Origin of the sequence: Vibrio sp. 10N.222.54.E6, assembly GCF_041473955.1 — a bacterium.
Lineage (GTDB): Bacteria > Pseudomonadota > Gammaproteobacteria > Enterobacterales > Vibrionaceae > Vibrio > Vibrio tasmaniensis_A.
In genome coordinates, this window is sequence record NZ_JBFRTD010000034.1 from 1 (window position 1) to 57,671 (window position 57,671).

General features: G+C 42.5%; 51 protein-coding genes (1 of these 51 running past the window's edge). 20 read left to right on the forward strand and 31 right to left on the reverse strand.

Annotated features, from left to right (window positions below; translation table 11 throughout):
- The first annotated feature begins 288 nt into the window (after nt 1-288).
- Nucleotides 289-711 carry a phage protein gene (locus AB4513_RS19030; protein ID WP_102257879.1) on the forward strand — a complete coding sequence of 141 codons (423 nt, stop codon included), beginning with the start codon at nt 289-291 and terminating at the stop codon, nt 709-711.
- A gap of 125 nt (nt 712-836) precedes the next feature.
- Here the strand turns inward: AB4513_RS19030 and AB4513_RS19035 are convergent, their stop codons facing one another.
- The 8 genes from AB4513_RS19035 to AB4513_RS19070 all read right to left on the reverse strand — a co-directional run bounded on the left by AB4513_RS19035 (nt 837) and on the right by AB4513_RS19070 (nt 5,780).
- Nucleotides 837-1,478, reverse strand: coding sequence for a hypothetical protein (locus AB4513_RS19035; RefSeq protein ID WP_102257880.1), 642 nt, complete (start codon nt 1,476-1,478; stop codon nt 837-839).
- Nucleotides 1,479-1,527: 49 nt separating this feature from the next.
- Nucleotides 1,528-2,601, reverse strand: coding sequence for an RES family NAD+ phosphorylase (locus tag AB4513_RS19040; RefSeq protein ID WP_198592102.1), 1,074 nt, complete (start codon nt 2,599-2,601; stop codon nt 1,528-1,530).
- A gap of 105 nt (nt 2,602-2,706) precedes the next feature.
- Nucleotides 2,707-3,243 carry a hypothetical protein gene (locus AB4513_RS19045; protein WP_102257881.1) on the reverse strand — a complete coding sequence of 179 codons (537 nt, stop codon included), beginning with the start codon at nt 3,241-3,243 and terminating at the stop codon, nt 2,707-2,709.
- 108 nt (nt 3,244-3,351) lie between these two features.
- Entirely contained in the window at nt 3,352-3,762 is a 411-nt protein-coding gene (locus AB4513_RS19050) for a GNAT family N-acetyltransferase (RefSeq protein WP_102257882.1), read from the reverse strand.
- Nucleotides 3,763-3,918: 156 nt separating this feature from the next.
- The gene (locus AB4513_RS19055; protein ID WP_240798345.1) at nt 3,919-4,470 is read right to left on the reverse strand and encodes a hypothetical protein; all 552 of its coding nucleotides are present in this window, start codon (nt 4,468-4,470) and stop codon (nt 3,919-3,921) included.
- A 77-nt stretch (nt 4,471-4,547) separates the two neighbouring features.
- The gene (locus AB4513_RS19060; protein ID WP_102257884.1) at nt 4,548-4,904 is read right to left on the reverse strand and encodes a hypothetical protein; all 357 of its coding nucleotides are present in this window, start codon (nt 4,902-4,904) and stop codon (nt 4,548-4,550) included.
- Between the two features lie 361 nt (nt 4,905-5,265).
- Nucleotides 5,266-5,424, reverse strand: coding sequence for a hypothetical protein (locus AB4513_RS19065; protein WP_157936397.1), 159 nt, complete (start codon nt 5,422-5,424; stop codon nt 5,266-5,268).
- A complete protein-coding gene (locus tag AB4513_RS19070; protein ID WP_102257885.1) occupies nt 5,421-5,780 on the reverse strand; it encodes a hypothetical protein in 360 nt (119 codons plus the stop codon). Before AB4513_RS19070 ends, AB4513_RS19065 begins: the two co-directional genes overlap by 4 nt.
- Nucleotides 5,781-6,000: 220 nt before the next feature.
- Between AB4513_RS19070 and AB4513_RS19075 the strand changes: the two genes are divergently transcribed.
- Together AB4513_RS19075 and AB4513_RS19080 are read left to right on the forward strand one after the other, a co-directional pair.
- Nucleotides 6,001-6,600, forward strand: coding sequence for a porin family protein (locus AB4513_RS19075; protein WP_102257886.1), 600 nt, complete (start codon nt 6,001-6,003; stop codon nt 6,598-6,600).
- 354 nt (nt 6,601-6,954) lie between these two features.
- Entirely contained in the window at nt 6,955-7,557 is a 603-nt protein-coding gene (locus AB4513_RS19080) for a DUF2971 domain-containing protein (RefSeq protein ID WP_029225506.1), read from the forward strand.
- A 158-nt stretch (nt 7,558-7,715) separates the two neighbouring features.
- Here the strand turns inward: AB4513_RS19080 and AB4513_RS19085 are convergent, their stop codons facing one another.
- From AB4513_RS19085 to matP, 3 genes are all read right to left on the reverse strand, one after another.
- Nucleotides 7,716-8,027, reverse strand: coding sequence for a hypothetical protein (locus AB4513_RS19085; protein WP_017101103.1), 312 nt, complete (start codon nt 8,025-8,027; stop codon nt 7,716-7,718).
- Nucleotides 8,028-8,131: 104 nt separating this feature from the next.
- A complete protein-coding gene (locus tag AB4513_RS19090; RefSeq protein WP_012603889.1) occupies nt 8,132-8,440 on the reverse strand; it encodes a DUF3634 family protein in 309 nt (102 codons plus the stop codon).
- A 23-nt stretch (nt 8,441-8,463) separates the two neighbouring features.
- Complete coding sequence (gene matP, locus AB4513_RS19095; RefSeq protein WP_009846670.1) at nt 8,464-8,919, reverse strand: macrodomain Ter protein MatP; 456 nt, start codon at nt 8,917-8,919, stop codon at nt 8,464-8,466.
- A gap of 189 nt (nt 8,920-9,108) precedes the next feature.
- Between matP and AB4513_RS19100 the strand changes: the two genes are divergently transcribed.
- Nucleotides 9,109-10,761: a Lon protease family protein gene (locus tag AB4513_RS19100; RefSeq protein ID WP_102257887.1), complete on the forward strand. Its 1,653-nt coding sequence runs from the start codon at nt 9,109-9,111 to the stop codon at nt 10,759-10,761.
- Between the two features lie 70 nt (nt 10,762-10,831).
- On the forward strand, nt 10,832-11,347 hold the full coding sequence (gene fabA, locus AB4513_RS19105; protein WP_010440782.1) for a bifunctional 3-hydroxydecanoyl-ACP dehydratase/trans-2-decenoyl-ACP isomerase: 516 nt from the start codon (nt 10,832-10,834) through the stop codon (nt 11,345-11,347).
- A gap of 334 nt (nt 11,348-11,681) precedes the next feature.
- Here the strand turns inward: fabA and rmf are convergent, their stop codons facing one another.
- The 14 genes from rmf to AB4513_RS19175 form a co-directional block, all read right to left on the reverse strand.
- Entirely contained in the window at nt 11,682-11,855 is a 174-nt protein-coding gene (gene rmf / locus AB4513_RS19110; RefSeq protein WP_009846667.1) for a ribosome modulation factor, read from the reverse strand.
- Nucleotides 11,856-12,017: 162 nt separating this feature from the next.
- The gene (locus tag AB4513_RS19115) at nt 12,018-13,748 is read right to left on the reverse strand and encodes a DUF3466 family protein (protein ID WP_102257888.1); all 1,731 of its coding nucleotides are present in this window, start codon (nt 13,746-13,748) and stop codon (nt 12,018-12,020) included.
- 9 nt (nt 13,749-13,757) lie between these two features.
- Nucleotides 13,758-15,674 carry an ABC transporter ATP-binding protein gene (locus AB4513_RS19120; RefSeq protein ID WP_009846664.1) on the reverse strand — a complete coding sequence of 639 codons (1,917 nt, stop codon included), beginning with the start codon at nt 15,672-15,674 and terminating at the stop codon, nt 13,758-13,760.
- Nucleotides 15,652-15,912, reverse strand: coding sequence for a glutaredoxin family protein (locus tag AB4513_RS19125; RefSeq protein ID WP_012603885.1), 261 nt, complete (start codon nt 15,910-15,912; stop codon nt 15,652-15,654). The genes AB4513_RS19120 and AB4513_RS19125 overlap by 23 nt, the downstream gene beginning before the upstream one ends.
- 25 nt (nt 15,913-15,937) lie before the next feature.
- A complete protein-coding gene (rlmKL, locus tag AB4513_RS19130) occupies nt 15,938-18,058 on the reverse strand; it encodes a bifunctional 23S rRNA (guanine(2069)-N(7))-methyltransferase RlmK/23S rRNA (guanine(2445)-N(2))-methyltransferase RlmL (protein WP_017103925.1) in 2,121 nt (706 codons plus the stop codon).
- A gap of 509 nt (nt 18,059-18,567) precedes the next feature.
- Nucleotides 18,568-19,122, reverse strand: coding sequence for a cell division protein ZapC (locus AB4513_RS19135; protein WP_102257889.1), 555 nt, complete (start codon nt 19,120-19,122; stop codon nt 18,568-18,570).
- A 258-nt stretch (nt 19,123-19,380) separates the two neighbouring features.
- Nucleotides 19,381-20,391 carry a quinone-dependent dihydroorotate dehydrogenase gene (gene pyrD, locus AB4513_RS19140; protein ID WP_009846660.1) on the reverse strand — a complete coding sequence of 337 codons (1,011 nt, stop codon included), beginning with the start codon at nt 20,389-20,391 and terminating at the stop codon, nt 19,381-19,383.
- A 346-nt stretch (nt 20,392-20,737) separates the two neighbouring features.
- Complete coding sequence (locus AB4513_RS19145; RefSeq protein ID WP_102257890.1) at nt 20,738-25,579, reverse strand: NAD-glutamate dehydrogenase; 4,842 nt, start codon at nt 25,577-25,579, stop codon at nt 20,738-20,740.
- Nucleotides 25,580-25,807: 228 nt separating this feature from the next.
- Nucleotides 25,808-26,026 (reverse strand): DUF2835 domain-containing protein, encoded by a 219-nt coding sequence (locus AB4513_RS19150; RefSeq protein ID WP_004733645.1) that lies wholly within the window; start codon nt 26,024-26,026, stop codon nt 25,808-25,810.
- A gap of 209 nt (nt 26,027-26,235) precedes the next feature.
- Nucleotides 26,236-28,842, reverse strand: coding sequence for an aminopeptidase N (gene pepN, locus AB4513_RS19155; RefSeq protein ID WP_102257891.1), 2,607 nt, complete (start codon nt 28,840-28,842; stop codon nt 26,236-26,238).
- Nucleotides 28,843-29,060: 218 nt separating this feature from the next.
- Entirely contained in the window at nt 29,061-29,744 is a 684-nt protein-coding gene (locus AB4513_RS19160; RefSeq protein ID WP_012603881.1) for a hypothetical protein, read from the reverse strand.
- A gap of 285 nt (nt 29,745-30,029) precedes the next feature.
- Nucleotides 30,030-32,024 carry a carboxy terminal-processing peptidase gene (gene prc / locus AB4513_RS19165; RefSeq protein ID WP_102257892.1) on the reverse strand — a complete coding sequence of 665 codons (1,995 nt, stop codon included), beginning with the start codon at nt 32,022-32,024 and terminating at the stop codon, nt 30,030-30,032.
- 17 nt (nt 32,025-32,041) lie between these two features.
- Nucleotides 32,042-32,665: an RNA chaperone ProQ gene (gene proQ / locus AB4513_RS19170; RefSeq protein WP_009846654.1), complete on the reverse strand. Its 624-nt coding sequence runs from the start codon at nt 32,663-32,665 to the stop codon at nt 32,042-32,044.
- A 97-nt stretch (nt 32,666-32,762) separates the two neighbouring features.
- Complete coding sequence (locus AB4513_RS19175; RefSeq protein WP_009846653.1) at nt 32,763-33,254, reverse strand: GAF domain-containing protein; 492 nt, start codon at nt 33,252-33,254, stop codon at nt 32,763-32,765.
- Between the two features lie 89 nt (nt 33,255-33,343).
- Between AB4513_RS19175 and AB4513_RS19180 the strand changes: the two genes are divergently transcribed.
- The 4 genes from AB4513_RS19180 (at nt 33,344) to rsmF (ending at nt 40,756) form a co-directional block, all read left to right on the forward strand.
- The gene (locus AB4513_RS19180; RefSeq protein WP_065678351.1) at nt 33,344-35,140 is read left to right on the forward strand and encodes an ABC transporter ATP-binding protein; all 1,797 of its coding nucleotides are present in this window, start codon (nt 33,344-33,346) and stop codon (nt 35,138-35,140) included.
- A 78-nt stretch (nt 35,141-35,218) separates the two neighbouring features.
- Nucleotides 35,219-36,520 carry a paraquat-inducible protein A gene (locus AB4513_RS19185; protein WP_102257893.1) on the forward strand — a complete coding sequence of 434 codons (1,302 nt, stop codon included), beginning with the start codon at nt 35,219-35,221 and terminating at the stop codon, nt 36,518-36,520.
- Nucleotides 36,507-39,164 (forward strand): MlaD family protein, encoded by a 2,658-nt coding sequence (locus tag AB4513_RS19190; RefSeq protein WP_102257894.1) that lies wholly within the window; start codon nt 36,507-36,509, stop codon nt 39,162-39,164. Before AB4513_RS19185 ends, AB4513_RS19190 begins: the two co-directional genes overlap by 14 nt.
- A 170-nt stretch (nt 39,165-39,334) precedes the next feature.
- The gene (rsmF, locus tag AB4513_RS19195) at nt 39,335-40,756 is read left to right on the forward strand and encodes a 16S rRNA (cytosine(1407)-C(5))-methyltransferase RsmF (protein ID WP_102257895.1); all 1,422 of its coding nucleotides are present in this window, start codon (nt 39,335-39,337) and stop codon (nt 40,754-40,756) included.
- Nucleotides 40,757-41,063: 307 nt separating this feature from the next.
- On the opposite strand, the gene AB4513_RS19200 is transcribed toward rsmF, so the two are convergent.
- Nucleotides 41,064-41,972 carry a S1 RNA-binding domain-containing protein gene (locus AB4513_RS19200; RefSeq protein ID WP_009846647.1) on the reverse strand — a complete coding sequence of 303 codons (909 nt, stop codon included), beginning with the start codon at nt 41,970-41,972 and terminating at the stop codon, nt 41,064-41,066.
- Nucleotides 41,973-42,000: 28 nt separating this feature from the next.
- On the opposite strand from AB4513_RS19200, the gene AB4513_RS19205 reads away from it, so the two are divergent.
- Nucleotides 42,001-43,356 carry a hypothetical protein gene (locus tag AB4513_RS19205; RefSeq protein WP_012603874.1) on the forward strand — a complete coding sequence of 452 codons (1,356 nt, stop codon included), beginning with the start codon at nt 42,001-42,003 and terminating at the stop codon, nt 43,354-43,356.
- Between the two features lie 80 nt (nt 43,357-43,436).
- Here the strand turns inward: AB4513_RS19205 and AB4513_RS19210 are convergent, their stop codons facing one another.
- Together AB4513_RS19210 and AB4513_RS19215 are read right to left on the reverse strand one after the other, a co-directional pair.
- The gene (locus AB4513_RS19210; protein WP_017101198.1) at nt 43,437-43,922 is read right to left on the reverse strand and encodes a PaaI family thioesterase; all 486 of its coding nucleotides are present in this window, start codon (nt 43,920-43,922) and stop codon (nt 43,437-43,439) included.
- A gap of 176 nt (nt 43,923-44,098) precedes the next feature.
- Nucleotides 44,099-44,986, reverse strand: a complete 888-nt coding sequence (locus AB4513_RS19215) for a putative PEP-binding protein (RefSeq protein WP_102257896.1) — start codon at nt 44,984-44,986, stop codon at nt 44,099-44,101.
- 207 nt (nt 44,987-45,193) lie between these two features.
- Here AB4513_RS19215 and AB4513_RS19220 point away from each other — a divergent pair, with 207 nt between their 5' ends.
- A complete protein-coding gene (locus AB4513_RS19220; protein ID WP_009846643.1) occupies nt 45,194-46,252 on the forward strand; it encodes a 3-deoxy-7-phosphoheptulonate synthase in 1,059 nt (352 codons plus the stop codon).
- A 12-nt stretch (nt 46,253-46,264) separates the two neighbouring features.
- Nucleotides 46,265-46,747 carry a YajQ family cyclic di-GMP-binding protein gene (locus AB4513_RS19225; protein ID WP_004733632.1) on the forward strand — a complete coding sequence of 161 codons (483 nt, stop codon included), beginning with the start codon at nt 46,265-46,267 and terminating at the stop codon, nt 46,745-46,747.
- A gap of 188 nt (nt 46,748-46,935) precedes the next feature.
- On the opposite strand, the gene AB4513_RS19230 is transcribed toward AB4513_RS19225, so the two are convergent.
- The gene (locus AB4513_RS19230) at nt 46,936-47,877 is read right to left on the reverse strand and encodes a bifunctional precorrin-2 dehydrogenase/sirohydrochlorin ferrochelatase (protein ID WP_009846642.1); all 942 of its coding nucleotides are present in this window, start codon (nt 47,875-47,877) and stop codon (nt 46,936-46,938) included.
- A 480-nt stretch (nt 47,878-48,357) separates the two neighbouring features.
- Between AB4513_RS19230 and AB4513_RS19235 the strand changes: the two genes are divergently transcribed.
- The 6 genes from AB4513_RS19235 to AB4513_RS19260 all read left to right on the forward strand — a co-directional run bounded on the left by AB4513_RS19235 (nt 48,358) and on the right by AB4513_RS19260 (nt 54,000).
- Entirely contained in the window at nt 48,358-49,386 is a 1,029-nt protein-coding gene (locus AB4513_RS19235; protein WP_004733634.1) for an amino acid ABC transporter substrate-binding protein, read from the forward strand.
- Between the two features lie 71 nt (nt 49,387-49,457).
- On the forward strand, nt 49,458-50,663 hold the full coding sequence (locus AB4513_RS19240; RefSeq protein ID WP_009846641.1) for an amino acid ABC transporter permease: 1,206 nt from the start codon (nt 49,458-49,460) through the stop codon (nt 50,661-50,663).
- A gap of 1 nt (nt 50,664) precedes the next feature.
- Complete coding sequence (locus AB4513_RS19245; protein WP_102257897.1) at nt 50,665-51,762, forward strand: amino acid ABC transporter permease; 1,098 nt, start codon at nt 50,665-50,667, stop codon at nt 51,760-51,762.
- 22 nt (nt 51,763-51,784) lie between these two features.
- Nucleotides 51,785-52,549, forward strand: coding sequence for an amino acid ABC transporter ATP-binding protein (locus AB4513_RS19250; RefSeq protein ID WP_009846639.1), 765 nt, complete (start codon nt 51,785-51,787; stop codon nt 52,547-52,549).
- Nucleotides 52,550-52,844: 295 nt separating this feature from the next.
- A complete protein-coding gene (locus AB4513_RS19255; RefSeq protein ID WP_017057206.1) occupies nt 52,845-53,510 on the forward strand; it encodes a Bax inhibitor-1/YccA family protein in 666 nt (221 codons plus the stop codon).
- A gap of 160 nt (nt 53,511-53,670) precedes the next feature.
- Nucleotides 53,671-54,000: a TusE/DsrC/DsvC family sulfur relay protein gene (locus AB4513_RS19260; protein ID WP_008223499.1), complete on the forward strand. Its 330-nt coding sequence runs from the start codon at nt 53,671-53,673 to the stop codon at nt 53,998-54,000.
- A 57-nt stretch (nt 54,001-54,057) separates the two neighbouring features.
- Here the strand turns inward: AB4513_RS19260 and yccX are convergent, their stop codons facing one another.
- Nucleotides 54,058-54,345 (reverse strand): acylphosphatase, encoded by a 288-nt coding sequence (gene yccX, locus AB4513_RS19265; RefSeq protein ID WP_102257898.1) that lies wholly within the window; start codon nt 54,343-54,345, stop codon nt 54,058-54,060.
- Between the two features lie 88 nt (nt 54,346-54,433).
- Here yccX and AB4513_RS19270 point away from each other — a divergent pair, with 88 nt between their 5' ends.
- Nucleotides 54,434-55,837, forward strand: coding sequence for a methyl-accepting chemotaxis protein (locus tag AB4513_RS19270; RefSeq protein ID WP_102257899.1), 1,404 nt, complete (start codon nt 54,434-54,436; stop codon nt 55,835-55,837).
- Nucleotides 55,838-55,954: 117 nt separating this feature from the next.
- On the forward strand, nt 55,955-57,148 hold the full coding sequence (locus AB4513_RS19275) for a class I SAM-dependent methyltransferase (protein WP_102257900.1): 1,194 nt from the start codon (nt 55,955-55,957) through the stop codon (nt 57,146-57,148).
- Nucleotides 57,149-57,241: 93 nt separating this feature from the next.
- On the opposite strand, the gene AB4513_RS19280 is transcribed toward AB4513_RS19275, so the two are convergent.
- Nucleotides 57,242-57,671: part of a VWA domain-containing protein coding region (locus AB4513_RS19280; RefSeq protein WP_372069999.1), annotated on the reverse strand (this coding region is incomplete at its 5' end). The annotated region continues 3,525 nt past the right edge of the window; the window shows 430 of its 3,955 annotated nt.

Consider the following 57,671-nt stretch of genomic DNA (forward strand, 5'->3'; position numbering starts at 1 on the left):
TTTTAAAATGGGATTGACAGGTTGTACGTAAAATGTGAGGAGTTTCAGTACCTTAGTCCTTACGGATTTTGCACACCACGCCGGATTAAGTCCTTAATGTTGTTGGTTTTATGGATTTTGACTGCACGTTTATGCACGTTGCGTTCAATATTGTTGGCTATACTTGGTTTTCGTGTCTCTGATTTTTACGCTGACGTGTTGCCGTTTCCAGAGACTTTCTACTACAAACACACTTTATGAGGAGGAAAAAAACTTTGCACGCTTGTCTTAATTTTTGAAGGAGATCACATGCTCACGCCACACTTTGCGGATCTCGTGCATCATCACTTTGATGGTATCCACGACGCCGCGGCCTTTTTTCATGTTCAACCGATCACGGTCCAGCGTTGGCTCTCAGGTGAAGTCCCTGTGAACCCGATGGCCGAAAAATTGATGAACATCCACGCTCGCGGTTATTTGCCTTTAGACCATCGTTGGAATGGATTTAAGGTGCACTATGATCGTGCCACCTTGATCACGCCTGAACGACGCGAGTTTAATCCGAAAGAATTGCTCAGTTTTGCGTATTGGCGCGACGAACATCGTCAGCTCGTCGAACGCCACGGTCGAATTGATTCCCCAAAGTTTTACCCACCTAAGGAGCATCCGTTGCCATTTCGTGGCGGACGCCGTATGCCAGCGAAACCTTGGGTACCTACCAAATTTAAATAAAACCAGTCACAACAGCTATATATAAAACGTTACTAGCTCTCCAGGACTTTACGTTTTACTCTATATACCCCAACACCCAATATGAACCAATTCCTAGCATCAAATATATGTTTAGACCGATGCAATTATCCGTTTCTCAATGGAAATTCAAGTTCTTCGAATAAACTTTGAAGGCAAATATCGATGATATCCATTGCTTTTTCATATACGGGAATTGCACTTTCAGCTAGGTTCCTATCATCTTGGTTATTGCATATTACCAGCTCCATGCTGCACATTATTGAACAACTATCCCGCAAGTCTGAAAGTGTTTTCTTAGAACGTTCTGAGAGGAAAATGAAATCTTCTTGTTCAATTTCATGCAATGCGGTTATATGAAGTAGCGCTGATCTATCTATACTAGCATCGAGAAACTCCAAGGTTGGATGAAATTCACCTCGGGAATCAAAAGAGCCTAGAGACGCTTCACAATACCTCTTAAATCCAACCAACCTACTCTGCAGCTTTTTGAACACTCTTATTTTCTCATCTAAAAGTATGTCATTCTTTCTCGACAGCAACGCTAATTCGACTTTTAATCGCTCAATATCAGATATGTACTCATTTTTGGTGCTTTCAACTTTCCTAGTTATATATTCAATATCTTGCTTTGTTGCGAGATTTTTCCCTTTTTCTGAAGAATAGGAAAATAACATCCTTCGAAACATGAATATACCGCTAACTCCCAATAGTGTCATACACTGTAAGACTAATAACGCCAGTTCCATAATTGTCCCTTTGTTTCATATGGTTAGATAGAGTCAAATCAAGGAAAAGTCAGTATTCTACTGGGCCAAAATGTCCTTGGTAAGCTACATGCGTAATAACAAGCCGGTTTATAGAAACCACTTCAACAAAATTAGACTGTAATGGAGAACCAAAAAGGCCTAAGTTTTCTATGGTTTGAGTATCAGCGTATTGTTGTCTTTCTGGATGATGTCGACGTAAAGATAAACCATAAACAGTATCAAATGGGTGCCCACCAGTTCGAATTAAACTGAAAAAAGAAGGATAAATCACCCCGTCATAGCCCACCTTTTCAGCAGCTTTGACTATAGCTCGAGATATCTCATAAGAATGCGATTTAGCTAAAAACAACATGTGTATCGCTAAGTCTAAATTCTCAAATTCGGTTCTATCTTCTACCAACACGTGTGTTAAGTCTAATAACCGGAGGTTCTTCTTAGTTTTTAGCGTAGCTACATAAATGTCGTCATCTGCCGAAGCTCTACATTCATGAATACAAACATCAATATCCTGAGACCCATACATAATAGATAAGTCAGATGAGTCTAATCGACCCTTTCCTGAAAATTCAATTGGTGGACTATCATACTCCATAGGCTCAGATGGTCTGGTAGGGTTTACTCTCAAGCGATAAAATTTAGTAGCACTAGGGATGATTTTTTCTGGGTATTCAGTAATAACCCGTTGGATAATTAAATCTCGAGTATTTTCATTTTGTAAATCTTTAAGGGGCTCAACCTCACCTACCATCCACAAACGTGGGCCATAATGGAAAAAACCAATTTTGGCGGTATCTTCGATTAATTTAATGTCATTTTTTAGCCAAGGTGATGGACTGATATCACTTTTTCCATAGTGGTATTCATTCATTTGAATTACAGGCGCAGCTCCATAATCACAGCGTTTCGTAGTCCCACTAACAAAAAACCGCCAAGCCAATTGTTCAATTAACTCCTTAGTAAGCTTGTTGCCGTCGATACTATTACAATTTGGGCACTTGTCTGGTGATTGATTTCCCACTTTGTATGCATTTATTTTTAAACCTTCGTCTTCAAAGCAATTAGAGCAAAGAAGCATTTCACCATCGAATTGAGGCTGTTTCATATTTTACCTACTAATTATCGGCGCCCTACGTAAACCGTGTATCCAAACAAACGAAAGCCGATAAGGCCCCAAAATACCCGATAACGAATCGGGCTTTAATGTTATCTATATCTGTTCTATTAGTTTAATTTTAGCCAAACCATTGATAACGACACGCCATTGTTTTCCATCGCAATCAAAGTAAAAACCCATTAGGCCGGCATGATCTTCATGGCTACCAATGCTATGAATTATTTCATGTTTTACAAAAACAGCATCATCGTTCAATTCCGAAACGAGTTTTTCAACTGACTTGGCAAATAGCACTTCTTCCGGTAGAGAAACTAATTTATTTTTTCGGCTGAGTAAGAAAATGCAATTTAGTATACTTTCTCGGATTCGTCCCCACTCTTCAAAAGACTCTCTTATGCGTTTATGTGTTTCAGGAATAACAAATGTTACTAGGCCGAATACAGATAGAATTTCTACAACAGTAACAGGCATGTCAGCACCGCGACCAATATTCCCCTCACGTATAGAAAATTCCAATGGAAGCTCAGAGTTCACCAAAAGCTCTCGAGTATTTTTTTCGATTTTGGGAGTTTGTTGATGCCAATCTAATCCATGAGCTGGATCTTTGTAAGTTGCTAACACTATGTTCATATTTCTCTCGTAAAGTATCCCAAAGGTAAATCGTTTTTACCTTAATAAGCTGTGCCGAAGTAAAATCCTCATGCATTTTAAGTACTTCTAGACTTACCGACACGCATATCAGATAACAAATTTGAAATATAATGGACTATCGAATAGTGGATCAGGCTTCATTGATGCATCTAAATATAAGCGAAGGTCTGTACGTGAACGATACTTTTGATAGACCTCAAACTCAGCAGACTCGTAAAAAGTTACAAGGCTTTCCTTTGTTATTTTACTATCTTGATCCGGTTGTGCGGAAATCTCTATACACGCTTTATTGCATTCGCTTCTAATCTGTTCAATCGCTGCATTTAATAACTCACGAGCCATCCCTCGCCTGCGCAATTGAGGTAAAACATCTATACGTTCAATAGAATAAACCTTCTCTTCCTGACTATTTTTTTTCCACAAACAATAACAATCATTAGGATATTGTTCGAAGTAAACATAGTAGTCGCCGTAACTCTCTTTATACTTAATTGTCATAACTCTCTTCTTAATCAGTTTGTCAGTCCAAGCTGACACCTTAGATAAAACCTTTAAGCCCAAGTAAGAGATTGTGAGGCCTCAATAAGCGTAAAGCCAATTAAGTGCTAAAAGGAAAATTATAAACTCGAGCACTGAGAATCCTCTCAATGCTAGTTATAGCTTTTTTATACCTGCCATTTTTCGAATCGACACATTAAGCTCTTGGTGTAACTCAGTGTATTTCGAAAGCATTTCTTCATGGGCTGTAATATGGTCTAAATCCTCATCCCACACCTGGCGCGAAACTTCTTTATCTAATGCATGCAATGATTCAATACATTGCATAAACTTTTTAGGTAGTAATGGTTTTTGAACTTCGATTAGAAGCAACACTCTCTCATCTAGAGCTTTGTAAACCTTGGGGTTACTCAGGACTTTAGTTTGATATTCAGGGTCACCTGAAGAAGACTCATAATCTATAGCCTGTTTTGTTTCGTGTATCACATCAGATAGCTCTTTAGACAAATTAAGGAGTTCTGTTTTGTTCAGCTCCCAAATTCTTTCTCGCTCTTGGCTTTTTACCGAGTCGAAGTGAATTGCGGCGGCTATCGCGGTTGCTATAGCGATTACAATATTCACAGACAGCGATGAATCAAAATTCAGCCGAAGATCCCAAGCTACATACCAAATTGTAGCTGTAAACCCTAAAATCACACCAATTACCACTTGTATCAAAATAACTCCAAACTATCCCATAAGGCATGATTACACGTTAAAAAAACTGTCTTAAACGTTTATTAACACTAAAACTCTTCGAGTGTGTTGCGTTGTTCCACCTCTAGAATATCGAATACCAATTCACCATCCATTTCAAGAGTAAAGGAAATGCAAGAATCCTCTTCTCCTTCAAGATCCATGTCGGCACAACCGTTATAAACTGACCACTGATACTGATAATCAAGTTGGTATTCATTACCGCCAAGAAAAGTAACATCGCAAACATCAATACCCGTATGGTTTTCTGCCCGAGAATTAATATGTGATAAATCAGGTATAAGAGATGAGCCTAAATATTCTTCGTGCTCGATGAGTAACGCTTTTAACTCATCGCAAAGCGCACTACCATGTAGGACTGAACCCGACTTATTCAGAAAAATCATAATTGACCTCAAAACTGATGTTAATGGCTTGTGTAAAACGCAATTAAATAGAGAGCACTAAATTTAGAGTCCCTGTGTTCTGGTTAGTTAGTTTAGAAACAATAACTATAACCATTAATCCTATTTATAACAGTGATTTAAATCATTAGCTGTAAAACAAAGTGCTAAGTGTTCAACCCCCTATAGATTAGGCACAAAAAGAGACATTTTTATAAGAGATTGCCTTCATATTAATGAGCTTTATCGACGTTTTTTATAGCGTTTACGTGTAGTGTTTGCCCTGACAACACGCCCATTTCTAAGTGTGTAGCCTTTCATTAACTGGCCATTTTGCTTTCGACCTTTGCACTTATAACCTTTCTTAGCCATTGGGGGCCTCCAATTTTCGTATCCGTTGCTCTTGGTCTTGCTGCACTCGCTTTATCCAGTTGATGTCGGTTTTCAAAGCCGCAATCGTGCCAAGGCTTGAGACTCCGCCGGTCATGAACGCAATAATCAGTGTGTCGAGAAAACCCATCATTTGCCCTTCCAGCGCGAGACATAAAACTCGAGGAGATAACGCACCATCGCACGCACTCCGAGCGTATCAACTACGACAGCACCCACCACAAACCAATACGGACTGGGGATACGCTGCAACGCGTTAAAGCCTTGCTCAACATAAGGGGCGTAATTAGGGATAAACGATAGGATGAGCGGCACAAACACCACTAAGAGAATGAATTCGTCTTTGACCCCCCGCTCTCGAATGCTGATATCATCAAGGCTACTGGCCTGCTCTTCACCATTTTGTAATCGCCGTACCCTCGCCTGATGCTTCTCACTTTCGAGTTCATCTTTACGCTTTAACGCCTCAGCTTTGTTTTGATTGAGCAGTTTCCCTACCTGCCACCTTGTTGTGTTTGGCTAAGGGCATACTGATTGTGTAAATATAAAGCGATACGGCTAAAATCAAATCATGTTGCTTCGTATTGATGTTTATATCGATAATAAGTTCATAAAATCAGATGGTTACACAAAACCATTATTAGTTTAAAAGCTCTACATTTGGTAAGGTATTCAAGGAATCAATAACTTATTATATAAAAGGCTTAATATGAAAATCGGTATGGTTGCCCTATCACTATTCACCGCTTTTGGCATGAGTTCATACGCGCTTGCTAATGAAAATGACACAGCAGCTAAAGAGCTTGGTCATTTTTATGCAGGTGTAGATGTCGGATTTTATAATGAAACCGAATTAGAATACCGCGGTAGCAAAATTGAAGATTCTTCTGATCTAGCTGACTTGAGTTATAACTTAGTTGGCGGTTATGAGTTCAATACACACGATGTAGTAAAGCTGGGATTAGAAGCGGAGTACCGAAAAATTGGCAAAGTTAACTTTGCTCAAATGATGGATATTGAAGGCCAAGCCTTCTTCGTGAATGTTAAACCCAAATTCATCGTTAAAGGCGACGTCTTGGATTTGTATGTCTCCCTGTTAGCAGGCGTTGGATCTATTGATACGGAAATCAAAGCCTTTGGGCTCTCAGCTTCTGAATCTGAGGCCGCTTACCAAATCGGTGGAGAATTTGGCGCAATAATTACCGATAACATCGACGTTCATATCGGTTACCGCTCTGCACATATTGAAATAGAATCCATCGATGTTTCATCCAAAACAGCATACATTGGTGCAAGATACCATTTCTAAAGTTCCTTCAATGACTAGACCAATTTATAGCGGTCAACTAGCCTAGCATTGCAAATAGTCCGATCTCTTTGAGGTCGGATTTATCATTATTGGTTCACTTAACTTCCTTTACATTGCCTCCAAATATAGGCCTATTCCTCCACCAATATAAAGTTACGTTGCAACTTATTAGAAAAACCAACGCTATTGCAAGATAAATCACTCAAACAGGCTGCTATTTCGTGTTTAAATTTTGATCTATCAATCAGTTATATGATTAAACTTGGTGACTAAGCAAGCAAACACTATGCATTCACGCTTACATTATGAATTATAGTGTTAACATCAGACAATGTTGTAAACCAGGTGTTTGATATGTTGCCTAAACTTTATAAGTTCAGATCTCTTCACGATAGAAACATACAATCGATATCCGAGTGTTCGTTGTGGTTTGATTCCGCTAAGACCTTTAATAACCCTTTTGAATCTCATCACCTGTTCAACAAAGAACTTCAGAATGACTTCAAGGTTATGTGCTTCTCTCAATCGAATGACCATCCCATACTTTGGTCTCAGTATGGCGATAACTTTAAAGGTATGTGTATTGAGTATGATCTTAACTGTTATCACGGTGAGGCAGATCTCAATTGCTTTGAAGTTCAGTATACTGACAACCCAAGCATGCTTAGCTCTCCTTCGCTAGTTAAGTCAAAAGCATCGAAATTAGCCGTGAGCGTACTTGGAATCAAACATTCAAACTGGCGTTACGAAAAAGAATATCGCTGGGTACTGCCCAATGAAGAGATTATTGGCAACAAGCTGTATCTGAATAAAGAGTGTATAAGCTCTGTGATTCTCTCAGAACATGCTCCTGCCGATAGAAAACTAAAGGTACTAATGACTTGCCAACACCTCGGCATCCCCGTTAAACACGCTGTCGCTAAACAAGATTCGTGTACATTTGGCACCTTCGGTTAAATAGATATCAGTAAAATGAACGCCCTACGAGACATATTGTTATATCAAGTGACAGTGCAACATACTGACATCTAACTCAGATCACCGTAATTCACTCGTATTCATTGACGTTTTAGTCAATCAAATTAATATTATTTAGTTATAGTGCATCATAATGGTCAGTTTGTGATATGAAGTCGGATGTACTTTTCTGGAAAACTGTATTTGAACTTTTTCTTGGTTGGTAAGTGCTGTTTCGCCTGTCTACAAGCTTTACTATCGCCGGACGTTCTCACTCTCTTGATTTTTGTATAACCTTTGGAGTGCTTCATTTCAATCATCAGGTCACAATAACCATCGATTTCAACATTACTCTTTTTTAGTCCTTTCATGACCGTGGCTTTGATTTTTTTGGCTACCGGATTAACCAATGCATCGTCGGGAAATACGACTGGGGATGAAAAAAACAACAAAAGGATTAGATATCTCATACTGTTCTCCTTTATTGGAACTGAGAACAGTATGACGATGGTTAAGACAACCGAAGAACTAACTTAGTATGAAGATTGACAAGATAAGACGTAATTCTTGACCATTACGCCTTCTTTGAGCCTTTAGATTTGAAGCCGTTATGCGGGAATACATTACGAATACGTTGTTGCACGTTCTTAGGTACATCCTTTGTGAACTTGAGATTATAACCAGACCGCTTTGCGTACACTTTTAATTCACCTTTAAAAGTGTTGTTGTGGCCAATCTCTTGAAGGTTGTGCTTAAAGCTGGGTGGAAGATGACCTTTAACTTGTTCGATCGCCCCATCGTTAAATTTGATTTTCAATACCGGCCTATCAACCGCGACTAACCAAAAAACCAACGCTGCACCGATTAAGATTACATACATCATAATGTCACCACTACTGTTGATGATTATTTATCGTCAGAAAGGAGCTTGCTTAAATCTTCTTTAAGATTGGTTACTGTCTTGCTGGCCTGTTCACTACGAGATGCTTCGCTCACCAAATACTCAATAGCATCTGATAGCGTACAACCTAGCTCGTTCGCACGCTGGGATAGCTTTTCCCATACACGATAATCAAGGTCGATTGATTTTTTCTTGGTGTGAACTTGTTCAGCATTAAAGTGACGCTTTCGCTTAGCTCGGATCGCTTGCTTAAGCTTGTTATCGAGCTCAGGAGACATGTTGTCAGATATCCACTCAAGAACACCTGTTGGTTGGTGTTCAAGCTTCAATAAGGCTTGTACAGCAACGTCAGCTTCACTTGAATCAATATGGCAGGTGATCGACTCGCCTTCTTTCCATTTTTTGACCAGATAGTTCCATTTCCAACCACATTCCAAGTTTTCAAGTTGCTGATATTTCATGTCTAATCTCGAGAGTTAATCCTAGTGACAGCGTAACCCAAAATAGGCTATTTAACAATTGTTGTCTTGAAAGAATAGACCAAGATCATACTTATATTAGCTTAGTGATTAGTAACTACAACATAGAGCTACAAGCGAGATCGGTTTTTCTATATACTCCCTACCTCATTATCATAATCAGAAACTTAAATGACTCTAGTAGATTGGCGACATGTTACGCCTCAGTACGACGAATATAGCGCTCAATTAGAGCAATTCCCTGACATCTCGCCTTTCCCATTTTCAGACATTCAACATAGATTCAACGATGCGTTAACCCGCTTTGTCCGCTTGTCCAACCTTTCGCGTGTTTTACTTGTCAACGCTCCGGACAATTCGATCTATCGTCAAATGATCGTTGAATCTTTAATAACTGCTCTAGATGATCACACGTTACCAGTAATAAAAACTGAGTCTTTAAATGCTGTCTATCTGTTTGACCAAGTTCAATCAAAAGACGGCCAAGTCGTTGCGACAAAGCCTGGCTTACTGGCTAGAGCGAACAATGGTTATCTGATTGTTTCAGCCAACTTGATTCTAGCAAACCCGGGAAGCTGGTTACTGCTTAAGTCTGCACTTCTTGGTGAGGCCGTAGAGCCCATCAGTAGCAACCCAGAACACTTAAACCAATCTCCATCTTTACCGCTTACCTACAATATTAAGTTGATTGTGGTTGGAGACCGAGCTCAACTCGGCGATCTTGATTATCTAGACAGTGATATTCAAACTGGTTTCTGCCTATTCAGTGAAATTGAACAAGACATAAAGCTAACAGAAGAGACGTTGACTCAATATCTTGGTTACCTTAAATGGCTCCAACAACGTTATGAACTGCCAAACATCACGCAACAGGCGGTGACAGGCATTCTTACTGCTGGTGCGAGAGAAACTGAAGACCAAAGCTATATACCGTTATGCCCGATTTGGCACAATGCGTTATTGAACGAAGCTTTGATTGAAGCCGACCATGGTGAGATTGATGGTCACCATATTCAGCAAGCACAACAACACAAATACAACCGCGAATCGTACTTACCTGAACGTGCTCTTGATGATATTCGAGATGGCCAAGTTATTATCGAAACCGAGGGTGAACAAGTTGGACAAGTTAATGGTCTGACGGTTATCGATGTACCAGGACACCCAGTATCGTATGGTGAACCTGCCCGAATTTCATGTGTTATCCACTTTGGTGATGGTGATATTGCCGACGTTGAGCGCAAAGCGGAACTCGGTGGTAACCTTCACGCCAAAGGTATGATGATCATGCAAGCGTTTGTAAGCAGCGCGTTAAACCTTGAAGATCCGTTGCCCTATGCTGCTTCTGTTGTGTTTGAGCAATCATACTGCGAAGTTGATGGCGATAGTGCTTCTCTTGCTGAGCTTTGCTCTTTGGTCAGTGCTTTGTCGGAATACCCTATCAATCAACAAATAGCGGTAACCGGTGCTGTCGACCAATTCGGTCGTGTACAAGCAGTTGGTGGGCTAAACGAGAAAATCGAAGGCTTCTATCATGTGTGTAAACACAACGGGTTAACTGGCGAACAAGGTGTGATCCTTCCAAGATCCAACTTAAGACACCTTGCTCTGAAGCCAGACCTAATTGAAAGCATCAAAAACAAAGAATTCCATATTTGGTCTGTCTCTAATGTAGATGAAGCGATTCCTCTTATTATGAACAAACCATTTAGAGACGATGAACAAGAAAGCGTTCTAAGCAAAATTGCGGAACGTATTGAAAACTTTGAAAGACATGAGCACCCTATTGGAATTGTTGGACGCATTAAAAACTGGTTTGTCTAGTACTGATCGGACTTGTTTAGCGTACACCTGTTCACTAATATGCACCTATCAAAAATTGGAGTAATTGATAATGCAAAACAAACGTGATTCTTACACTCGCGAAGATCTTCTAGCATCAAGCCAAGGCGAACTATGGCCTGAAGGTCCTCAACTACCAGCACCGAACATGTTGATGATGGATCGCATCACTAAAATGTCTGAGACTGAAGGTGATTTCGGTAAAGGTTTGATTCTTGCTGAACTGGATATTACTCCTGACCTATGGTTCTTCGACTGTCACTTCCCTGGTGACCCAGTAATGCCTGGTTGTCTAGGACTTGATGCAATGTGGCAGCTTGTTGGCTTCTACCTTGGTTGGGTTGGCGGCAAAGGTAAAGGCCGTGCTTTAGGTGTAGGCGAAGTGAAATTCACTGGCCAAATCCTACCTACTGCGAAAAAAGTGACTTACGAAATCCACATGAAGCGTGTTGTTAACCGTCGCCTAGTTATGGGCCTTGCAGATGGTCGCGTACTTGTTGATGGCAAAGAGATTTATGTTGCTAAAGATTTGAAAGTTGGCCTTTTCCAAGATACGTCAGCATTCTAATCTAATCATTTAATTAGAGTAACGCAGTTAGATTTTAATAAAGCAGCCATTGGCTGCTTTATTTTCACTCCAATACATTTAGTTATAGTGCACTAGAGTATACTGATTAAACAAACTTTCTTATTCCGAAACTGTACTGTCTTAGTCCACCAGCAACTGTGTATTCCACTACAAGTATCAGTATCAGTATCAGTATCAGTATCAGCTTAAAGTGTTAGCTCTCTACGCCATTACATTTATTTTATCTAACTTATATGCCCACTCAGAAACTAACAAGGCTCCAACTGCTGTACCCAGCAATGGAGCCTTGATCTTTGAATATGTTCCGCCCTATCTACTTATAGAGACCTGATTGCTTATCACCTTTGGCGTCACGCCAACCACCTAACCAATAAGACCGAGAATCCATTTGGCTATATGGGCAAGCTTCTTGTGACCTACCGTTTATACCAGCTTTGTAGCCTTGAGATTGTGCTCGTTCTAGTCGATCACGCTTTTGTCTCTTCATAGTGCAGTCCTCATACGGGTGTTCTATTTACTAACATACAATGATTACAACTTTGCGGAGTTTTTGTGACTCCAACTTTAAGAATCGACCAGTTTTTCACTTTTCTCAAGGCGATAAAAAAGCCCGAATTCAGAATTGTGAACTCGGGCTCAAGAGATGAAATTATTTAAATTTTCTACGGAACCCTAATAAGCCGAGTACAGTCAAAGCGAACCAACCTAAGCTACCGCCTTTACGATCGACCTTTGCTGTATCAGTACTACGAGCTTGGATATCGCTCTTACCTTTACCTTCGATAGGAATCAATTTAACCGCAACAACCTCTTCTACTGCATTAGACGCAGCACCAGCACAGTATGAGTTGTGAGACGTTGTATCGTAGGCTCGTTCATCGTTACCTCTACCGTCTCCATTTGTATCGATCATACATTTTATAGCTGTTGCAGAGATAACACCCGCATCGTTGATGCCTGAAGCATCAATGATTCGGAACTTGTTGTTCTCTCCAGAAACGTTGCCATCGTTAGTTAGATCATCTAGAAACCAAGCTTTGTTCTGAAACAGATCAATTCTTGATGGGTCAGTACCCGTTGCTTGATATGGATAAATAAAGCCACGGTGTCTACGCTCACTGCCATCAACTTCACGCGTTGTTTCTGCGTCAACTTGACCAACAATTTCATTGAAGTTGTTAACGGCTCTAGCTTCACCACTCGAACCAGCAAAGAAGATACCACCCGTTAGGTATGTCGCTGTTGGAGTCGCAACTGAAGCATCAGTAACAACGAACATCTTACTGCCTGCGCTACCATTTTCAGGCACTCTACCATTACGCTTAGAGTTACCAATAACAAACAAGTTTTTGTTGATATCGGTCGCTACAGAGTTACTGTATTTGTAATCATTAGACGAGTTAGAGTTGACCTTAGCCCCCTCAATTGATTTGGTCGTCCAAGTATTCGCGCTGTCAGCTAAGTCCAGAGATTTACTGATGAATACAGATGCATTCATATCTTGCAGATCACCACTACCATCAACAGTATTGTAGCCTACGCCATAAAACTTAGTATCCGATTCGGCAATTGAACGCATGCTACCTTGAGCATAGTAATCGCCTTGTCTAGCAGTTCCACCACGAGTCCAATCGATTTGCTTGGTATTCGTACCATCCCAAATAGCAGCTTTTGAACTAAATACAGGATCCGGCGTTGACGTCTCCGTAATGGTTTCACTAGTAGAAACACTACCTACATTGTAAACAGTACCATTACTCGCTGTGATGGCTTTCCATGCTCGAGTCTCAGAAGATCCTGCAGGCTTGGCTGTCGTTGTAAATATTGCATTGTTTCGGATGGTTCCCTCAGACTTAACACCGAGCGGGTTGGCATCTTTATCTAGAGAGTTGATCACTGTATTGCGAGTATCGAGTATTGCCCCGCCTTCTATAAATGCCTTTGCATTTACATAACTCAGGTTGTTTCTTTCCTTAAACCAAGTATCTTCCCAGCGAGTTTTCGCCCAGCTTTCACATGTGGAATATCTTAGCTCACGGTTACAATAGTTTTTGAAGTCATCGAACTCTTGTAAATATTGGAAGACAGCATCCATAGCAAAAGGAACTTCTTCACGGTAACTAATGGCTTCAAGCGAATTACGAGTTTCACCTGCTAGCTTAAAGCTATCACATGCGACACCACCGATAGTAGCATTGGTAAAACAACTTTCAGTTCCGGTAACCGCCGCGGGTTGAATCGCGACACCAAACGTTTCAGAAGCTCCGACAATTGAGCTAGGAGTCGCGACTTCAACTACCTTGTACAGTGCAGCATTCGCGTTAGTTGCAGCCAAAACTAAGGCTGCAACTGTTGTTAATTTAAATTTATTACAAGTCATGATTACTTCTTAACTTTCCTGTTGTAGTGCCTCGAGCTCTTCCCAGCGCTCAAAAGCAACTTCAAGCTCCTGCTCTGCTGCAGATAGCTTATCTAATACTGGTTGTGTCTGCTCTACAGATTTTGAAAAGAAGCTAGGATCGTTGACTTCTTCCTGAAGAGTTTCAATTTGAGTTTCCAATTCTTCCAAACGCAAAGGTAGCGCTTCTAGTTCTCGTTGTAGCTTATACGATAACTTCTTAGCTTTAGCCTTAACTGGCGCAGTTTTGGGAGTTTCCTCAACTACTTTCTCTGGCTTTGATGGCTTTTCAACCTGTCGGTACTCTATAGCCTGCTTTCTTTGTTGCTGAGCATCGTGGTAACCACCAACAAATTCTTCAACAACGCCGTTGCCTTCAAAAATCCAACTTGTCATAACCGTGTTATCAACAAACTGTCGATCGTGGCTCACTAAAAGAAGCGTACCCTGATAGTTGGCAAGTAAATCTTCTAAAAGTTCCAAAGTTTCGATATCTAGATCGTTGGTTGGCTCATCGAGAATCAATAAGTTATTCGACTTAAGGAAAATACGAGCTAATAACAGACGGTTTTTCTCACCACCAGACAGTGCTTTCACCGGAGTGCGAGCACGTTTAGGAGAGAACAAGAAATCTTGTAGGTAGCTCAGTGCATGGCGCTCACGGCCGCCTACTGTCACTTCTTGCTTACCATCCGCTAGATTGTCAATTACTGACTTCTCAGGGTCTAGGATTTCGCGGTATTGGTCGAAGTAAGCCACTTCAAGTTTAGTACCACAATGCAGACGGCCAGAATCAGGCTTCAGCTGATCAAGAAGCAGTTTAAGTACGGTACTCTTACCACAGCCATTAGGGCCGATCAGAGCAATACGATCACCACGCATAATATTGAAGCTGAAATCTTTAACAATCTCTTTGCCTTCAAAGCCAAAGTTAAGATTCTCTGCTTCGAATACAATCTTGCCTGAACGTTGACCATCATCGATCTGAATAACCGCTTTACCCTGCACTTCACGACGATTGATGCGCTCTTCACGCAACTTCTTAAGTGCACGTACACGGCCTTCGTTACGCGTTCGACGAGCTTTAATGCCCTGACGAATCCACACTTCTTCTTGAGCAAGCTTTTTATCGAATTCAGCGTTCTGCATCTCTTCGACACGTAACGCTTCTTCTTTCTCTAGCAAGTAGTTTTCGTAATCGCCAGGGAACGAGCTCAGCTTGCCGCGATCAAGGTCAACAATGCGGGTTGCCATCGATTTGATGAAAGCACGGTCATGCGAGATAAAGATGATTGAACCACGGAAGTCTTTCAGGAAGCCTTCTAACCATTCGATTGTCGCAACATCTAGGTGGTTAGTCGGTTCGTCGAGTAGAAGCACGTCTGGGTCACATACAAGCGCACGAGCAAGCGCCGCTTTACGTTGCCAACCACCAGACAAATCCGTCAGTTTTGTTTCGGCAGTGAGTTTAAGCGCCGCCATTACGTTACTTACGCGATCTTCGAAGCGCCATGCGTTGGCATGATCCAACTGCTCTTGCACACGAGTAAGACGATTTAAGTTCTTTTCGCTAGGATCAGTACCAATGAGATCCAAAAGATCATGATAGATCTTCAGCTGTTCGCCGATTTCCGCTAGGCCACCAGCAACGTAATCATAAACGGTGCCTTCTTCGTTACGCGGTGGATCTTGCTCAAGGCGAGACACAACCACATCTTGTGTGATTTGCATCTTGCCGTCGTCCATGATGATGTTCCCTGACAGGATTTTCATCAACGTAGACTTACCCGCGCCATTGCGCCCTACTAAACACACACGTTCGTTTTCTTGCAGCGCAAAGTCCGCACGATCTAATAACGGGTGATCGCCAAACGCTAATTGCCCGTTATGAATTGTAAGTAATGCCATTCTTTTTTAACCAATCATTAAGTTCTAACAAGCCAAATGGCCAGTTAAGCTCTGAGCTTTGAGAAAAGTCAGAGCTTTCAAATTTGAGCACCGGAATAGTGACCCCGTAACGGGAAAAGAGCTCATCATCAAATGCAATGTCGACAACGTTGACGTGATGGCTAATGTTTAACTGTTCCGTGAGTTTGAATGCCATCTCACATAGATGGCACCCTTCTGTACTGTAGAGAGTCAGCACGCTATATCCTTATACAATCTCTTAATTACTTATGTGTAATCAACCAGCAGTTATGAATGTGCTTGTTACGAGAGAAGTCCAATGGAAGCGTTTTAGCTGAGATGTTCTGAGCTTTGAGACCTAACTCTTCTAGGCCTTCTACATCCATTTTGAAGTGACGCTTGTTGTTAGAGAACACAATCGTGCCTTCTTCACGAAGAAGACGCTTAAGGTTTTCCATCAATTGAATGTGATCACGCTGAACATCAAAAGATTGATCCATACGCTTAGAGTTTGAGAACGTTGGGGGATCAATGAAGATCAGGTCGTAAGAACCCTGCTCTTTAACCAACCACTGTAAGCAGTCAGCTTGAACAAACTGATGTTGACGACCAACACGGCCGTTAAGCTCCATGTTCTGTTTTGCCCACTCAAGGTAGGTATTAGACATATCAACGGTTGTTGTAGAGCGTGCGCCACCCACAGCAGCATGAACAGATGCACTGCCTGTGTAAGCAAATAAGTTAAGGAAATCTTTACCTGCAGCCATTTCGCCGATACGACGACGAGTGATCTTATGATCTAAGAACAAGCCCGTATCTAAGTAGTCATGAAGATTAACAATCAGCTTAACGCCGTATTCGTTCACTTCTAGGTTAGAGGAGTCTTGAGCCATTTTTTGATATTGAGATCGGCCTTTCTGCTTCTGACGAACCTTAAGAACCACGTTGTTTGCTTCAACGCCAGTGACTTGAATAGAAGCACGGATGATATCGGTTAAGCGACGTTTTGCTTTCTCTTCCGGTACATCTTTAGGTGCTGCGTATTCTTGAATCACTAGGTGACCTGGGTATACATCAATCGCTACATTGTATTCTGGTAAGTCCGCATCGTAGATACGGTAACAATCTAATTGCTCTTTCTTAGCCCACTTGCCAATTTTACCGATGTTCTTTTTAAGACGGTTTGCGAAGTCTGGAGCAATAAGTTGCTCTTGTTCACCCGTTGGACGCTCTGACATCGGACGGTCCGAAATTGAGTAGTTCTTTTGGTGACACGGTAACGCACCATTGTTCAATTTGAACTGTTTGTCTGCACGCATACGTAAGCAGCTAAGCAGTTCGTCAGAACTAGAGAAGATAGACGCGTTACAACCGCCAAATTCCGCTTTAAGTTGTGCACCGAATGCCGTGTAAAGTGCAATCAAACCCGGCTCTGTGCCAAGACGCTCACCATAAGGTGGGTTTGAAACAATCACACCATCAGTAAACTCGGTAGGACGCTTAAGCTTTGCAGCATCGCCTACTTCGAATTCAATCAGCTCTTCAACACCAGCACGACGAGCATTGTCACGCGCTGTTTTGATCATGCGCTCGTCATTGTCGTAGCCATAGAACTTACACTCTACTTTCTTAACGCCACGACGACCTTGAACGTTCGCTTCAGCTTTCACTTCAGCCCACAGTTCTGGTTCAAAATCTTCTAGTGATTCAAAACACCACTTCTGGCGCTTAACACCTGGAGCCATGTTCGCAGCCATCATTGCCGCTTCAATCACTAACGTACCTGAACCACACATTGGGTCTAGGAAAGGCTTAGTTGCGTCCCAGCCACTACGAAGAAGAATCGCTGCAGCAAGGGTTTCACGCAATGGTGCGCGGCCTGATTCTGGACGATAACCACGTTGGTGAAGACCGCTACCTACCATATCAACACCAAGAATCGCTTTATCACGATGTAGACGAACGTGAATACGAATATCTGGATTTTCTTTGCTGATAGACGGACGAGGCAAAGACTTTTTCTCAAAGCTATCAACAACGGCATCTTTTACTTTCATCGCACCGTATTGGCTATTACGGATTTCGTTGTTTGTACCGTTAAAGTCAACAACAAAACGCTTAGAGCTATGGAATTGATTTACCCAGTTAACCGCGGTGGTTGATAGGTACAAATCCATGTCGTCCATACAAGTGAATTCAGAAAGGACACGTACAAATCTAGAAGCCAAACGACTCCATAAACAACAACGATAAATTTGCTCATTGGTCGCTTTGAATTTAACACCTGCTTGAACAGGTTTTGCATTTGTAATCCCTAGTTGGGTTAGTTCTTCAACTAATAAATTCTCAAGGCCGTTTGAGGTAACCGCTAGATATTGATTCATAGTGTTCTTTTATTGATAAAAATTAGCTCGATTATACCTGAATTTGTTATTAGAGCATCACACTAAACTTGTCTTTTCATTGAATCTTTCGACTAACTGGCTAGCAAACACACAGTCATGAAGCGATCGCTTACCCACATCCCCTTAGAACATAAGACTTATCAAATCAGCACAATTTATGACCAAACATCGGCCAATGCGGCGGTGTGAATTTATATTCACCTTAAAATTGGTATATACCAGAGTCAATTTAGGACTGAAAGTTAGCTACAAAAGCACAAAAACAGGGAATAAAGGGAGGTAATTTACACTTCTGCCGATGAAAATAGGCAGAAATTAAGATGAAAAAACAGTCACAAGTTCACTAATTAAATAGTTAAGCGGTGATGTATTTATCTGGATGAGGTTTTTTAGGCACAAAAAAATCGGCTATTGAGCCGATTCTAAGGAAGGTTTGATAGGTTTATGCGTTGCAATGTGTGTTAGAAATGATGAACTAAACTGGGGAATTAACCGACCATTGCAATATGTGTGTGGTGAAAATGAAGAATAGAGTTCGCGTCTACCATCCTATCGTGCATCACTTTAATCGAGTCTCCATAGCTTAACCCTTTTGAAGGTGTGAGCAGAAACTCCTCTAAGTCGACAAATGCACATAGGCTCGCACACTCTCCCACTTCCAATACAATGAAGTAACCTAGGCTATGCTCGTTATTCATTTGTACGATATCCCCTTCTTGAGGAGATTCGTGGCCAGCGCCTTGTGAATCGAAGAACCAGCTTTTAGGCTGTACAGGCTTGTGGAAGCGCTTTGCTGCCACACAATATAGTGCGAGTTCAGCTTGGCGAGGCTCAGACAGTTCTAAGCCAGAAATTTGTTCTTTGAAGGTTTGGTATGAAGATGCGTCATCAACGGTGAATTCATTATCTCTAAACGCGCAGTCCACCAGCTTATTGCGGACCAGATTCGTTTTGAAAATCATATCCTCTCCGAGGTTTAGCATTAATGAACATTGCTGCTCATCGTAATACCAACTCCATGTATCGCTAGGTTTAAGCATCATTTCGTCTCACACTGTTGAACCATTCCATTAGGTAAAACGCAAAATTACCTTCAATTACAGTAATTTTACTGAGCAATAGGCAAAAAAAAAGAGGAAATGAATTCCTCTTTCTTATCGCTTCTGTCTACAACTCAGTGAGTTACAGTGTCTCTTTTAGCAAGACGATGCCAAATTATAGCTTTCCTAAAAAAAACCAAATCTTTTTGATAACTCTGTTTTTAAAAGCTCTGGGTTTATAAAAGCTCTGGTTTTCGGGGACTATAAATTTTTAACGATGTCGCCTACAAGACCTGGGCCTTTGTAGATGAAACCAGAGTAAACTTGTACAAGCTTCGCGCCTGCCATCATTTTCTCTTTTGCAGCAACGTAAGAGTCAACGCCACCTACTCCAATGATCGGCAATGCGTCACCAAGTTCTTCGTGAAGTTTACGAACCACTTCAGTACTGCGAGATTGAACCGGACGTCCACTTAGGCCACCCGCTTCATCGCAATGTTTCATGCCTTCAACGATTGAACGATCCAATGTTGTGTTTGTTGCGATCACACCATCGATCTTATTTTTGATCAATGATTCACAAATTTGGCTAATTTCGTCATCACTTAGATCCGGAGCAATCTTAAGAGCAAGAGGAACATATTTACCATGCTTCTCTTCTAGTTCAGATTGTTTTGTTTTAAGTTCAGACAATAGATCGTCTAGAGCTTCGCCGTATTGTAGAGAACGAAGTCCTGGAGTATTTGGTGAAGAGATATTCACAGCAATGTAACCAGCGTATTGATATACCTTCTCCATACAGATCAAGTAATCTTCAGCGCCCTTTTCAATTGGTGTGTCTTTGTTCTTACCGATGTTGATACCTAAGATGCCGTCATAGTTCGACTTCTTAACGTTCTCAATAAGATTGTCGACGCCTAGGTTATTGAACCCCATGCGGTTGATGATACCTTCAGCTTCAACAAGACGGAACAGACGTGGTTTGTCATTACCGGCTTGTGGACGAGGAGTTACCGTTCCTACTTCAACGAAACCAAAACCCATTGCGCCAAATGCATCAATACATTCGCCGTTTTTATCTAGGCCAGCCGCTAGGCCAACTGGGTTTTTAAAAGTAAGACCCATGCATTCTACAGGTCGATTAGGTAATTGTTGGCGATACAAAAGATCAATAGGAGTGCCTGTGAAGCGTTTGAAATTTTGAATTGCAAGATCATGTGCCTTTTCGGCATCAAGTTGGAAAAAGCCAGTTCTGGCTAGACGGTAGAGCATTGTGCCTCCGATAGAAAAAAGCCCCGTGTAAACGGGGCGATATTATTTACTTATTTACTCAACTATTCAATCTATTACTGTCTGTAAGGGTAAGATAATCGAGTTTGTTAGCGAATGAGGTTCTTTATTAAGCAAACGTTATCGTTTCAGCAGTCAGTTTACTCATTTCTAGTCTCTACCATATTACAGCCACCCACTCTTTTAACAACAAGCAAGGTGTCCACGAAGTGGGTCCGTCAAAAGAAGTGGGTCCGTCAAAAATCGTCAGATCGATTGATGCCACTTTATAGAAACGAAAAAGGCAGACCTTATGGCCTGCCCTTGTGTCTTTCGTTTTATCTAATCACTAATCTGTCGACATGCAGTTTAGATTCAATAACATCAACTCACGAAGTGCTACTGAGAACTTGGCAAACTCATGAACCGAACCTACTTTGAATTCATTGAGGATACTTTCCCAACGATGTAGAGAAACAGAGTTACTTTCCATCCAATCATCAAGCGCTTTAATCACATCGATGTCTGAAGCACAACCGCAGTTAAGCACTTGGCCAGTTAGCTGACGTTGCTGCCAATCCAGATCTTCTCTGAATGCTGCACGTGCCAGCGCTTGCCAGTTGTTATCTACAGCTTGACCATTGATTTGCTTCAAGAACCAGTGCAGAGACAAACGGTCGCCAAGGTTGAAGTAAAGCTTCGACGCTTGTTGTACTGTTTTACCCGTCTCACGAGCTACTGTGGATATATCCAGTGCCGAGTACAAGCTAGACAAACGCGCAACTGAATTAGCCAACTCAGGGGTTACGCCTTGGTCAATCCATAACTGTGCCATTGCGTTATGCTCTTCTACTTCAGAAGCCACTAGGTTTTCATCCAGTTTCTCTGTGATAGTAAGAACATCGCCTTGGTAAAGTTCAATCAATGCTTTCACTGACTGTTTTCCGGTACGGTTTCTTAGCAACCAACGAGCCAAACGACGAAGTGTACGACGAACATGGTAGATCAATTCATATTGAGCTTCAGAACTTGAAACATTGTCCAGTTCACGGATGCTCTTCAGAACTTTGCCAAGACCATAGATTTCACGTGTTGCCGCGTAAGCATTGGCAATATCAACAATATTTGCGCCCGTCTCTTCTTGCAGACGAGTAACGAAGTTACAACCCATCTCGTTAACCATTTGGTTAGCCAGTGCCGTCGCAATGATTTCAGAACGTAGTGGATGATTATCCATGTGCTGAGAGTAGTTACGACGTAACGCTGTTGGGAAGTATTGCATAAGCTGTTGAGCATGGAATTCATCATTAGCGATATCATCACTAACAAGATCTTCTTTAAGCACCATTTTACCGTAAGCAACAAGTACAGAAAGCTCTGGTCTTGTTAGGCCTTGGCCCTGCTTTTCACGCTCAAGCAGTGTTTCGTCATCAGGGATGTATTCCAAACCACGATCCAAGTACCCTGCTTTTTCCATTGTATGAATAAAGCGGATTTGCTCTTTGACTAAGCCAACACCTTGATGCTCAGTAACCGAAATAGACTCAGCTTGGCAATATGCGTCGTCTAGTACGATTTCGCCCACTTCATCTTCCATTGATTCAAGCACTTGGTTACGTTGCTTAACGGTTAGATCACCATTAGACACCAAACCATTCAAGAATATCTTAATGTTTACTTCATTATCCGAACAGTCAACACCACCAACGTTATCAACGAAGTCAGTATTAACGCGGCCACCCGTCAGCGCATATTCAATACGACCCAATTGAGTCATACCCAAGTTACCGCCTTCACCAACAACCTTAGCTTTCAGGTCACGGCCATCGATACGAAGGACGTCATTTGCACGGTCACCTACGTCAGTATGAGTCTCGTTCGAAGACTTAACGTATGTACCGATACCGCCATTCCAAAGAAGATCAACCTGCATAGACAAGATCGCTTTGATCAAGTCATTTGGTGCCATTGATGCTTTCTTAGTACCTAGCATTTTCTGAATTTCAGGCGTCAGAGAGATAGACTTCGCTCGACGAGAGAAGATGCCACCACCTTGAGAGATAAGGTCTTTGTTGTAATCTTCCCAGCTTGAACGAGGAAGATTAAACAAGCGCTCACGCTCTACCCAGCTTGATGCTGATTCTGGATTCGGGTCGATGAAAATATGCATGTGGTTAAACGCAGCTTGCATACGAATATGCTTAGACAACAGCATGCCATTACCAAACACATCGCCCGCCATATCACCTACACCGATAGCGGTGAAGTCCGTTGTTTGACAGTTGATGCCCATTTCACGGAAGTGACGTTTAACAGATTCCCAGCCACCTTTCGCAGTGATACCCATGGCTTTATGGTCATAACCGTTAGAGCCACCAGAGGCAAATGCATCGCCTAACCAGAAATTGTATTCAGCAGATACTGAGTTTGCTAGATCTGAGAACGTTGCGGTACCTTTATCGGCGGCAACAACCAAATACGGGTCATCTTCATCGTGACGAACAACACTCTTAGGTGGAATAACCTCACCTTCAATGATGTTGTCTGATACGTCTAGTAGTGCACGGATGAAGCGCTTGTAACAACGTTGACCTTCAGCAAAGATCTCGTCTCGGCCAGACATAGTATGCTGACGCTTACAAACGAAACCACCTTTTGCACCAACCGGTACAATTACTGTGTTCTTAACTTGCTGTGCTTTAACTAGGCCTAGAATCTCAGTACGGAAATCCTCTTGACGGTCTGACCAACGTAAACCACCACGAGCGACTTTACCGCCACGTAGATGCACACCTTCAATGTCTGGTGCGTAAACGAAGATCTCAAACGCAGGAACTGGCGCTGGGATATCTGGGATCTCGCTTGGTCTCATTTTCAGAGCCAACCAAGGTTTAGACTGTTTGTTGTCGTCTAACTGGTAGTAGTTAGTACGAAGCGTTGCTGTGATCATTTCCATGTAACGACGAATGATACGATCATCATCCAAGCTTTCTACATGATCCAACTGTTCAGTGATCTTCTTAATAAGATCTTGTTGGCCTTTCGCGCTGCCCTTTAATTTAGGATCAAAACGCTTGCCGAATAAGCTCACTAACCCTTTCGCTAGATCTGGGTAATGAGACAATGTGTCTTCAATGTATTGTTGGCTGAATGGGAAACCCACTTGGCGCATGTAACGCGCATACGCACGTAAGATTGAGATTTCACGGCCAGAAAGACCCGCACCCAATACCAAGCGGTTAAAACCATCGCTGTCTAATTCACCTTCCCAAATCGCAGCAAAGGCTTGTTGGAATAGATCGCGCGCTTCACGAAGATCAATCGTCTTGTCACTCTTATGCAGCATCGAGAAATCAAGGATCCAATAAGTCACCCCATTGGTCTTGCGTACTTCATAAGGTGATTCACCAATAACGCGCAGGCCAAAATTTTCAAGCATTGGCATAACATCAGACAGGTGAATCGGCTCATCACTGTGGTAGAACAGCTTCAAACGAACAGCTTTAGAGTCTGCCGCTTCTTCTTGAGGGCGGTAGAAAAGCATGCCCAGTTTGTTGTCTTCACTTAGTGCTTCTAAACGCTCGATATCTGCAACCGCAGAACCAGGCATCATGTCTTCTTTGTACGAACGTGGGAATGCACGCATGTACTCTTTCGATAACGGAAGACCTTTGCTCTCACCGAAGTTAGCAACGATTGATTCAGACAGGCGGTCATCCCACGTAGACGATACTTCCATTAAATTTTGCTCAATTGTTTTCACGTCCACATCCATGTTGTTGTTATCAACACGAACAATATAGTGCGTTCTCGCCAGTGGGCTTTCAGAGAAGTATGTCGTGAATTCGACCTCTTCTTCGCAACCGAAATACTGCTTCAAGATGCGTTGGGTTTGACGACGAAGTTCGGTGTTGTAACGATCTTTGGTAACGTAAACCATGCAGCTAAAGAAACGGCCAAACGGGTCTTTGCGAACAAACAAACGCAGAAGATCGCGATCTTGCATTTGAACTACGCCAGTACCGACTTCTAGCAATTCTTCTTCACGAGCTTGAAGCAGTTCATCTCGCGGGTAGTTTTCTAGAATGTTGTGCAGAGCTTTGTAAGAGTATGAACCTTCACGGTAACCACTCGCGTCTAAGATACGCTCTACTTTCTCGCGAACAAGAGGAATAGTTTCAACGGTTTGGTTATAAACGGCAGAGGTGTAAAGACCAGTAAAGCGGTGTTCACCAATGACCTTACCGTTCTTATCGAACTTCTTAATACCAATGTAATCATTGTAAGCTGGGCGGTGAATGCGTGAAGCCGTGTTGCCCTTGGTTACGATAAGTACATACGGTTTTTTCGCTTCTAAGCGTGCCGAGTCAGAAAACTCAGACAGCTTAACGTTACGCACACGATCTGAATTCGCAAACAAACCAAGGCCTTGCTCCTTGGTCGGTTGTAGTTCTGTGTCGCCATTTACAGAAACAAGGTCATATTCCTTGTAGCCCATAAACGTAAAGTTGTGCTCGCCTAACCAACGAAGAAACGCCAACGTCTCATCAAAACGTTGGCCGTCTACAGGAATACTTTCTTTTTGCTTTTCAACTTGATTCGTTACTTCCTCAAGTTTTTCAACCATCTTCAGCCAATCGTTCACGACTAAACCAGTATCGGTAAAGATATCCAGTAGTTCCGTTTTGAGCGCTGTCATTTCAGCTTTGCTGCTAAGACGGTCTACTTCGATATGGAAAAGCGATTGGAATGCACCTTCGTTATTGCTCACGCCGACAACACTGCCCTTATCAGTGCGAGAGATTTGTGTTGGATTGTGAAGCATAAGGTGAGAAGAAAGGTCTAGGCGAGTCAGCGCCATTTTTACAGAGTCTACAAGGAATGGGCTATCTGGTACGACTATCTCTACGATAGTGTGAGTAGATTGCCAACCTTGACGACTTACTGTCGGGTTAAAAACACGAACAGAGATTTGGTCAGCTTTCTTTTCATTGATGTGATGCCATAAGCTAACTACAGCACCATATAAATCGGATTCGTTTCTCTGAGTTAGATCGTCGTGAGAAACATTACTAAACAAGTGTTGAGCAAGTTGAGTTACGAGAGGTCGATGAGCAAGGTCAAGTTTGTCTTGAATCAGTTTGTAAACTTTTTCAAGTAAAACTGGAACCACAGTTTCACGTGCGGTCATAGTCACACTCCACAATTAGAATTTTATTTTATTATTAGGGGGCTTACTTAAGCTAGCGTTTGAATCAAGCCTTCAAGGCCAGTTCTACTAACGAGTTAAGCAAAGGTAATGCATTCATTTATTGTAAAAGCATTATTGATAAATAGTTAATTGTTTTAGAGGTGGTAAGAGGTGAAATGTTTGATTATGTGATTAAGATTCCCTTTAACTCACTAGGCACGCCAAGCTTTACAGAGCTTCCAACTTAATAAACTTATTTTTTTGGTCAGTTGTTAACCTAAACTGTCCTCTAACCCCTATTTGTGTAAGAAATGGTCTGAAGCGAGTTGCAGGTAGCTGTAAGCGTAACCCTGTTGTTGTTATCACTTGAACTTTACTTGCGGCACCCGAGTAGCTAGCCAAAAACTGCTGATATGAGATGTTAAGTTGGAAAATATAGCGATTCATACGATACCTGTATACATATACAGTGCCGGTGATTTTTGGCACTTAACGATGTCTGAAAATGAAACTGCTCTAGCTTATCGAAAATTCGATAAGCTAGAAACAAAAAATCAGTGGCAGATATTCTCTACCACTGATGACTTTTCGTTACTAGTAAACTGTTTATTAGCAAACCGCTTATGATCGAACGGTTACCTGAATAAGCGGCTGACTTAAGCCTCTAGTGCTTTTGCCACTTTCTCGAATAAGTCTTTTGCAAGGTTGTCCATGTTCTTCAGCGTCTCAAGTTCTTTTTTGATTAGAGCTTGGCGTTCATCATCGTACTTACGGAACTTAAGTAGCGGGTCAATCAAACGTGAAGCCACTTGCGGGTTGCTGCTGTTCAGTTCACGTAGGATCTCGCCCGCAAACGCATAACCTTGTCCTGACTTGGCGTGGAATTGAACCGGGTTCATGTTTAAGAACGAACCTACCAAGTTACGAGTACGGTTCGGGTTCTTCAAGCTGAACGCTTGGTGCGACATCGACGCTTTAATCACTTCAAGTGCATTAGAACTTGGGTTTGAACCTTGCAATGCAAACCACTTATCCATGACAAGACCATCGTGTTTCCACTTGTCGCTGTAATCCGCCATCAAGGTTTCACGACATGGTAGTTGCGCACTGTTCGCCGCGCCCATTGCAGCCATTGTATCTGTCATGTTGTTTGCTTGTTGGTACATAGCAACAACCAAGTCATTACCCTTTTCAGTATGCGCTAAGTAACTTAGACAAACTTTACGTAGAGTACGCTTACCAATCGAATCGTGATCGATCGTGTATTCTGTTAGTGCATGGCTGTGATAAACCGCCGCTAACTCGTCTTCAAGTTCTGCAGCTAGTGTTACTTTCATTGAGTTAAGAACAGATGCGACCGCATCAATATCAACGCGCTCATACCAACCCGACACTTCGTTATGGCTCGGTAGAGAAAGCATTTCTGCAATAAACGCAGGTTCTAGTGAATCACTAAGCAGTACCCCGCGGAATGCATCAACAACAGAAGCAGAAAGTTCAAACTTTTGACCTTGTTGAACGTTATCTACGTTGCTACGGATGTATTTCGCTAGCAGCATTTGACCCGCATCCCAACGCGAAAATTCATTGCGAGCATTCACCATCAGGAAGATCAGCTCTTCATCCGAATAGTCGTACTCCAGTTTCACTGGCGCAGAAAATTCACGCAGTAGCGATGGGATCGGTTGCTCTGAAACGTTTTCAAACACGAACGTTTGTACCGCTTCTTTCACATCAAGTACATTGTGAACTGGCTGGCCGTTACATTGTAACCCAATCACTTCACCCGACGCGGTGTATAGCTCGATGTCTAGAGGAATATGCAGAGCTTGCTTTTCCGTTTGCTCATGCGTTGGAGCCGTTACTTGGCGAGTTGTTAACGTGTACTCTTTTTTGTCTGCGTCGTAGTGACTTTCAACAGAAAGCGTCGGCGTACCAGATTGGCTGTACCATAAACGGAACTGAGACAGGTCAACGCCCGACGCATCTTCCATTGCAGCAACGAAATCTTCGCAAGTTGCAGCGGTACCATCGTGACGTTCAAAGTAAAGCTTCATGCCTTTTTGGAAACCTTCCTCACCCAACAATGTGTGGATCATTCGGATCACTTCACTGCCCTTTTCGTATACAGTCAATGTGTAGAAGTTGTTCATTTCTATCACTTTTTCAGGGCGAATTGGGTGAGACATTGGACTTGCATCTTCAGCGAATTGTGGCCCGCGAATAATACGAACATTGTTGATTCGGTTTACTGCGCGAGAACCAAGATCAGATGAGAACTCTTGGTCACGGAATACGGTTAAGCCTTCTTTCAAGCTTAGTTGGAACCAATCGCGACATGTCACTCGGTTACCGGTCCAGTTATGGAAATATTCATGACCGATTACCGCTTCGATGCCTAGGTAGTCGGTGTCGGTTGCTGTTTGGTCGTTCGCTAAAACAAACTTAGAGTTAAATACGTTCAGACCTTTGTTTTCCATCGCGCCCATGTTGAAGAAATCAACAGCTACGATCATGTAGATGTCTAAGTCATACTCAAGATTGAAACGCTCTTCGTCCCACTTCATTGAGTTAATCAAAGAAACCATCGCGTGGTTTGCGCGGTCTAGATTGCCTTTGTCGACAAAGATTTCTAGGTCAACTTTGCGGCCTGATTGTGTGGTGTAAGCGTCACGAAGTACATCAAAGTCACCGGCAACAAGAGCAAACAAGTAAGCAGGTTTTGGATGTGGGTCTTGCCACTTAACCCAGTGACGACCATTTTCAGCATCACCTTCATCTATACGGTTACCATTACTAAGTAAGAATGGATTTTCTGCTTTGTCTGCGATTACCGTTGTGGTGAATTTTGCCAATACATCAGGGCGGTCCATGTAGTAAGTAATACGACGGAAACCTTCAGCTTCACACTGAGTACAGAATGCGCCACCCGACTTATACAAACCTTCAAGTGCACTATTCCCTTCAGGATTTACTTTCGTCACGATCGTGAGTGTGAAATCTTTCGGTAGTCCGCTCAGTGTCAGTTGAGTTTCAGATTGCTCGAATTGCGTCCACTCTTGACCCTCAACTAAAACAGAAACCAACGTCAAACCTTCACCATCAAGTACTAAGGTCGAACTATCTTTCTCTTGCTTAACACTAGACACCGCCGTAATGATGGACGCTGAATCGTACAAATCGAAAGTAAGATCGATTTGAGAAATAGTGTGAGATGGTGATTGATAATCTTTACGATACTTGGCTTGAGGTGTATGTGCCATGACGGGTTCCTTTTGATCGTTATACGTAATTGTATTTTAACTGTATATATCTAAAGGTTGAGCGCCAAGAACACAAGGGGAATATTGAAAAAAGGAGGCATTGTAGTAAAACGCCTCCATGTTTTGCTATTTTATCAACCAAATCAGGAAGGAACGGCTAATAAATGAACTATGATCCATATTATCAACAAGCCTGACTTTGCGCATCCAACTCATCATTATCGAATACGATTGAGTACTGCAAACATGTCGCCTTCTTCACCTTGAAGCGTCAAGACGTCGCTGTTTAATGTGTAACGAGTACCATGCTCGCCATTTTCATACAGAAGCACCAATTGATCGCCTTCTGTGTAATACACCCCTCGACGAACAACTTCACTCCCCACTTCATCGGACACTCTGAACATAAATACAAAGTCAGGTTGAAGCACTAAATCCATTTTTTGAATATTACTCGCGCGCAAGTCGCTTCCGGACAATTCGGCGCTTGACCATATTCCCGCCAATGCATTTGGTAAAGCCTTGGTGAACATAACACCGTTGAGGTTCAACATATTATGGTTACTGCTATAGGCGTAAACTTGAGGTTCAGAGGTGTTTAAACCCAAAATAATGGTATCTTCATTGGCGTTATACAAGCCTTCCCAATGGTCGACACTGTAGTCTTTCTTTTGAATATCAATGGAGAATGAATAATTTGAATCAAGGGTTAGCTTTATCGCTCTAAAATTTTCAGTACCTTGTTCAGGATCTGGGTTCATCAAATACCAATCACCAAGCAGTAAAGGAAGGTCAAAATGAGATAGATTGCTGTCACTTTTTGATTGCTGCTCGCTTGAAGCGACCTCACTCCCAAAAGCAACAAAACTTAAACAAGATAAAAATAGTAGAATCCATTTCATACGCGCCCCCTCGTTTTCTTTAAGCTTAGGCACGTAATGAATAGAAAGCGAAAAAATTTGATCTAAGTCACTAAATTTTAAATGCGAAGTAACTGAATTTTAAATACGAAGTGCTACGCGACATGATCACTCGCAAAAACACCCTTTAAAAATGCGTTATTAAGAATATACTCAAGCATTAATAGACGAGAAATGGCCTCGATTTTTGTCAAATCGCAGATAGAAAAAAAGCGAGCCTAAGCTCGCTTTTTTAAAAATCCCACCTTTAACAAGGCACGTTAGCGTCTATTTTTTTATCATATCCAGCATGATAGCGACAGACTCATCAAGATAAGCATCTGGGACTTCGTAATCTTTAGGGATATCATCCAACGTTTTAAATGCCTCTAACTTAGCGGCTTTTTGACGTTGATTGATACGCTCTAGACGAAGCACATCCCCATCATCACTCTCTTGTTGACGTACTTTTTCGTTCAGAGAAAGGTCGTTATCATCTTTATCAGCCTTATATTTTTCAATATCTTGCGCGATAAAGCCAAACTCCATGTCTGTCGCAATACGAGCTTGGTGTTGAGCGGTTAAAGCAGCAACTTGCTCATCGTTACGCTGTAACACTGAATAGTTAGCTTTCTCTATGCTGTCCCAAGGCAGAGCATTATCTTCAACACTTTCACCAGTATCTGCTGGATCAATTGCCGTTGGGTAAGCAATATCAGGCACTACACCTTTGTTTTGCGTACTTCCGCCATTGATTCGGTAGAATTTCTGGATGGTGTATTGAACGTAGCCTAACTCTTTATCGAACAAATCATAAATATGATTCAAAGAGCGGTGTTGTTGCACCGTTCCTTTACCGAAAGAGTTTTCACCAAGGATGATTGCACGACCATAATCTTGCATCGCTGCTGCAAAGATTTCAGATGCTGAAGCACTGTAGCGATTCACCAATACCGTTAATGGACCTTGGTAACTAATTTCGCCATCAGTATCACTGTTCACTTTTACACGACCGTAGCTATCACGAACTTGAACAACGGGCCCCTCTTTGATAAACAAACCAGAGAGTTCGGTTGCTTCCGTTAGTGCACCACCACCGTTGTTTCGCAGATCAACAATGATACCTTCGACACCTTGCTCTTTAAGTTCGGTGATCAGTTTATCAGTGTCTTTAGAAAGGCCAACATAGAAGCTTGGTACTTCTAGTACGCCAATCTTCTTGCCATCTTTCTCGATAACTTCTGATTTAACAGCGCGGTCTTCTAAGCGAATCTTATCGCGTACAATTGTGACAACGTGACTTTTTGCATCTTTACCATCTGGCAAGATCTGTAGCTTAACTTTAGTCCCTTTCGGTCCTTTAATTAATTGCACTACATCGTCTAAACGCCAGCCGATAACATCAACAATATCTTCGCCATCTTGGCCGACACCAACAATACGGTCACCATCACTCAATTGTTTGCTGTTTGACGCAGGGCCACCAGCAACGAGAGATCGGATAACGGTGTAGTCGTCTGTCATTTGAAGTACAGCACCAATGCCTTCTAGAGATAGATTCATCTCAGACTGGAATTGCTCTGCATTTCTTGGAGAAAGGTAACTGGTATGAGGGTCAACTTCTCGCGCGAATGCGTTCATGTAGATCTGGAAAGCATCTTCGTTGTGCGATTGCGTAATACGCTTCATCGCATTGTTGTAACGCTTTTCCAAAACTTCTTGAATCTCTGGCCACTCTTTACCTGTAAGTTTTAGATTCAACGCGTCGTATTTAACACGCTTCCTCCAAAGCTCATTCACTTCAGCGATATCTTTTGGCCATTCCGCTTCGCTACGATTGAGCTCAATACTTTCATCAGTATCAAACTTAATCTCAGTATCTAGTAAAGACAGCGCATATTGGAAACGTTCAAAACGCTTCTGCATGGACAAATTATAAACATCGAATGCAATTTGGTTATTACCGGCTTTCAGTTGGTCATCAATTTGTTTAGATGAAGTAGCGAAAGAGTCAATATCAGCTTGAGTGAAGATATTACGGTTATAATCCAACATCTCTAAATAACGATTAAAGATAGCTTGGGAGAAATCATCGTTGAGATTGAAGTGTTTATAGTGGGAACGAGTAAATCGAGAAGTAACACGTTTACTAGCAGTTTCGTGTTGAACCTCAGGAGCGAGTAGAGGTAAATCGTCCTGATTTAATTTGGCTTCAAGAGCCTGAGCTGAAGCTGCTAGCAAAAAGCTAGCAGCAATCAGTGTCAATTTTGAACGGCATTTCATGCGTAGGAGTATCTCCTTTAAGCGCGCAAGTGCTCCGCTTTAACAACCATTTGTAGGCCGTTTGCTAACTGAACACGCACATCTTCCTTATTGATTTCAACAATGGTCGCAGCCATGTTTCCCGTACCCATGTTCACATTTACTTCTTTACCAGTGATAAATTCATCGGCGTTCAAAGCGCGTGTTTCTACAGGCTTTTCTACTTTCGGTGCTTTAGGCGCTTGACGACGAGGCTGTTGAGCTTTTTTCGCTTTAGCTTTCGCTTTGCCTTCGTCACGAGCTTTCTGTGCTTGTTCTTTACGACGAGCCTGAACTTTCGCTTTGCTTTCTGCAAGTGTCGCTTTAGCGTGCTCAACGTGCTCTTCTTCTAGTGTGCCACATACGTTGCCGTCTAGGTCAACACGTTCTGCGCCAGCTTTTACGCCGTGCAGGTAACGCCATGATGATGTGTACTGTCTTAACGCTGCACGAAGCTGAGTCTTACTTACTTTTTCGTCTTCATTTAGACGTTCAGCAAGATCTTGAAAAATACCAATTTTAAGTGGTTTCGCTTCACCTTCTAGAGTAAAGCATTTAGGGAAACATTCAGCAACATATGCGATAACTTCTTTGCTGTTTTTTAACTTTTCAGTGTTTTCCATGTGGGTTCCTGGTTTTTGCGGTTTTCCGCGAACATTAAGAAAATATTTTTACGTATTATAGAGAGATGCTTGGGAAAAACCACAGTAAGAGAATAATTTATGCCTTGTTCGCGTGCGAATTAAGCAGCTTTTCCACTTCTGCCATGAAAAATGTTAATCCGTCCTCGTCAATTTGAGAAAAACGGCCAACATTTGGGCTATCGATATCAAGAACGCCCGCAATTTTCCCGTCAATCGAAAATGGTATAACGATTTCTGAGTTACTTGCAGCGTCACAAGCGATGTGTCCTTCGAATTCATGAACATCATGAATGCGCTGAACTGTATTCGTCGCGACCGCAGTTCCACACACACCACGCCCTACCGGAATTCGAACACAAGCTGGTTGACCTTGGAATGGGCCAAGCACAAGTTCGTCTTTTTCCTTAGATTGGTCCTGCTTCATTAAATAGAAGCCTGCCCAATTTAATTCATCCAACTCCATGAATAATAATGAGCTGATATTAGCTAGATTAGCAGTTAGATCGGGTTCTGATTCAATTAATGCAACGGCTTGTTTGGTTAAGCGTTGGTAATGTTCTATTTTCATATTAACTTCCAATTAAATTGAGACTTCCATTATCAAGAGAACGCAGTAAAATGCGGCCATCAAACTAAATAGGACTTATTCTCATTACAATGACCAATTCAGAAGACACTATTAGCCGTTCTTGGTTAATAACTCAAGTAAAAAAACACAAGTCCAAATTACTGTTTGCTAACATTATTGCCATACTTGCAACTCTCATTAGTGTCCCTATCCCGTTGCTCATGCCATTAATGGTTGATGAAGTATTACTTGATAAGCCGGCTTCTGGCTTAGAGATGATGAACCATCTACTTCCAACATCGTTGCAGACACCAACTGGCTATATTGCACTGACTTTGCTGTTAGTCATAATCATGCGTACTGTTAGCCAAGCGTTGAACATTCTACAAGGGCGTCAATTCACGCTTGTCTCAAAAACAATTACCTATCAAATGCGCAGTAAGATGATAGATAAGCTTGGCCGCATTAGTATTAGACAATACGAGACCAAAGGCAGTGGCGGTATTAATGCTCACCTGATAACAGACATAGAGACAATAGATAAGTTCATTGGTTCGACTCTATCTAAGTTCATAATTAGCTTCTTAACCGTTTTCGGTACCGCTATCGTGTTGCTATGGTTAGAGTGGCGTTTAGGACTGTTCATTTTACTGGTCAATCCTGTTGTGATTTATTTCTCCCGTAAACTAGGTAGCAGAGTTAAACACCTTAAAAAGTATGAGAACCAATCTTTCGAGCGCTTTCAAAACCGTTTAGTGGAAACCTTAGACGGTATTTACCAACTGCGTGCGGCAAACAAGGAACGTATCTTTCTCGATGAACTTAAGGTTCAAGCAAACCAAGTGAGAGTCGATGCAGACAAATACGCTTGGCAATCAGAAGCTGCTGGCCGTGTTTCGTTTCTGCTGTTCTTATTAGGTTTCGAGCTTTTCCGTGCCGTCGCGATGCTAATGGTGTTATTCAGTGACTTAACGATTGGTCAGATTTTCGCGGTATTTGGTTACTTGTGGTTTATGTTAGGCCCGGTACAAGAGTTGTTAGGGATTCAATTCTCTTGGTATAGCGCAAAAGCAGCACTTCAGCGCATCAACGACCTTCTTCAGTTAGAAGAAGAGAAGCGCCCTATCAGTAAAGTGAACCCATTTAATGAAGATCAAGAAGTGACAGTCGACATTGAAGACGTTACATTCTCTTACACATTAGAAAACACTGTTTTAAATAGGCTGTCGCTGCACATTCCAGCAGGTAAGAAAGTCGCTTTGGTGGGTGCGAGTGGTGGTGGTAAATCTACGTTAATCCAGTTACTGATTGGTGTTTATCAAGCGGATTCTGGATGCATTCGTTATAACGGCGAAACCACCGACGACATCAGCTTCGATGTAATACGCAGTCAAATTGCCGTTGTTTTACAACAACCTATACTTTTTAACGATACATTAAGGCATAATCTGACGCTTGGTGCTGAATACGATGAAATGTCGTTGTGGCGTGCACTTGAAGTCTCTCAAATGCAAGATGTCATCAAGCAACTGAGTAATGGCTTAGATACACAAATTGGTAGGAATGGCGTTCGACTGTCTGGCGGGCAACGACAACGCTTAGCGATAGCCCGAATGGTGCTGAGCAATCCTAAGTTTGTTATTCTAGATGAAGCGACATCAGCACTCGATACAGCAACAGAGTCAGCACTGCATAAAGCGCTGAGCGAGTTTTTGAAAGATCGCACAACTTTGATAGTGGCTCATCGATTATCAGCGGTGAAACAGGCCGATCTAATCTATGTTTTAGAAGATGGGCAAGTTACACAGACAGGAACACATGGTGAATTGGTTGAACAACAAGGATTATATCAAACACTCTACGGCAGTGTGCAATCGCACGCCTGATGTTTATTGTTCTAGAGATTTAAATCAGTGTTGTTCTAGGCATTTAAATCAGGTTAAAAGTCTGATTAGTGTTTCAACTTGGGAGGTCGCGTGACCTCCCCATCCGTAACCAACTCTTTATCAACTAAGCAGCAGTTATCGACTCGGCACCAGTGCGATAGTAGCTCTGTACGTCTTTGTCAGGGCTGCGAACTTCCCGTTGATAAAATGGACATACCTTTGGGGAAATCCGCTTACTGCCCAAGATGCGGTACTCAGCTTTATAGAGGTGGCACCCCTAGCCTGTCTGGAAACCTTGCAATCGCTATTACCTGCTTATTGCTGTTCATCCCCTCACACTTTTTTGAATTCATCAGTATTCGCCTGATTGGTGTCATGATACCTGCGACGTTACCATCTGGCGTATTTACTTTAATGGGTGAAGGCTTCCCTCTACTTGGCTTGTTGATCTTATTCTGCAGTTCGATCGCCCCGTTACTTGTTTGTACCTCGGTACTCATCACCCATTTATCATTGCGCTTTAAGATTTTCACACCATTTCGTTATGCATTAGCTATCATTCAGACACTTAAGCACTGGATGATGTTGGATGTGTTTCTGGTGAGCGTGGCAATCTCGTGCTTCAAATTACAAGATTACTCAGATATTTTCGTCGGCCCTGGTTTAGTTGGTCTGATTCTACTGCAACTTTTCAGTGTGTTACTGGTAAGCCGAATCAGTGTGCGCCGCTACTGGGAAGCTTGGGCTCAAGAGTCTGACTACTCTTTCGATCAAAGTAAGAACGTACACTGTCATAACTGTCACCTGTCTCAGCCTGATGGGCACACTTGCGTGCGTTGTCACCATGACTTATATCATCGCAAACCCTACTCTGTACAAAAGACATGGGCTCTACTTTTTGCCGCCTCAGTGGCTATCGTGCCGGCCAACGTCATTCCAATTTCTATCGTGATAACAAACGGGCAAAGACTAGAAGACACCATCATCTCCGGTGTCGCTTCGCTAATTAATAGCGACATGTATGGCATCGCAGCAATCATTTTTATTGCCAGTATCGTCGTGCCTGTCGCGAAAATACTTGGTCTAACGTATATCTTAATTTGTATCAAAATGAAGCGTGCGGTTTACCATAGACAACGTATGACCATCTATTTCATTGTGAAATGGGTGGGAAAGTGGTCGGTAATGGATCTGTTCGTTATTTCGATCATGATGACCTTGGTCGACCGTGGACAAATTTTAAACTTTACACCAGGTTATGGTGCAGTCGCTTTTGGCGTCGTGGTTGTTCTCACGATGCTGGCGGCGGAAAGCTTAGATCCTAGGCTAATTTGGGATAACTACACCTCTAAAGATGAGTCAGTGAATGAACAACGATAACCAATCACAAACGTCATATTCACCAGAAGTCAGGAAAAACAAAGGTATTTCCCCTTTGTGGATCCTGCCGATACTAACCGTCGCATTAGCGGGTTGGTTGGTCATGAAATCGATACACGATGCAGGACAACGTGTGCAGATATATTTCTCAGATGCCGCAGGTTTAGTCGCAGGTCGAACGACAATTCGCTACCAAGGCTTAGAGGTGGGTATGGTGCGCGACATTACCTTGTCCAAAGATTTATCGAGCATCTATGTCGATGCTGACATCTACCCAGAAGCGAAAAAGCTACTCTCAAAAGGCACGCGTTTCTGGCTCGTAAAACCAACGGCAAGTTTATCTGGTATCTCAGGGTTAGATGCGCTTGTTTCAGGTAACTATATCGCTATCCATCCTAGCGAAACCAAGCAAGAACCAGAAACCGTTTTCCAAGCCTTAGAATCATCCCCTTCTGACTTATTGGCTTCGGAAGGCCTGAATATTTCATTGACGACCAAAGACCTGGGGGGGGTATCTGTTGGCTCTCAAATCGTTTATCGTAAAATTCCAATTGGTGAAGTTTACAACTACCAGCTAAACGACAACGCAAAATCCGTGACGATTCAAGCGGCGATTAAAGATGAATACAGCCATATCATTACCGACCAAAGCCGTTTTTGGAATGTCAGTGGCTTAGGTGCCAGTATTGGATTTTCTGGTGTCGACGTACGCTTAGAAAGCCTCAGTGCTCTGCTTGGCGGTTCAATTGCGGTCGACTCTCCGGGAGAGGGTCAACCCGTAGAGATGAACACCAAATTCAAACTTTACCCAGATTTGAAAACAGCCGGTCGTGGTATCTCGATCAAGATAGCCGTACCCGACGACAACAAGATCAGTGCAACGGGCGCTCCGATCATGTATCGAGGCATCGAAATCGGTCAAATCACTGACCTATCTTTAAGCGAAGGGCGTGAAAACGTCGTTGCATCGGCTGCAATCCAACCGGCATTCAGTGACTTTTTAAATAGCGGCAGTCAATTCGTTTTAGAGGAAGCTGAACTATCACTTACTGGAATGAAAAATATTGCCAACTTAGTCACGGGGAATTTTCTAACCTTGGTTCCAGGTGAGGGTGAAAAAGCGCGTCGATTTACTGCGATTCGCAAAAATGAGTTCAGTCAGGAACAAGAAAAATCCGTTGCGATTCGCTTAACGTCAAACAATTCATTCGGGTTGGATGTCGGTACACAGTTACTCTACAAAGGCATTGCTGTTGGCTCTATCATCCAAGTGGGTTTAGTCGATGGTGTGGGAACTGGCTCTGATAAGCACGAAGTGTTTATGGATGCGCTTGTCGATAACGAATATGCTCACCTAATCAAAAGCCATAACCGTTTCTTTGTGACAGGCAGTGCGACTGCAGAGCTAACCGAATCAGGCTTGAGTGTTACGGTCCCACCAGCAAAACAACTTCTTACTGGCTCAATAAGCTTTGTTAGCGAAGGTCAGTCGAAAGCACGAACTGACTATCAGCTTTTCCAAAGCAAATCGTTAGCAGAAATCGCCAAGTTTAATCAGTCTGGCTCAAAGACGCTTTCGTTGTTTGCGAGCGAGCTACCTTCAATTTCTAAAGGAAGCCCACTACTCTACCGCAACCTACAAGTGGGTAGCATTTCTGATTTTCAGCTTGTCGATGGTGGCGTGAGAATCAAAGTCACGATCGAAAATCGTTACACACACTTACTCAATGAACATACTGTTTTCTGGAACCGCTCAGGCGTTGAGATTGATGCGTCGCTATCGGGTATCAGTATTAAAGCAGCCCCCGTTAAAACGCTTATTCAAGGCGGTATTGCTTTTGACTCTCTTCCGGGAATAGACAACAAACTCGGTGATGTGTGGAAACTTTATAAAGATTCGAAATCCGCGCGAAAATTTGGTCGTGCGATTACGATTACCTCTTCTGGCGATCAAGAAGTCAGCAAAGGCATGGCGATCAAATATCAAGGCGTCACCGTCGGTGAGGTTACCTTGGTGATTCCTAACTTCAATAAAGGCGGTATTGAAATTACTGCGCGTATTTTACCTGAGTACGTAGACAAGATTGCCGTTGCGAAGAGTCACTTCTGGTTAGCAGAACCTGAAATCGGCCTTAATGGCATCAAAAACGTCTCTGCACTGCTCTCTAAGCACATCAACGTAGACCCGGGCAATGGTGACAGAAATACGAAATTTAAGCTTAGCAAGGGGCCAGTACAGCCTGAAGGCAAGATATTCCAGCTACAAAGCGAAACGCGAGGCTCGATATCTGAAGGCACACCTATCCTATTCCGTGAGCTAGAAATCGGCAGTGTTATTGATGTTCAGTTAGGCGAGTTTGCTGACCGAATCATCTCTACGATTCAAATCGAACCTGACTACGCGTATCTGATCCGCGCAAACACCGTGTTCTGGAACGTATCTGGTGTCGATGTCTCTATCGGTCTCTCTGGCGCAAACATCAAAGCTGGAACGGTAGACAGCTTGTTAAGAGGTGGTATTACATTCTCAACGCCACCGACCAATGAACTTCAGCCAGTGGCAAACGAAGATCAGTCTTTCTATCTCTATCCTAAAGCCGAAGATGAGTGGAAATCATGGAGAACCGCAATTCCTCGCCCATAAAGTGAACCCTCAGAAGCTCCATGCAAATTAATACCGCTTAACAAAGAATAATTCATCATCAAAATGCAGCCATTCGGCTGCATTTTTGTTGTTTGCTATAAATATGGTTTAGGACGGCCTCATTTTGCTTTAAACTCCCCCGCATCAATGCAATAAATCGAGACACTCTTTTGCACGCTAACGTATATATTCCTGAAGAATTCCTAACGCACATCGAATCAATCATGCCTAGTCATCTAGATATAGCTTCTTTTGTCGCGTCATGCCAAAAACCACTTCGTAAAAGTATTCGAGTCAACACATTGAAAATCAGTGTTGAGGACTTCTTAGTACGAGCAAAAGACAAAGGCTGGGAACTGGAACCTGTACCTTGGTGCGAAACGGGGTTTTGGATTACAGCTGATGAAAGTGAAGCGCCACTAGGTAATACGGCAGAACACATGTCTGGCCTTTTCTATATCCAAGAAGCCAGTTCTATGATGCCACCGTCAGCACTTTTCCAAGGTGGGGCTGACTACCAAGCCGTATTAGACACTGCGGCTGCACCCGGTTCTAAAACAACGCAAATCGCGGCGCTAATGAATAATCACGGCGTATTGATTGCCAATGAATACGCAGCAAGCCGTGTGAAAGTCCTTCACGCTAACATCGAACGTTGTGGTGTTCGTAATGCCGCTCTAAGTAACTTTGACGGTCGAGTTTTCGGTGGTTGGTTACCAGAACAGTTTGATGCTGTGTTGCTAGACGCGCCCTGCTCTGGTGAAGGTACGATTCGCAAAGACGCTGATGCGATGAAGAACTGGACGTATCAATCTGTAGTCGATATTGCTGACACTCAAAAAGATCTGATCGAAAGTGCTTTTCATGCTCTCAAACCTAACGGCGTGCTGGTTTACTCAACCTGTACGTTAAGCACGGAAGAGAACCAACAAGTGTGTCACCATCTAAAAGAGACCTTTGGTGATGCGGTAGTGTTCGAATCTCTTGAATCACTATTCGACAATGCTAAAGCAACCACGACAGAAGAAGGCTTTCTACACATTTTTCCACAAGTGTATGATTCAGAAGGTTTCTTCGTTGCACGCATCCGTAAACTAGCGTCTGTGACACCACCAGAAGTGAAAAAACGTCTGGGCAAATTCCCATTTGAAAAAGCGTCAAAGAAAGCTCAACAAGAAGTCGCTGAACATCTGCTGGGCGCACTCGATATCGAACTACCAAGTGATACTCAAGTTTGGATTCGTGACAAAGACGTTTGGCTATTCCCGGAAGCGCTAGAACCTATGATCGGTGAGTTCCGTTTCTCTCGCATGGGCATCAAGATCGCTGAAACACATAAAAAAGGTTACCGCTGGCAGCACCAAGTCGCGACAACGCTCGCAACAGGCAATGAAGCCAACATTGTAGACCTTAGCATTGAAGATGCTCGTGAATGGTTCATGGGACGCGATGTTCGCCCTGAAGACTTGTCAGGCAAAGGTGAAGTACTAGTGAAGTACAATGGTGCGATCATCGGCCTTGGTAAGTGGGTTGGCAACCGAGTGAAGAACGGTTTACCACGCGAACTCGTGCGCGATAAGAACCTATTCTAAATAGCTTTCGGGCTTAACGGCTTAACGAATCGCACAAACAAAAAGCCCAAACAATGTTAATTGTTTGGGCTTTTTCTATTCTACCGGTCATGTAACTCTGTGTGCGAGCGCTTGTAAATCAACGACTAATTATACAAACATCAATTCAAGTCACTATTTCAAATAAGAAAAATCGCACTTTAGGGAATCTAAACTAGACTTCAACCTAATAGTCAAAAGATTGAAACGATTAGCGTAGGCTCTTCGGAGCCCTTTCCCCTAAGCCCAAACAGGAAGGTTTGGGCTTTTTTTTGACCGAAAGGATCGCTTATTTAACTAAGCTGATACCTTCTTTGTCGATAGTGATCTTGCCAGATTTGTACAAACCACCAATTGTCTTCTTGAACGTACCTTTACTGGTTCTGAATGCAGAGAAAATAGCTTCAGGAGAAGACTTATCATTCAAAGGCAGGTAACCGCCCTTCTTCTCAAGAAGATCCAGAACCTTAGTGCTTAGGTCATCCATCTTAGCGACACCAATTTTCTGAAGAGACAAATCAATCTTACCGTCTTCTTCACGAACATTTTTAATGTAGCCTTTTAGTGTCTTACCAATAAACAGCTTACCGATGATGTCTGATGGGAAAATCATACCCCAGTGTTCACCGTTCACGATCGCTTTGTAACCAAGTTGGCTGCGCTCAGCGATAATGAGATCAACTTGTTCATTTTGCTTATAAGTCGCAGGTGTGTTGTCTAACCATTTGTTGAACTTCGTTGTACCAACGATACGGCTCGATGCTTTATCGATATACACATATACTAAGATTGACTGGCCTTCGTTTAAACGGCCGCGCTGCTCGCTGAAAGGAACAAGAAGGTCCTTACCTTTCACGCCCCAGCTCATGAATGCACCAGTGCTGTTAACACCTTCAACCGTCATCAAGCCAAACTGCCCTACTTGAGCTATTGGTTTTTCAGTTGTGGCAGCGATCTGGTTGTCAGAATCAATGTATAAAAAAACATCTAGCTTTTGACCAATTTCAACACCTTCAGGAGTAAATCGTTTCGGCAGCAACACGGTTCCATAGTCGCTCGCGTCAAGGAATACACCGAAGTCTGCTTGTTTTACTACTTCTAGGTTGTTTATTTGACCAATATTAATCATCAAGATTGTCTCTACTTTAAATTTGGCGGTGATTATACGTGATCTCTGATATGCTTTCGCTAGTTTCATTCATATTTTTATATTCTAGGAGACATCGTTGATCACCGTTGATAAACAAGATGCGATAACACTTAAAATTAACCATGCGATGGCGAAGACCAAAAAGCTCGATATGGACGTTTATCTATTCATTCCCGGTGAACTCGGACTGACTCCGGAAGTACTTTCTGAAAGTGCCTTCTTCTACAGTTCAATTACTCAAAAGCGCGCTTACTACAGTGATAAGACACTATTACCATTGGTACACAGCCGCTTGGCAAAACGCGGACGCTTATCGACGACACAGTATCGTGTGAGTTTGAGTTTGTTCGCCTATCAATACGTGATTGCTTTAGATAAAGCCGTGAGCAGCTTGAACAAGACAGATAGTGACGACGTAACGGCTGATGACGTCGATGAAGTCATCGAACTGGCTTTGGATATCCTCAAGAAGCTTCGTCGTAGTATTCCTTATGAAGAAAACCTAAAGCGCTATTATGCCAATATTGATAATTACCTTTCTTGGTACACGGAGCAAAAGTTCTTATCTTTGGTATCACATATGCCACGTGGCAGTGAATACTCGACGATAAAAGAGCGACTCTTGACGCTTTGTGAAAAAGAGACCGCCCATCGAAAACTTAATCGCTATAACTCAGCGAAGGTACGAGAAGACGTAACACGTTTGAGCAACAAGATGCGACTGTTGCGACGTTTGATCGAACACCCTATCGTCCTCAAAGAAAAGACGACATCAATGGGTAAGAACGTGAAGAGAGCAGTTAAAGGCATCGCCACAGGCTTGGTCATGGTGGTAGTTACCACAACCGTTATATTAGCTCGCGACTTTCTAGGAGAGATTACTGCATCTTTCATCGTATCGATGTCATTCATTTACGCTTTGCGTGAAATCTTCAAAGATGATTTAAGAGACATACTGTGGCGCTGGCTGCGTAAAGGCAAACCCAAGTGGAAGCGTCGCTACTTTGATCCAACAACCAATAAATCTGTCGGCCATAAGCTTGAATGGTTGGACTACGCGAATTTTTCTAAGTTAGCAGACCGTATTCAATCAATACGCAAGAAACGTGTTGTTCAACGTGAAGAGCAAATTTTGCACTATCGTTCGCATACAGAAATGTCGACATCGACATTCATGAGTGGTTACGAAGAGACTCGTGAAACGGTATCGATCAGCCTCAGAGCACTGACACGCTTAATGGACAAGGGTTCAAATAACGTATATCGAATGAATGAAGGGCAAGTAAGCCGAGAATCAGTAGAAAAACGCCACCTGCTCAACCTGATCATTAAAGAGAACAATCACGATGATGAGCCTACCTATTACCGCTGGAAAATAGTCATGAACCGTTCAAAAATCGTTGATATCGAGCAAATCACTCAAGAATCATAACGTTGTTAGGATGTGCGGTACGGTATGTGGGTATTCAATTCACATACCGCTCCTCCACTTGTTCAACGACTTCTGTCGAACTATGATCTAGCTGGGACTTTCTTAATCGAAAGTGTTAGCGTGAATTCCGCCATTGGTTCGTCGCCATGCAAAGACGGGCAGGTCGCTATGATGGTCACTGGTTGATTCACACGCTCGCCAGTAGACATGGTTTCTGCCAACATAGTGTTGATCAGCTCACCATCGTTACAAGTGAAGTGTACGTCACCTTCTGGACGCTTCAAGAAATTACCTGTCACCTCTTTAAATGCCAAAGAAATCTTTTCGCCCTGCTGCTGAGATTTACTCATAGCAAGGAAACCACCTGCTACGTCAGCTCCCACAGCTAACACACCAAAATACATGCTATTGAGGTGGTTCTTAGTTCGCCTTTTGAGAGGAATTTTCACTTCAACATGTTGATTATCCAGCGCGAGCAGTTTTGGTCGACATAGCCAGATCAGAGGTACTTTGAAAAAGCCAAACATGCTCAAGTAGAAATTTGCTTTTTGTAGAGGGGTCAGCATTCGGATTACCTAGTCAAATAAGTCATCAGACCAGTTAATCGATTAGCGATGTGCATGTCAAAAAAATGTTACAAAAAAGAGATATCATCGCATAATGATATCTCCCTTTTTCTCTAAGCTTTAGTGACTTAGATAAACTCATACAGCAAGTTGATTTATCTAGACAATAAGCTGGTTTATGCAGTGATAACTGTTTCTACACCTTCGAGATCCGCAATGAACCCTTGTAAGCGCGGGTAGTCCACCAGGCCTTGAGTCACAAGCAGGACGGGCTTCTTCGCGTTCAGTGTTGCTTTAACAATCATATTCAACAAGGTAATAACTGCCTCGTTTTGAGGATCAAAAGCGTGTTGCTGAGCTTCATTGTGCTTGTCTACACCTAAAGTGAAAGACGCTAAGCTATCAACGTTTACCACAACACCATCAAAATAATGCAGTAATCTTTCGCTTAGTAGCACTGCAGACGGCACATCGCACGAGAACAGAACTTTCAAACCATTAAGCCCGCGTGGTAAGCCTTGCTCTGCAAGCAAATCAATAATCTTAGCAGCATCGCTTAATGCTCGTACATACGGTACAACCACTTCAACGTTAATACCCTGCTCTCGCAGCGCTTTAATAACCTGGCACTCTAAAGCGAAAGCCTTGCTGTACTCGGCTGTCGCATAACGCGCAACCCCACGAACACCTAAGGCCGGATTTATCTCTTCGGCTTCACAGCTACCACCAAGTAGCGAACGGAAGCCATAGCTATCAGCACTACTTAACGCAATACGAACAGTGGCGTGGTTTGGCTGAACGGCTGCTTGAATGGCAATCACTAAGGTCGAAACAAAATGCTCATCGACTGTTTTATCGCCAAGGATCGCATCTAAAGAGGTTTTTTCGATATCAGTCAGTGTTTCTAAATGACTTTCAATACTTGGATGATAGAAGACACGATCCATGACCAATTCAGATAATGAAACGTATAAGTGGTTGGAATTATTATTATCGTTGTAAGAAGGCAGCACATCACCTAAGACAAGTTCTGGGTGCAAAGTGCTTTGATTTTCTTGAGTCATTGCTGCTCCAGCATTTTTATGTTGTGTTCAAACGAAAATACCGATAGCTGCCTGTTAATACAAGTGAAAATCCCCCATTTGACGTTGGCCTGCTGATAAAAATGAGAATATTAGCAATAACAGAGATAACTTTGACTTAAGAGAGTTTATTCCTCTGTTCAATTCCGTTATCTTAACCACTTCGCAATAGAATAAAAAAGCTATCACATGCCATTAAAAACTGATGAGTTGAGAACCCAAGCTCTGGGTCCTATGCCAACTCCTGCCGAACTAGGCAATGCACACCCTATTACTGACGACGTTGCTGAGCGCATTAAGAATTCTCGCCGCCAAATCGAAGATATCCTAACGGGTCGTGATAATCGCCTATTAGTTATCGTTGGTCCTTGCTCTGTTCACGATACAGATGCGGCACTTGATTACGCTGAACGTCTAAGCCAGATTCAAGATCAATACAAAGATGAACTATTCGTTGTCATGAGAACCTACTTCGAGAAGCCTCGTACGGTTGTAGGTTGGAAAGGTTTAATTACCGATCCGAATCTCGATGGTTCATACGCACTTGAAACAGGCTTGAATAAAGCACGTAAGCTATTGCTAGATATCAACAAGCTTGGCCTAGCTACCGCGACTGAATTCCTTGATATGATCACCGGCCAGTACATTGCAGACCTTATCACTTGGGGCGCAATTGGTGCTCGCACGACTGAATCTCAGATTCACCGTGAAATGGCTTCTGCACTGTCTTGCCCAGTTGGCTTCAAAAACGCGACTAACGGCAACATCAAAATTGCCATTGATGCGATTCGTGCTGCGCATGCTTCACACTACTTCTACTCGCCAGATAAGAACGGCCGCATGACGGTTTACCGTACTTCTGGTAACCCATACGGTCACGTAATTCTACGTGGTGGCGATAAAGGCCCTAACTTCGATGCTGAATCTGTAGATAACGCATGTAAGCAACTGGCTGAATTCGATCTACCTCAACGTTTGGTTGTAGACTTTAGCCACGCTAACTGTCAGAAACAGCACCGTAAACAGTTAGAAGTTGCACAAGACATTTGTGAGCAAATCAAATCTAACAAGAATCAAATTGCAGGCATCATGGCGGAAAGCTTCATTGTTGAAGGTAACCAGCCAATGACAGATATCAACAACCTAGAATACGGCAAGTCTATTACTGACCCATGCCTAAGCTGGGAAGATACTGCAACAATGCTAGATATGCTTGCAACAGCAATTAAAGATAGAAACTTAGCTTAAGGAAACAACACAATGCCATCATTTGACATTATCTCTGAAGTAGAAGCAGTAGAACTGCGTAACGCGGTAGACAACGCAAACCGTGAACTATCGACTCGTTTCGATTTTCGCGGCGTTGAAGCAAGCTTTGATTACAAAGATGAATCAGTAAAATTGACTGCTCAAGACGATTTTCAACTGAAGCAAATGCGCGATATCCTTCGTAGCAACCTAACAAAACGTAATGTTGATCCTAACGCGATGGAAGCGAAAGCAGCAGACCAAACAGGTCGTACTTGGCACCAAACGGTTATCTTTAAGCAAGGTATCGAAACGGATGTTGCTAAGAAGATCGTTAAGCTAATCAAAGACAACAAAGTTAAAGTTCAAGCTTCTATCCAAGGCGACAAAGTTCGTGTAACGGGTAAAAAGCGTGATGACCTACAAGCTGTTATGGCTCTAGTTCGCAGCGGTGAACTTGGTCAACCTTTCCAGTTTGACAACTTCCGCGACTAATTTTCGAGTTTGAGCGACTGCTTATTGTGGTTGCTCATTCATCAGCACAATGTCGTGTTTAAAATCACAAAAAGCCACTTCTTTTAGGAAGTGGCTTTTTATTTATCGGTCAGTCTTATTCAGGGTCTCTAGCCGATTTGCAAACAACTAAAAAGCGCTCGCTTCAACTAAAATCTATCAACTACCACTCACCTGAGCACTTTTGCAGCAGACAGTTTCAGGTCTTTACCTACCAATAGATTAAACTCTACGCTTGCTGGTGGAATAAACACACACACTCGTAATTTCTCAGCTCTGGCTTGCTCAAGCTTGGTTGATAGCTCTCCGCTATTAACATAGCTCTCTCTTTCTGCATCTCGACGGCATAAGTCTATAAATTCGAATGGACAATCGATTGGTGAAAGTACTAGCTCTGCCTCTTGCATCAGACGTAAAGCCTTCATAGAAAGTAGCTCAACATCTTCTTCAAATTCGATCCAAGTGACCTGCCCTTCACTATCAACTTGCTCAGTCAACGACTGTTGATAGTACGATTCAAGTTGATCCCTATCCGTCACTTGATTAATAAAACTGGACGACAAAAAGCGCTCCCAGAATTTTCGGCGTTCATCAACAGTAGGAAAGGACTCTTTAATTGAATTGCGTTTTGATGCACCGAAGTCCGCTATCAAACCTATGTTCTGTGGCAATACAGTTTCGAGTTTTTCTCTAATATTTCTCACCAAAACAGGTGATGCTCCCCCACTTGAGATCGCTATTTGGATTCGTCCGCGATTTATCATTGAGGGTGTGATGAAGTCACAATAGGGTAAGTCATCGACCACATTGACAAGAATACCCATTTTTTTTGCATCATTATGTACTTGATGATTTAGGTTTGGGTTGTCGGTCGTTGCCCACACTTGTAAGTAGTTTTTCGAGATAAGCTGTGACGAGTAAAAATTTTGAACCCAACGAAGTTTGTCTTCATCGGCTAGCTCTTTTAAGTAAGGTGCGACCTTAGGAGAAACCAAAGTTACATTAGCACCCGCTCGCAGCAAACTGTCGACTTTTCGGCAAGCAACCTCGCCCCCACCAACCACTAGAATTGGCTTATTCTCTACATCCAAAAACATTGGGAAATAACGCATGTTCTTCCTTGAGACTACTTCAATAACTATTCAGACATGCTACCAAATTTGGAGCATATTCATAACTATCCAAGCGTAATAAAAATATTTATTGACCAAATTTCCACCTTTTTTAAGGCTAATGCGCCACCAATAAGACTTTAATTCAGAATATTTACCTAGCCCACCGTCAATATAAAAACCTAAATCTCGTTGCACCAACAGTGTGAACCGTTGCACTATTTACATTCAGTTAACATTTGGTCATTCTAATTGTGTTCGGATTTGTGATTTCATTCAAAATTCTTTTTAAATTATACATTTGTGAAACTACGGATCCTTTCCTAACCTTATAAACAGTTGTTTAAATCGCACACGGTTTCATTTGCAAAATGCAACTCGCTTAATTTGAGCAACAAGGTCATAGACAACGCAACACACAAGAGACACTCAAACGAGTATGAGTATCAGGTGTCACCTGGTTAACAAGGAAGGATACAAATGACAAATAAACTAACACTTCTTGCTTCAGTAGTAGCTGCATCAACTGCGATGATGGCAACATCAGCATCAGCGGCAGAAAGCACTCTGGACAAAGTCACATCTCAAGGTTTTCTAACTTGTGGTGTAAGTACAGGTCTTCCAGGGTTCTCTAACCCTAACTCAAAAGGTGAATGGGAAGGAATTGATGTTGAGTATTGTCAAGCTCTTGCAGCGGCTGTACTCGGTGACAAGACTAAAGTTAAGTATGTACCGCTAACAGCAAAAGAGCGTTTTACCGCGCTTCAATCTGGTGAAATAGACGTACTATCTCGTAACACAACATGGACGCTACATCGTGACACTGCTCTAGGTTTGAACTTCGTAGGCGTTAACTACTACGATGGTCAAGGCTTCATGGTTAAGAAAGAACTTGGACTAACAAGTGCTCAAGAACTAGATGGCGCTTCAGTGTGTGTTCAATCAGGTACAACGACTGAACTTAACCTAGCCGATTACTTCCGTAACAGTGGCATGTCTTACAAGCCAGTGGTATTTGATACGGCAGCACAAACATCAAAAGGTTTCGACGCGGGTCGTTGTGATGTTCTTACAACTGACCAATCTGGTCTATATGCTCTTCGCCTAAATCTAGCTGATCCTAAATCTGCACAGGTACTTCCTGAAATCATCTCTAAAGAGCCACTAGGCCCTGTTGTTCGTCAAGATGATGACAAGTGGTTCAACGTTGCTAAATGGACCCTTTCTGCAATGATTAACGCAGAAGAGTACGGCATCTCTTCTAAGAATGCTGACGAAATGCTTAAGTCAAAAGATCCAAACATCAAGCGTATTCTTGGTGTTGACGGTCCTAAAGGTAAAGGCCTTGGCATTCGTGACGATTGGGGTTACCAAGTCATTAAACAAGTTGGTAACTACGGTGAGAGCTTCGAACGTACTGTGGGTACAGGTTCACCACTACAGATCTCTCGTGGCGTAAACGCACTATGGAATGCGGGCGGCTTTATGTACGCTCCACCAATCCGTTAATAAATTTACAAGCATCAATTAGGGCGGACTTTTCCGCCCTATTTATTAAATGGATTTGAGGTTATAGCAGTATGAAACCTAATGAAACTATTTCTCCAACTCAAGAAAAACCACAGCCCAAAAGTGCCAACCTTTTTTACAACCCCACTTTTCGCTCAATTGTTTTCCAAATTCTCGCCGTCGCGGCGCTTTGTGCTTTCTTTTACACGATTGTAAATAATGCACTCACAAACTTAGACTCCCGTGGTATCGCCACTGGTTTTGATTTTCTCTCCCAAGAGGCTGGTTTTGGTATCGGCTTAACACTGATTGAATACGACGAAACATTCTCATACGGTCGTACATTCTTTATAGGTCTTCTCAATACCGCTTTAGTTTCAGTATTAGGCATCATGTTAGCCACAGTACTGGGCTTTAGTATGGGTATCGCTAGGTTATCTTCAAACTGGCTAGTTAGCCGATTTGCAGCTGTCTACATTGAGATATTCCGAAATATCCCTCTTCTTCTACAAATATTTTTTTGGTATTTCGCCGTTCTACAAGCATTGCCTTCCGCTCGTCAGAGTATGAGCCTTGGTGAAGCTATTTTCTTGAATGTACGTGGTTTGTACTTCCCAGCTCCAGTGTTAGAACAAGGCAGTAGCATTGTCATCGCATCATTGATTGTCGGTATCATCGCTACTTTTGTTATCAACATCTGGGCTAATAACAAACAAAAGCTAACCGGCCAACAAACACCAATGTTGCGAATTGCTGCAGCGCTGATTGTGGGCTTACCATTAGTCACTTACTTTGTTATGGGTATGCCTATCTCTGCGGAGTACCCTGTTCTGAAAGGGTTTAACTTCAAAGGTGGTATCAGCATCATTCCTGAATTGGCAGCATTGATGCTCGCTTTAAGTATCTACACAGCAGCATTCATCGCCGAGATTGTGCGTTCAGGTATTAATGCGGTAAACCATGGGCAAACAGAGGCTGCTATGTCTCTAGGGCTCCCGCGAACAAGAACTCTTAAGCTAGTCATTATTCCGCAAGCATTAAGAATTATTATCCCACCACTAACTAGTCAGTATTTAAACCTGACCAAAAACTCATCACTTGCGATGGCCATTGGTTATCCCGATCTTGTATCTGTCTTTGCAGGGACAACATTGAACCAAACTGGACAAGCTATCGAAGTAATCGCGATGACAATGGGCGTCTACTTAACCCTAAGCCTATTAACATCTGCTCTAATGAACATATACAACCGCAAAGTAGCGTTGGTGGAGAGATAAGATGAGTACACATCAATTTCAACCTGATCTTCCGCCTCCAGCGAATACTGTTGGACCTGTCGGTTGGTTAAGAAAAAATCTATTTAATGGACCAATTAACAGTGTCGTCACTGTGGTGCTTGCTTACTTTGCTTTCACTTTATTATGGGCAATAGCTGATTGGGCATTCTTGAGCGCTGATTGGATAGGAATTACACGCGATGCCTGTACTAGCGAAGGCGCTTGTTGGGTTTTCATTAGCGTCCGTTGGGACCAATTCATGTACGGCTTCTACCCAGAAGCGGAACTGTGGCGTCCTCGCTTTTTCTACGCAACATTAGCTATTTTTGTTGCTTTGTTAGCTTACGAAAAAACACCTAAGCGTACGTGGATTTGGTTATTTTTTGTAAACATCTACCCGTTTATCATTGCGGGCTTACTATACGGTGGTGTATTTGGTCTAGAGGTTGTTGATACCCATAAATGGGGCGGCCTACTGGTTACACTGATCATCGCACTTGTTGGTATCGTTGTATCACTACCTATCGGTGTCGCACTGGCGCTAGGGCGTCGTTCAGAGATGCCAATCATCCGCAGTATGTGTACCGTATACATCGAAATCTGGCGTGGTGTACCACTGATTACGGTTCTATTCATGGCCTCGGTAATGCTTCCGCTCTTTTTATCAGAGGGGATGGAGACCGATAAACTGATACGTGCGCTTGTCGGGGTAGTACTGTTTAGTGCTGCTTATATGGCGGAAGTAATCCGTGGTGGTTTGCAAGCAATACCAAAAGGTCAATACGAAGCCGCTGACGCTCTAGGGTTGAGCTATTGGAAAAAAACGGGGCTTATCATTCTGCCTCAAGCTCTTAAAATCACGATTCCTTCAATTGTGAATACCTTTATTGGTTTGTTCAAAGATACCAGTCTAGTTTTGATTATCGGTATGTTTGATGTACTAGGGATTGGCCAAGCCGCGAATACCGACCCTGAGTGGCTTGGGTATTCAACAGAAAGTTATGTATTTGTCGCGTTAGTGTTCTGGGTGTTTTGTTTTGGCATGTCGAGATACTCGATTTGGCTAGAAAACAGACTTCACACCGGTCACAAACGATAATTAACAAGATCAAGGACGTATTATGACGCAGCAAACAGAAAACAACTCTCAAGGTCTTATGATCGAGTTAAAAGACATGAACAAGTGGTACGGCGAATTCCACGTACTTAAAAACATCAATCTAGAGGTTAAGAAAGGCGAAAAAATCGTTATCTGTGGCCCTTCTGGCTCAGGAAAATCAACGATGATCCGTTGTATCAACCGATTGGAAGAACACCAAAAGGGTCATATCTTCGTTTCAGGTAATGAATTGACGGAAGACCTAAAAAACATTGAAGCCGTGCGCCGAGATGTTGGTATGTGTTTTCAACACTTCAACTTGTTTCCACATCTGACGGTATTAGAGAACTGTACTCTAGCCCCTATTTGGGTCAAAAAGATGCCGAAAGAGGAAGCCGAAGCCATCGCAATGAAGTTCCTTGAGCGTGTAAAAATACCAGAGCAAGCGGATAAATTCCCAGGCCAACTGTCTGGTGGACAACAGCAACGTGTGGCAATTGCTCGTTCTTTGTGTATGAATCCTCAGGTTATGCTATTTGATGAGCCAACATCGGCACTCGACCCAGAAATGGTTCGTGAAGTATTAGACGTAATGGTCGAATTAGCCGAAGAAGGCATGACAATGTTGTGTGTAACGCACGAGATGGGCTTTGCTAAAGAGGTCGCAGATCGCGTCATCTTTATGGATGCCGGTGAAATCATAGAAGAGAACAACCCTGTCGACTTCTTTGAAAACCCACAATCGGACAGGACGCAGAACTTCTTGAGCCAAATCTTGCACCATTAATGTGTTATGATGCATAAACTACAGAGGCGGCTTAGGTCGCCTCTTTATTTTTCGATGTTATCGTTCGTTTTCCAAAGGTTATAAATCATTAGCCAGTAACTATAAAAGTTTGAACATCGAGTGTTAGCGACACTTTATACGTCATTAGAAATACTTTGTTACACCTTCAGAAACACTTAACCGACTATTTTGATTATTATTTTAGATATACAAGAGGAATGAAAGACTTGATTTTTCGAACTTTCAGCCCCATAAATGTACTAATAACTATTGAAGTCACCTTACGAGGAAGATTATGAACAGCCCTATGTTTTCACGCACAGCATCTCAAGAAAGTGCTCTGCAAACCAATAAAGTGTTGCGTAACACCTACGCACTACTGTCTATGACACTACTTTGGTCTGCTGTAGTAGCAGGCGTATCTATGGCGATGAACCTTCCTCGCCCTGGTCTTATCATTATGCTAGTTGGTTTCTACGGTCTTCTATTCCTAACAGAAAAGAACCGTGACAACAGCATGGGTCTAGTCTTCACATTCCTATTTACAGGTTTCTTAGGCTACACCATCGGTCCAATCTTAAACATGTACGTTGGCGCAGGCATGGGTGATGTCATCCTAACTGCACTTGGCGGTACAGCACTGGCGTTTATGGGCGCATCAGCTTACGCACTAACAACTAAGCGTGACCTGTCGTTCCTTAACGGCATGCTATTAGCTGGTTTCGTAGTACTGCTTGTAGGTATGGTTGCAAACATCTTCCTACAAATGCCTCTACTATCATTGGCAATGAGCGGTATGTTCATCCTATTCTCGACTGGTGTTATCTTGCTTACAACGCAAAACATCATTCGTGGCGGTGAAACAAACTACATCTCTGCAACGATTAGCTTGTACGTATCGATCTACAACATCTTCATCAGCCTGCTAAGCATCCTAGGCATCATGGGCAGCGACGACTAATCGTTCCTATCACTGAATCATATCTAGCCCAAGAGCCCATCTCTTGGGCTTTTTTGTATCTATAAGTGCGATATTTCTTTAGATAGCGACAATTTCAGTTGAGAAAGATAAACTTGGTCATGTACCCTATCCGCATAGTTAATTGGATTCTGGATTAAACATGTTTGAATATAACGGCAAGCAAATCGAAACCGACGCTCAAGGTTATCTGTTGGATTACACTCAATGGGAAGAAGGTATGATTGAAATTCTTGCACAAGATGAAGCCATTGAGCTTACAGAAGCACACTTAGAAGTCGTGCATTTTGTAAGGAGCTTTTACGAAGAGTTCAACACTTCTCCTGCCGTTCGCATGCTCGTAAAAGCGATGGAAAAAGCGCACGGCCCAGAAAAAGGCAACAGCAAATACCTATTCAAATTATTTAAGAAAGGTCCCGCGAAACAAGCAACAAAACTCGCCGGTTTACCTAAACCAGCAAAATGCTTGTAGACTTAAACAGCGCTAGGTTGCTCTCAAGGTAAAAAGACAAATACTGTAGTGCCATAGCTACAGTATTTTAAACTCCCCTACACCTACGTCCTGCCGCTCACTATCTTTAACTTGATACATGACGACATCATCGACTGTCGCGCTCGATGGGCCAATATTAAGCCAAGCGTGTAACTTCTCAAGTTGCAGTACCTCTCCAACCGCTAACACTTCAACTCGACCATCATTTAAGTTCTTAGCATAGCCGGAAATACCCAAAGCTTGCGCCTGCCTACTGGTGTGATAACGAAAGCCAACACATTGAACTACGCCTGACACGACAAAAATATACTGCAGAGTATCCATAACGTTGCCTCATAAATTATATGGATGATATAGTTGCGATTCTATTCATTCACCATTTATTGGTGGGCTTACTTCGAGTATTACAATTATGAAAGAAATCCCGTTTCGTTGGATTGACAAATATCTCATTCACCTAAAAATCCAAGAAAAGTTCTATCTACTATTCTTATTACCTCTTATCGCCCTGGTTATACTGACTTTAGTTTTAGATAGCGCCGCGGACTCTTTACTTGCTCACCTTTATCAGGATGAATTGCTCCTGACGAAAGGGCTGATTGAAGCTGGACAACTCACTAAAGATCAGGTGTCTCAACTCATTAGTAATTCTGAAACCATCTCTTTAGGATATGGTGCAGGATCTGTTTCTGTCATGAATGGCGCCTTCAGTTTAGTCGCAAGCCATGACCAAAACTTATGGTCAGCTCTATCTACTACTCAGGTATCGATTATTGCAGTAACTCTCACGCTGATAGCTCTGGGGGTTTACTACATCATGACTTTCATTGGTGGTGCTATGTTCTCGATGAACAAAGCACTCAGCACACTTGCGAGTGGCGATTTAACTTGTCGCATGAACTACTTTTTAGTTCGCGATGAGTTCAGTGAAATTGCTATTACTATCGATAAGGTAGCCGAGCGTGAACAAAACATGGTTCTCTCAATCCAAGAGTCCGTTGCTCTCATGCAGCAAATCAGCTCAGATTTGAACCAGTCAACACAACAAAGCTCAGATATCTCAAGTAATCAACAAGAGCACTTGAATAGCCTCGCCAGCGCAACTGAACAAATGGCAGCAACGATTCGCGAAGTCGCTACCCTTGCCCATGATTCAAGCACTCAAACAATGGACGCTCGTGGTGTCGCACAAAGTGGTCAAGTTAAGGTTTCTAATACTTTGGAATCGATCTCTAGCTTATCCCAAGAGATTCAATCGGCTTCGCAAGCAGTAGAAGAACTCGATGCTAATGCAGCGCAGATCGATGAAGTAGTCGCAACCATCAATGGTATCTCTGAACAAACTAACCTGTTAGCGCTAAACGCTGCGATTGAAGCTGCTCGAGCTGGAGAGCAAGGCCGTGGTTTTGCAGTTGTTGCTGATGAAGTTCGCGCTCTTGCCGGACGAACTCAACAAGCGACAGTTGAAATCCAGAGCATGATCGAGTCGTTACAGCGTAACAGCCAATCATTAACAAAACTGATGGAAGTGACAGTAAACAATGCCAATGAAGGCCAAACACTGATGTCGGAAGTGAACGTTGAGATCGGTTCTTTAGCTGAGAAAAACCAGTCTATTTCTGATAGTAGTACGCAAATTGCTACTGCTGCAGAAGAGCAAGGTGTCGTTGCGGATAACATTGCACAAAGCGTTGAAGAGATTCGTCATCAATCAGACGGCATCTGCGAGATGATCAGTAAAAGTAACTCTAACGTTGACCAACTTCGTAAGCAGAGCGATACGATGGAAGGTTTGCTGACAGGTCTTAAAGCTTAATACTGACATCTATGATGGTTCAATACAAGGGCTGCTTTTGCAGCCCTTTCTTATTTGCTTTTCCCTTGTACTTCCCCGACAATACCCCTCCTTCAAATTCAACAAACAGAGTAAATTATGACTCCTTCAATTCATCTAGCTAAAGGCCGAGATAAATCACTACGCCGTAAACACCCTTGGGTATTTTCACGCGGTATCGATAAGGTCGAAGGCGAACCACAACAAGGTGAAACTGTAGACGTATATGCTCAGAATGGTCAATGGCTAGCAAAAGCGGCTTACTCACCAGAATCTCAAATTCGAGCTCGTGTTTGGACATTTGAAAAAGAAGAAATTAACAAAGCGTTCTTCGTAAAACGAATTCAAGACGCGCAATCACTGCGTGAAGACATCATTGAGCGTGATGGTTTAACTGGCTACCGCCTTACCGCTGCAGAGTCTGATGGACTGCCAGGTATCACTATCGACAAATATCAAGACTACCTAGTTTGCCAACTACTAAGTGCGGGCGCTGAATTCAATAAGAGCGTATTGGTTGAAGCTTTAATTGAATGCTTCCCAGACTGTAATATTTACGAGCGTTCAGACGTAGCAGTTCGTAAAAAAGAAGGCCTAGAACAAGTTGTTGGTGTACTTCACGGTGAAGAGCCACCAAAATCTATCGTCATTGAAGAAAACGGCGTCAAAATCAGCGTAAACATCATGGAAGGCCACAAAACTGGCTTCTACATGGACCAACGTGATAGCCGTAAAGAATCAATGAAGTATGTTAAAGGCAAAGATGTGCTTAACTGTTTCTCATACACTGGCGGATTTGGTCTTTACGCACTGAAAGGCGACGCAAAACGTGTAATCAACGCAGATGTGTCTCAATTAGCTCTTGATACAGCTAAGTTCAACGCGGAACTCAATGAATTTGATATCTCGAAAAAGCGTGCTGTATTCCTAAACGCAGACGTATTTAAACTACTTCGTGAATACCGAGATCAAGGCACTAAGTTTGATGTCGTTATCATGGATCCACCAAAGTTCGTTTCAAGCAAAAACAACCTAACATCAGGTGCTAACGGCTACAAAGATGTAAACATGCTTGCAATGCAAATCCTAAATCCTGGTGGAACACTACTCACCTACTCTTGTTCAGGTTTAATGGGTGCTGATTTATTCCAAAAAATCATCGCTGACGCTGCACTAGACGCAGGCAGAACAGTAAAATTTGTCGAGCGCTTCGAGCAAGCCGCTGACCACCTAACAGATACAGCGTACCCTGAAGGCTTCTACCTAAAAGGCTTCGCCTGTAAAGTGTTGTAACTGTAAGGTGTTTCACCTCAATGTAAGGTCTTCTTAAGCGCGATTACTTTACTAAATTAAGATATAAAAAAAGGGCCTTTCGGCCCTTTTTGTTTAGTTATCGTAAATTTTCAATATATCGTTTAATAGTCCACTCACATCTGAAATTGAACCGTTAGTGATATAACTATCAAATTGTTCAGCGCTATCTTGCAATATGATCTCCTGAGTTTTTCCACCATCTGTCACAGTCAACTTAAGATCTGCCGTTGACATATTATCTGCACCTTCAAGAGAAATACCAATCTTACTGCTTTGAAGTAGGCTATTAATACTGTCAGAAGAATCTGTATGGAGTAGATCGGAAATATCTATTTTATCATCACCCTTAGTAAAGTCTGTAATTGTGTCTTTCTCACCATGACGAACACCAGAACCTTGGTCGACAAACTTGAAGATATCATCATCACTACCGCCGGTTAAAATATCGTTACCAATACCACCGATAAGAATATCATCGCCAGATCCGCCTCTAAGTGTATCG

What these genes read in the sequence shown, in the direction of transcription:
- AB4513_RS19180 (WP_065678351.1), top strand. Translation starts at nt 33,344, where the DNA reads ATGACCAATTCAGAAGACACTATTAGCCGTTCTTGGTTAATAACTCAA.
- AB4513_RS19225 (WP_004733632.1), top strand. Translation starts at nt 46,265, where the DNA reads ATGCCATCATTTGACATTATCTCTGAAGTAGAAGCAGTAGAACTGCGT.
- fabA (WP_010440782.1), top strand. Translation starts at nt 10,832, where the DNA reads ATGCAAAACAAACGTGATTCTTACACTCGCGAAGATCTTCTAGCATCA.
- AB4513_RS19255 (WP_017057206.1), top strand. Translation starts at nt 52,845, where the DNA reads ATGAACAGCCCTATGTTTTCACGCACAGCATCTCAAGAAAGTGCTCTG.
- AB4513_RS19115 (WP_102257888.1), bottom strand. Translation starts at nt 13,748, where the DNA reads ATGACTTGTAATAAATTTAAATTAACAACAGTTGCAGCCTTAGTTTTG.
- rlmKL (WP_017103925.1), bottom strand. Translation starts at nt 18,058, where the DNA reads ATGAATCAATATCTAGCGGTTACCTCAAACGGCCTTGAGAATTTATTA.
- AB4513_RS19245 (WP_102257897.1), top strand. Translation starts at nt 50,665, where the DNA reads ATGAGTACACATCAATTTCAACCTGATCTTCCGCCTCCAGCGAATACT.
- AB4513_RS19240 (WP_009846641.1), top strand. Translation starts at nt 49,458, where the DNA reads ATGAAACCTAATGAAACTATTTCTCCAACTCAAGAAAAACCACAGCCC.
- AB4513_RS19275 (WP_102257900.1), top strand. Translation starts at nt 55,955, where the DNA reads ATGACTCCTTCAATTCATCTAGCTAAAGGCCGAGATAAATCACTACGC.
- pepN (WP_102257891.1), bottom strand. Translation starts at nt 28,842, where the DNA reads ATGGCACATACACCTCAAGCCAAGTATCGTAAAGATTATCAATCACCA.
- AB4513_RS19120 (WP_009846664.1), bottom strand. Translation starts at nt 15,674, where the DNA reads ATGGCATTACTTACAATTCATAACGGGCAATTAGCGTTTGGCGATCAC.
- AB4513_RS19230 (WP_009846642.1), bottom strand. Translation starts at nt 47,877, where the DNA reads ATGCGTTATTTCCCAATGTTTTTGGATGTAGAGAATAAGCCAATTCTA.
- AB4513_RS19040 (WP_198592102.1), bottom strand. Translation starts at nt 2,601, where the DNA reads ATGAAACAGCCTCAATTCGATGGTGAAATGCTTCTTTGCTCTAATTGC.
- AB4513_RS19215 (WP_102257896.1), bottom strand. Translation starts at nt 44,986, where the DNA reads ATGACTCAAGAAAATCAAAGCACTTTGCACCCAGAACTTGTCTTAGGT.
- AB4513_RS19175 (WP_009846653.1), bottom strand. Translation starts at nt 33,254, where the DNA reads ATGAAAATAGAACATTACCAACGCTTAACCAAACAAGCCGTTGCATTA.
- rmf (WP_009846667.1), bottom strand. Translation starts at nt 11,855, where the DNA reads ATGAAGAGACAAAAGCGTGATCGACTAGAACGAGCACAATCTCAAGGC.
- yccX (WP_102257898.1), bottom strand. Translation starts at nt 54,345, where the DNA reads ATGGATACTCTGCAGTATATTTTTGTCGTGTCAGGCGTAGTTCAATGT.
- proQ (WP_009846654.1), bottom strand. Translation starts at nt 32,665, where the DNA reads ATGGAAAACACTGAAAAGTTAAAAAACAGCAAAGAAGTTATCGCATAT.
- AB4513_RS19260 (WP_008223499.1), top strand. Translation starts at nt 53,671, where the DNA reads ATGTTTGAATATAACGGCAAGCAAATCGAAACCGACGCTCAAGGTTAT.
- AB4513_RS19200 (WP_009846647.1), bottom strand. Translation starts at nt 41,972, where the DNA reads ATGAAACTAGCGAAAGCATATCAGAGATCACGTATAATCACCGCCAAA.
- AB4513_RS19190 (WP_102257894.1), top strand. Translation starts at nt 36,507, where the DNA reads ATGAACAACGATAACCAATCACAAACGTCATATTCACCAGAAGTCAGG.
- AB4513_RS19075 (WP_102257886.1), top strand. Translation starts at nt 6,001, where the DNA reads ATGAAAATCGGTATGGTTGCCCTATCACTATTCACCGCTTTTGGCATG.
- AB4513_RS19090 (WP_012603889.1), bottom strand. Translation starts at nt 8,440, where the DNA reads ATGATGTATGTAATCTTAATCGGTGCAGCGTTGGTTTTTTGGTTAGTC.
- AB4513_RS19270 (WP_102257899.1), top strand. Translation starts at nt 54,434, where the DNA reads ATGAAAGAAATCCCGTTTCGTTGGATTGACAAATATCTCATTCACCTA.
- AB4513_RS19065 (WP_157936397.1), bottom strand. Translation starts at nt 5,424, where the DNA reads ATGATGGGTTTTCTCGACACACTGATTATTGCGTTCATGACCGGCGGA.
- AB4513_RS19160 (WP_012603881.1), bottom strand. Translation starts at nt 29,744, where the DNA reads ATGAAATGGATTCTACTATTTTTATCTTGTTTAAGTTTTGTTGCTTTT.
- AB4513_RS19030 (WP_102257879.1), top strand. Translation starts at nt 289, where the DNA reads ATGCTCACGCCACACTTTGCGGATCTCGTGCATCATCACTTTGATGGT.
- AB4513_RS19035 (WP_102257880.1), bottom strand. Translation starts at nt 1,478, where the DNA reads ATGGAACTGGCGTTATTAGTCTTACAGTGTATGACACTATTGGGAGTT.
- AB4513_RS19250 (WP_009846639.1), top strand. Translation starts at nt 51,785, where the DNA reads ATGACGCAGCAAACAGAAAACAACTCTCAAGGTCTTATGATCGAGTTA.
- AB4513_RS19100 (WP_102257887.1), top strand. Translation starts at nt 9,109, where the DNA reads ATGACTCTAGTAGATTGGCGACATGTTACGCCTCAGTACGACGAATAT.
- AB4513_RS19145 (WP_102257890.1), bottom strand. Translation starts at nt 25,579, where the DNA reads ATGACCGCACGTGAAACTGTGGTTCCAGTTTTACTTGAAAAAGTTTAC.
- AB4513_RS19220 (WP_009846643.1), top strand. Translation starts at nt 45,194, where the DNA reads ATGCCATTAAAAACTGATGAGTTGAGAACCCAAGCTCTGGGTCCTATG.
- prc (WP_102257892.1), bottom strand. Translation starts at nt 32,024, where the DNA reads ATGAAATGCCGTTCAAAATTGACACTGATTGCTGCTAGCTTTTTGCTA.
- AB4513_RS19060 (WP_102257884.1), bottom strand. Translation starts at nt 4,904, where the DNA reads ATGATTTTTCTGAATAAGTCGGGTTCAGTCCTACATGGTAGTGCGCTT.
- AB4513_RS19135 (WP_102257889.1), bottom strand. Translation starts at nt 19,122, where the DNA reads ATGATGCTTAAACCTAGCGATACATGGAGTTGGTATTACGATGAGCAG.
- AB4513_RS19050 (WP_102257882.1), bottom strand. Translation starts at nt 3,762, where the DNA reads ATGACAATTAAGTATAAAGAGAGTTACGGCGACTACTATGTTTACTTC.
- AB4513_RS19045 (WP_102257881.1), bottom strand. Translation starts at nt 3,243, where the DNA reads ATGAACATAGTGTTAGCAACTTACAAAGATCCAGCTCATGGATTAGAT.
- AB4513_RS19085 (WP_017101103.1), bottom strand. Translation starts at nt 8,027, where the DNA reads ATGAGATATCTAATCCTTTTGTTGTTTTTTTCATCCCCAGTCGTATTT.
- AB4513_RS19080 (WP_029225506.1), top strand. Translation starts at nt 6,955, where the DNA reads ATGTTGCCTAAACTTTATAAGTTCAGATCTCTTCACGATAGAAACATA.
- AB4513_RS19235 (WP_004733634.1), top strand. Translation starts at nt 48,358, where the DNA reads ATGACAAATAAACTAACACTTCTTGCTTCAGTAGTAGCTGCATCAACT.
- AB4513_RS19150 (WP_004733645.1), bottom strand. Translation starts at nt 26,026, where the DNA reads ATGAATCGCTATATTTTCCAACTTAACATCTCATATCAGCAGTTTTTG.
- pyrD (WP_009846660.1), bottom strand. Translation starts at nt 20,391, where the DNA reads ATGCTCTACCGTCTAGCCAGAACTGGCTTTTTCCAACTTGATGCCGAA.
- AB4513_RS19210 (WP_017101198.1), bottom strand. Translation starts at nt 43,922, where the DNA reads ATGCTGACCCCTCTACAAAAAGCAAATTTCTACTTGAGCATGTTTGGC.
- matP (WP_009846670.1), bottom strand. Translation starts at nt 8,919, where the DNA reads ATGAAATATCAGCAACTTGAAAACTTGGAATGTGGTTGGAAATGGAAC.